We start from the raw sequence: 40,745 nt of genomic DNA on the forward strand, positions 1-40,745 counted from the left end.
AAGAAAAGCCAAGGCACAAAACACGGAATCGGTTGACCCATCGTGACCGCTCAGAGTACAAAACTGACTCCAGCGTGATGGCCGTGTGCAAACCGGTCACGATCCCCGGAATGACCGGTCACGTTCGCCGGAATACGCACAAATCGAACGACAAGTTCATGCTTCACTTCAAGAACCTTCTGGAGCGTCGAGTGGGCCCTAGTTTTTACCCCTGCATTGACCAACGCTTGCTTCGAATCGATGGTATTTCGATTCTGTCTGTAGAATGCCAACCCTCTAGAAAGCCATGCTATTTGGATGGAGAAAAGTTTTTTGTTCGCACGAATCCCGCCACTGACAAACTTGAAGGTCCTCAACTCGTTGAGTACATTCAGAATCACTTCAAGCAGAATTAGATGGGATGGTTACAATCGGCCCGTATGGATAATGTCTGAGCGACGGGGTTACGTTTCCGCTGATTTGATTTGATCAAGATAGTCCGCCCAACCCTGCATCATTTTTTTACGCTCAGGCAGGTGTGCGGTCCTGTTATAGGCTCGGCCATTTGGGTCTCGGACCGCATGAGCCAATTGGTGCTCAATGTAGTCCGGACGGAAGCCTAAAACTTCATCAAGAATTGTGCGAGCCATCGCTCGGAAACCGTGTCCGCTCATTTCCTCTTTAGCAATGTCCATTCTTCGCATCGCGGACAAAATGGCATTGTCGCTCATTGGACGGTCTCCTTTTGGAGAGCGTGCACTCGGAAAGACGTAGATTCCCGCGCCGGTAAGCGGTTGGAGCTCCTTCAAGATCTCAACAGCCTGAGTAGATAGTGGGACAATGTGCTGCGTGTCTGTCTTTGTCACGGTGTAGCGCCATTCTGCTTGCCCAAGATCCATATCGTCCCACTTGGCATGTCTAAGCTCGCCAGGTCTTACAAAAACCAGTGGGGCTAAACGGAGAGCGCACCGGACCGCGAGAGTGCCATGATAGCCATCCAGCATTCGTAATACCTCGGCCACCTTTTCTGGCTCTGTAACGGAGGCGAAATGTTTCTTTTTTACTGGTGTCAGCGCTCCGCGCAGATCCCCCGAGGGATCTCTTTCAGCCCTTCCAGTGGCGACCGCATATCTAAAGATCTGGCCGCACTCACTTAGTGCTCGGTGTGCAGTTTCATTGGCTCCGCGTTCTTCGATTCGCCGGATGACTGATAAAAGTTCTGGGGCTTTGATTTCTGCGACGGGCTTTCCGCCAAGCCATGGAAATACGTCGTTCTCAAGCCTCCGCATAATGCGATCGCTGTGAGATGGCACCCAGGATCGGGATTTTTTCGCAAACCACTCCCTGGCAATTGTTTCAAAGCTATTGGCTGAGCGTTCCTGCTGTGCCGCTTTCTGGGCCTTGCGGTTCTCGCTGGGGTCGATCTGGTTAGCTAGGAGTTTCCTAGCGTCATCCCGGCGTAAGCGAGCATCCTTAAGAGTAATCTCCGGATATACCCCAAGAGAAAGCCTCTTTTCCTTTCCGATGAATCGGTACTTGAGGCGCCAATACTTGCCACCTTTGGGCGTAACCTCGAGATAAAGCCCACCGCCATCGAAAAGCTTCTGTGTCTTGTCGGTAGGTCTCGCGTTCCGGATTGCAGTATCTGTAAGAGGCATGGGGGCAACTAGTCTTAGTTGTGGGGGATGTGCCCCTAATGCTGCCCCCAGGTGCCCCCGGATGTCAACGGATCAACTTGGAGCTTCTTGGACGAGGTAAGTGCCTAATTTGCTGATTTTAAGCATTAAAAAAGCCGCCCTTGGGCGGCTTTGGATCTTTGTTTGGTGGAGACGGCGGGAATTGAACCCGCGTCCGCCAGTACTCAGCCTTGAGGTCTACATGTTTAGCGTCTCTCTATTGATTTAAGTTCAAGCGACCCGAGAGCCAGGGTGCAAGAACCGAGTTCTTTGAATCTTAGCCGTTAGCCAGTGAACTCTGGATAACGGAGCATCCCGTAAGCGATGACGTCCTGAGATGTTGCTTCCGGGCTACGGGCGACCCGGTCAGGACGACTAGCAGCTTACGCTGCTAGTGCGTAGTTTTCGTCGTTTGCGACTATTGCGTTGCAGCTTTGGATTAACGAGATTGGCTGCCATCTCGACATGCACCCAAGGGTTCGCCACCGGCGTCGAAGCCATGTCGTCCCCTTACTCACAGTATATGTGGCCCGTTTGCCGGACTTCAAGGTTTGTTTGTTGCAGTTTTGTGCGTTGGAGCGGGTAGTTGTACCTATCCGGCCTTGCGCGCAAGGGCATCGGGCCGTCCCGCAAGGGCTGCGTGGCTCAGGGCCTCAAAGCTTTGTCGAAAATAGGCCATCACCGCATCTGGCTCGGCGTGGATGGCTTTGTCGACAGTAATGCCGAACTGCACCGTGCCATCGTAGCTAAGTATGCTCATGCCAATACCGATATTGCCGCTCTGGGGCACCCAGAACATGGGCTGTGTCAGCTTGCTTCCCGCCAGGTACAGGGCATCTTTTGGCCCTGGCACGTTGGTCAGTACCGCGGAGGCTTTATTGCTGAGCAGGTCCAGTGCCCGCCGCTCAATAACATCGGGGCCGCGGCCGAATAAATCCAGAAGGCTGTAGGTAACCTGTGCCTGGTAAGACCGCTTAAGCCGGTTCATATTCTCCTGGACCTGTCGGAAGCACATGATTGGGTCCTGCACTTCCACCGGCAGGGTAACCAGCACTAGTCCAAACTTGTTTCCGAGGGTTTCGATGGGTTGATCAAGAGGCCGAAGGTTAAAAGGGACGGCAACGCGAATTCCGCATTCCGGGATGGCTTCCTGGTGCGCTGCAAAGAGGCGTTGTAGAGCACCGGTGACGGTGCACAGCAGGGCATCATTTATAGTGCCACCCAGGGCCTTGGCACAGGCTTTTACGTCGGCCAGCTCCAGAGGGTCTGCCCAGGCCACCTGTTTGCGCCCGCAAAGTGGCTCCTTCAACCCGGTTTTGGGTTCAATGGGGGCCAGGCCGAGTTTGACAAGATCCAGGGCCACGGCGCTGGCTGTGGATGCCAGCTTAAAGGGGTAGTTGGGTTCCTCCCGGACGGACTGAATGAACAGCTTGCCTTGGCTAGTGGCGGTCTGGAGGTTGTCCACTGTGCGGTGGAGCAATTGCTGGATTGCGGATCGCTTGCGTGGTTTCGAATGTCGTTTCGACACCACTTTGCTGAGTTTTGGTTCTGGCGTTTTATCAGTAAGTGACAGCATAACCCGCACCAGCGAGATGCCATCGGCAATACAGTGGTGGACACGAATCAACAGTGCACTGCCACCCTCATAATTGTCGATATAATGCATTTGCCAGAGCGGCTGCCGGAAATCCAGAGACGTACTGTTCAAGTCGCTGGCCAGATTCTGGAGCTCGGCTTTGTCAGCCTTGCCCGGCAGGGCAATCTGATGGAGGTGATTATCCAGGTCAAACAGGGGGTCATCCTGCCAGTAGGCCCGTTCCCCAACCTCCACGACACGCTGCCGGAAGCGGTCGAAACAGAGGAAGCGCTCCTCAATCGTGTGTCTGAGGCGGCTAATGGAAACGGGGCGGTCTAGCATCCACACGCCGCAGATCACCATGTGATTCTGGGGCGTGTCCATTCTCAGCCAGGCGTGGTCAACAGCAGACATGGGCGTCATTTTGGGTGACATAAGCTCTCCTTTGCCATGCACCGGAACTCCCGAGTATAGGCCTGTTGGAATGCTGAACAAAGAGAGTGAGTATGCGACACACCGGCCGGTGCTGCCCATGACCGGTGTCAGTTATTTGGGGGGTTGTGCGGTCTCGTGATCAGAGGTTGGTATCGCGCAGGATACGCTGCTTCTGGCGGTTCCAGTCCCGTTCTTTCTCGGTGGCGCGTTTGTCGAACAGCTTTTTGCCTTTCACAAGGGCGATTTCGCACTTCACCTTGTTGTTTTTCCAGTAGAGTGCCAGCGGAATACAGGTGTAACCCGCCTGGTTTACCTTGCCAACGATTTTGCCGATTTCCTTGGCATGCAACAACAGTTTGCGGGTACGGGTCGGGTCCGCAATGACATGGGTAGACGCGGCAATCAGCGGGGTGAAGTGGGAGCCGAGCAGCCAGGCTTCGCCATCCTTCAGCAATACGTAGGCGTCGGTCAGCTGGGCTTTGCCGGCACGCAGGGACTTCACTTCCCAGCCCAGCAGCGCCAGTCCGGCTTCGAAGCGTTCCTCAATGTGGTACTCGTGCTTTGCCTTTTTGTTCAGGGCAATGGTGGCGCTCGGTGCGCCGGGTTTCTTCTTGCTCATGAATCAATGATCCGGAGTCGGACAAGGAATTTACCGGGCGTATTCATACCGGAAAAGCGCGCATTGTAGCTCAGTAGTGCCAGACCGGTCACGAAATCGGCGTGATTGGCTGCATTGATAGTCGTATGGGGCGTAATTCCTCCGCTACAATGTGCCCTCAGATGTCGTCAGGGAATGGAATGCCTACTCCATACGAAACGCCAATCGGGTCCTGGACCCGGCCAACTACCTTTTTCTGGGCTGCAACCGGGGCAACCTTTGGCCTGGCTAATGTATGGCAGTTTCCCTATCTCGCCGGCAATCATGGCGGTGGCCTGTTCATTCTGCTCTATCTGCTGTGCCTGGTGCTGATAACCCTGCCCCTTATGGCCACCGAGTCGGCCATGGGTCGTCATTCGCGCCACGGACTGGTCCTGGCCATGGACGGATATATGCGCATGGCCGGGCGTTCCCGTTGGTGGGTCTGGGCAGGCCGCTTCGGTATTCTGGCCTCGTTTCTGGTGCTTTCCTTTACCGCCGTTTTTGGCGCCATTGCCCTGGCCTATGTTTTTTACGGCGCGATGGGGCGTTTTATTGGTGCCGGTGAGGCTGAGGCGGCCGGGATGCTCTCCGCGCTGGTTTCTGATCCGAAGGACTACCGTATATTCATGGCGTGGCACGGGTTCTTTCTGCTGCTGGTCATCTGGGTTTCCATGCAGGGCGTGGTTGATGGTATTGAGCGTGCTGTGCGGGTGGTGGCTCCGTTAATGCTGCTGATGCTGGTGGTGCTTTGCGGTCTGGCAATGTGGACGGGTGAGTTCCGCAGCGCGTCTGACTTCATGCTCAGTTTCCACCACGAGGACGTAACCACGGATAGCCTGCATGCTGCCCTGTTTCATGCTTTTTTTACCCTGGGGCTGGGTATGGGGGTGTGGACGTTGTTCGGTGCCTACACTCCGGCTGGCACGCATCTGAAACGTTCAGTGGTTGCCGTGGTGCTGATGGATACCCTGATCGCCATTGTTGCCGGCCTTGCGATCTATTCCTTGGTGCCCGGCGGGCATGCCATGGAAGGAGAGCGCGGTTTTGGACTGCTTTTCCTCTCCTTGCCGGTGGCCCTATCGGACCTCCCCGGCAGTCAGTTCCTGATTGCCACCGTGTTTCTGGTGGTGGTGATGATCGTGTGGACAACCTCACTGGCGTTGTTGGAGCCGGTAGTGGGGTGGTTTCGTGAATGGACAGCAGCTCCGCGGGGCTGGTCGGTCTTTCTGATGGGCGTGCTGGTCTGGCTGGTCGGGCTCGGATCCTTGCTCTCCTTCAATGTCTGGTTAGAACAGCGTTTTGCCGGCGGAACCGTCTTCCGGTGGCTGGAGCTGGCTACCGGTGGTCTGTTGATTCCGTTGGTGAGTATCCTGGTGGCTGTTTTTGCCGGCTGGTGCCTGACCCGAAATCTGACCTTTACCATACTGGGCAGGACGCCCGGCTTGTTTCGGTGGATATGGTTCTGGGTTATGCGGCTGGTGTTGCCCCTGGTCGTTGCGTATATCGGTATTCAGTACACGAGTGTATCCCTGGCGGCAATGTGCAATAACGGTGGGGCGGTTCTCTGGTGTGGTCCTGCAGAAGCCATGGCAAGAGAACCCGAAGGCCGGCAAGGCCCCGAGGACGACCCTCAGGAAACAGAAAGTGCAGAGACCACAGACGGTCACGAGAATGACACTGGCGAGGACGACGGCGCCGAGCCACCGGAAAAGGAAAGCGACAATAAAGAGGATGGCGCAAATGGCAGTGAAGGTGGTCCCAACGACGGCGAGATCCTTTATCATAGTGTCTGATTAAGGCTGACTTCGCTGGTAAGACTCTCGCAGTGTCATCTATTCAAGCATGTAAAAGCAGGACCTTCGCCACCAATGCCCCATCAGATTGATAAAACCGCACTGGTTATGCACCCGGCAGACCGCATGTTTCATCTGGTTAACGACGTAGCCCGTTACCCGGAATTTCTCCCCTGGTGTGCCGACACCGAAATACATGAAGAGACGGGGGATCAGATTGTGGCCTCCATGGACATCGCCAAGGGCGGGATTCGCCACCGTCTGACTACTCGTAACCAGCTGTTGATGCCCGACACTATTGAAATGAGCCTGGTGGACGGGCCGTTTCGAAATCTGAGTGGGCGCTGGCACTTCAAATCTCTTGATGATAATGCCTGCAAGGTAATGCTGACCCTGGAGTTCGAGTTTTCCGGCTCGCTGTCGCGAATGACGTTCGGGCCGGTGTTCAATCAGGCTGCCACTACAATGGTGGATGCTTTTTGTCGACGTGCAGACGAGCTTTACAGGAGGGGCGGGGCGTGATCAATGTGGAAGTTGCATTCGCTCGGCCAGATCGGCAGGAAATTATAGGCTTACAGGTCGAGCAGGGCACCTCTGCGGTAGAGGCGGTAAAGCGTTCGGGGATTACCGCCGTGTTTCCGGAGATTGATCCGGAAAAGAACGATATGGGTATCTTTGGTAAGGTGATCAAGAATCCTTCTGATCATGAGCTACGGGATGGTGACCGGGTTGAGGTGTACCGGCCGCTGAAAATTGACCCCAAGCAGGCCCGGCTCAACCGGGCGAAGAAGAAAACCTGATACCGGCTCAGTACGCCGGCGTTTCTTCCAGCAGTTGTGCTTCGTAATGGGAGTACTGCTCGTTGTCGTAGTAGACAATGACCCGTTGCTCCTTGATGTCGCCACCGCGACGCTGGAAGGTGTACACGTAGTATTCCCGGGAAGGATCGGCCGGGTTGGTCATCAGGGGCGTTCCCAGCAGGGAGTGGACCTGGCTGCGGGACATTCCCTCGGCCAATGAGGTCAGCTCTTCGTCAGTGAGTATGTTTCCCTGCTGTACATTGATCTTGTACACACCTGGGAAGGCACAGCCAGTCATGATGAGAGTGAGAATCAGAGCTGTGATCTTTTGCATCGCCGGGGGAAATCCTCTATCTTGAAATCGCCTGCCAGGGGCAGGTGTGACACGGTCTGACCGTTAACATGCGGCTCCATCATACCGGAAGCCGTGAGGCACACCAAAGAGTGAATCGTAACATGTCATCCGAAAACACCGAATTGCGAAAAGTCGGTCTGAAAGTCACTCTTCCGAGAGTGAAAATATTCAATATCCTGGAAAACTCCGAGGAACATCACCTCAGTGCCGAGGATGTCTACAAAAAGCTGCTGGAACAGGGTGACGACGTGGGCCTGGCGACTGTGTACCGGGTGCTGACCCAGTTTGAAGCTGCGGGCCTGGTTCTGCGCCACAACTTCGAAGGTGGTCACGCGGTATTCGAAATGGCCGGTGACGACCACCACGACCATATGGTCTGCACTCAGACTGGTGAAGTTATCGAGTTCGTCGACGAAGTCATCGAAGAGCGCCAACAGAAGATCGCCAGGGAGCGTGGCTATGAGATTGTCGATCATAGCCTGATTCTGTACGTCAAACCCATCAAGTCCTGAGCGCCAGGGCTGAGCTAGGATTAAAAAAAGGGGCGGGTTTCTAGCCCGCCCCAACAACTCTCAGGATCGAGAGGGGAATGCTTTCGATTTCCGCGCGTCTTCAGTGATGCGTCGCCTGTCCCTTGGTGAACATTTCATGGGCGTGGGCAATGGTGTGTTCGGTCATATCAACCCCGCCCAGCATCCGCGCCACTTCACTTACCCTGCCATTGTCATCCAGCGATTCAATTTTGGAGTAGGTGGCATCGGCTTCCGTAAACTTACTGACGAACAGGTGCTGGTGGCATTGAGCGGCTACCTGCGCAAGGTGCGTTACGCAGAGAACCTGCCCGTTATCACCCAGGCTTCGCAGGAGGCGACCAACCACTTCAGCCGTTCCCCCGCCAATGCCCACATCGACCTCATCGAATACCAGGGTCGGCGTGGTTGAGGTTTGAGCAACCACAACCTGGATGGCCAGGCTGATGCGGGACAGTTCGCCACCAGAGGCTACCTTGGCCAATGGTCGCGCTGGCTGTCCGGGGTTGGCGCTGACCAGGAACTCGATATCTTCCAGGCCATGGGGTGCCGGCTCGTCGCCCTTGTTACGATTCAGGTGGGTGACAAACTGCACGGCTGGCATGCTTAACTGGGCCAGCTCTTCGGCAATCCGCTGGTCCAGGTTCGCCGCAGCCTGCTGGCGTGCCTCTGACAGTTGTCTGGCCACGTCGTTGAACTGGCCAAGCTGTGCTTCCAGTTCCGCTTCCAGCTTTTCTACGCTGCCTTCACCATCATCCAGGGAGGCCAGTTCGGCGCTGAGGGTCTGGTGGAATTCGGGCAGGGTTTCCGGGGCGATGCGGTGTTTGCGGGCCATCTGATAGATAGCACTCAGGCGTTCTTCCACTTCAGCCAGCCGGGCCGGATCTGCGTCGTAATCTTCTACGAAGTGGCGCAGGTTATCGCCGGCTTCGGTAATCTGGATCTGGGCTTCATTCAGCATCTGGATGGTTTCAGCCAATGCCGGTACTTCCACCGGCAGTTGTTCCAGTTGCTGCAGCGCCTGTCGCACCAGATTCGCGGCACTATTATCTTCTTCCGTGCATAGCAGGGTGGCCTGGTGGCTGCCATGCAGAACGGCGTCAGCGTGACTGAGCTGTTCCTGCTCCTTCTCCAGTTTCTCCTGCTCTCCTTCTTCCAGGCCCAGCCGGTCAAGTTCTTCCACCTGGTACCGTAGTAGTTGCAGGCGAGCTTCAGCTTCGTCCGCATTCTGCCGGCGTTCGGTCAGCCGCTGGTGAGTTCTGTGCCAGATTTTCCAGGCCTCTTTAGTCTCGTTCGCAAGGGTTTCCGCAGCGGCAAATTCGTCCAGCAGTTTGCGGTGGGTTTCCTTGCGCAGCAGCGACTGGTGTTGATGCTGGCTGTGGATGTCCATCAGCGCGCTGCCCAGATCTTTCAGGTGGGCCAGGGGGCAGGGCTGGCCGTTAATGTAGGCGCGGGAGCGGCCATCCCTGCTGATTACCCGGCGCAGGATGCACTCGTTGTCGTCATCCAGTTCGTGTTCTTCCAGCCATTGCCTGGCTTCTGCAATGGCGGATACATCGAAGGTTGCGGTGATATCTGCGCGCTTGGCTCCATGTCGCACGGCACCGGCATCCGCGCGGCCCCCCATGGCCAGGCCCAGGGCGTCCAGTACGATGGACTTGCCCGCGCCGGTTTCCCCTGTAAGGGCCGTCATGCCTTTTCCAAACTGAAGTTCAACCCGCTCGGCAATGGCGTAATTGGAGACGGTGAGCTGTGTGAGCATGCAGATATCCTCCGCTCGATTCCTGAATACTGTGATTACATACAGTGACTGTGAATATATACAGGGTTTTTGCTGTTTGCAAACATCGGCTGGAGAATTTGTGAAGGAATGACGTGCTCAACGGTTGAAACATTTGTTAAGGGCCCCATATCGGTTCGCAAACACGTTTTTCCCGGCTGTTTAGGGCCGGGGGGGCGATAGAGAACCGGCCGGTGGTATGGCCGTATACGACCAAGCAGGAGTTGCCATGAGCGCGGACGATAAGCGTAACGATCGGGCTGAAGAAGAGCTCAGGTATGCCGCTGAAGCGGCCGACCAGAACAAAGGGGCCGCTGAAGCAGCCCCCCAGGATAAAGGTGGCGTGGACGAAATCGAGGAGAGCGTTCCCGAGAGCGAGGTTGAAGCGCTGAAGGCCCAGGCGCAAGAATTCCAGGAGCAGATGCTGCGCTCTCAGGCTGAAATGCAGAACGTCCGCCGGCGCGCCGAGATAGACGTTGAGAAAGCCCACAAATTTGCGCTGGAGAAGTTCGTAAAAGAGCTTCTGCCAGTCGCTGACAGTCTCGAGAAAGCTGTCGAAAGCACCGAAGGGCATGAAGATGCCGGAGAGCTGGTGGCGTCTATTCGTGAGGGGGTCGAAATGACCCTGAATCTGTTCATGAACAGCCTCGGTAAGTTCAACGTTGAGCAGCTCAACCCGCTTGGTGAGCCGTTTGATCCCCAGCAGCACGAGGCGATGTCCATGGTGCCGGCGCCCAACGCCGAACCCAACAGCGTGGTGGCCGTGGTCCAGAAAGGCTACATGCTGAATGAGCGGCTGGTCCGCCCCGCGATGGTGGTGGTTGCCAAGGCCGAGGATGCACCAAAAATCGACGAACAGGCTTGAAAAGCAGATTAACGCGCCAATATAGCCAGTAAACAGGCAGCGTAACGGGTTTCCCGGAAAGCTTTGCCGGTACTGGTCTGAAGGCAGCCGGAACTGAATTGAACAATCGAATTGGAGTGTTTACATGAGCAAGATTATTGGTATCGACCTGGGAACCACAAACTCCTGTGTTGCCATCATGGATGGCGACAAGGTCAAGGTTATCGAGAACGCCGAGGGTGATCGCACCACCCCGTCCATCGTCGCTTATACCGAAGACGGGGAAACGCTGGTAGGTCAGTCCGCCAAGCGCCAGGCGGTTACCAACCCGAGTAACACCCTGTACGCCATCAAGCGCCTGATCGGTCGTCGTTTTGAAGACGATGTGGTTCAGAAGGATATCAAGATGGTGCCCTACAAGATCGCCAAGGCAGACAATGGCGATGCCTGGGTGGAAGTGAAGGGCGAGAAGATGGCGCCTCCGCAGGTGTCCGCGGAAATCATCAAGAAAATGAAGAAGACCGCCGAGGACTACCTGGGCGAGAAAGTAACCGAAGCGGTTATCACCGTACCGGCCTACTTTAACGACAGCCAGCGTCAGGCCACCAAAGACGCCGGCAAGATCGCCGGTCTTGACGTGAAGCGCATCATCAACGAGCCGACCGCTGCTGCGCTGGCTTATGGTCTCGACAAGAAGAGCGGCGACCGTACAGTAGCCGTTTATGACCTGGGCGGTGGTACGTTCGACATCTCCATCATCGAGATTGCCGATGTTGACGGTGAGCATCAGTTTGAAGTGCTGGCCACCAATGGCGACACCTTCCTGGGTGGTGAAGACTTCGACATGAAGCTGATCGAATACCTTGCCGATCAGTTCAAGAAGGATAGTGGTATTGATCTGCGTGGTGACTCACTGGCCATGCAGCGCCTTAAGGAAGCGGCCGAGAAGGCCAAGATCGAGCTGTCCAGCAGCCAGCAGACCGATGTGAACCTGCCGTACGTAACGGCGGATGCCAGCGGTCCCAAGCACATGAACGTGAAAGTGACCCGTGCCAAGCTGGAATCACTGGTGGAAGACCTGATCGAGCGCAGCCTTGCGCCATGTCGCACTGCACTGGAGGATTCCGGTGCCAAGATCGGCGAAATCGATGAGGTTATCCTTGTTGGTGGTCAAACCCGTATGCCACTGGTCCAGGAGAAAGTGAAGAACTTCTTCGGTAAGGAAGCGCGCAAGGATGTGAACCCGGACGAAGCCGTAGCCATGGGTGCTGCCATCCAGGCCGCCGTGCTCTCCGGTGATGTGAAAGACGTTCTGCTTCTGGACGTAACCCCGCTGACCCTGGGCATTGAAACCATGGGTGGTGTGGCCACGCCGCTGATCGACAAGAACACCACGATTCCGACCAAGAAGTCTCAGACCTTCTCCACGGCGGATGACAACCAGACGGCTGTAACCATTCACGTGGTTCAGGGTGAGCGTAAACAGGCAGCGCAGAACAAGTCTCTGGGTCGTTTCGACCTTGCAGACATTCCGCCGGCGCCTCGTGGTACGCCGCAGATTGAGGTTACCTTCGATATCGATGCCAACGGTATCCTGAACGTTTCGGCCAAAGACAAGGCGACCGGCAAGGAGCAGTCCATCGTGATCAAGGCGTCTTCCGGCCTGAATGATGACGAGATCGAGAAGATGGTCCGCGATGCCGAAGCCAACGCCGACGAAGACCGTAAGTTCGAAGAACTGGTCCAGGCCCGTAACCAGGGTGACGCGATGGTTCACACCGTTCGCAAGACCCTGGCCGACGCCGGTGACAAGGTGTCCGACAGCGAGAAGGAGTCGATCGAGGCGGCCATCAAGGAGCTGGAAGAAGCACTGGCTGGCTCCGACAAGGACGATATTGAAGCCAAGACCCAGAAACTGACAGAAGCATCTTCTGAAATGGCCCAGAAGATGTACGCGGAGCAGGCAGAGCAGGCGCAGCAGGCCGGGGGCGAAGAAGGTGCCCAGTCCGGCTCCAGCGACGACGCCGTGGATGCCGAGTTTGAAGAAGTCAAAGATGACGACAAGCGATAAAACTTAAGATCATCAGGCAGTTGGAAAACGCGGGAGCTCTCCCGCGTTTTCCTCGTTTTACCAACAGGGTTTTAGAGCATGGCCAAGCGCGATTATTACGAGATTCTCGGGTTGTCCCGGGAAGCGGATGAAAAAGAGATCAAGCGAGCCTACCGCAAGCTCGCGATGAAGTATCATCCTGACCGGAATCCGGATGATGAGGACGCCGATCACAAGTTCAAGGAAGCCAGCGAGGCTTACGAGATACTGTCGGATTCCTCCAAGCGTGCGGCTTACGACCAGTTTGGCCACGCAGGTGTTGATGGCTCGGCCGGTGGCGGCTTCGGAGGCGGCGGTGGTGCCAGCTTCTCTGACATCTTTGGCGATGTTTTTGGTGATATCTTTGGCGGCGGAGGCCGGGGGCGCACCACCCGAGGTGCAGACTTGCGCTACACCCTGGAGCTGGATCTTGAGGAAGCGGTAAAAGGCAAAACCGTTCAGATCCGTATTCCCGGCCACGCCGAGTGCACGACGTGTGATGGCAGCGGCGCGGAAAAAGGCTCGCGGCCGGAAGCCTGTGGCACCTGCAACGGCATGGGTCAGGTTCGTATGCAGCAGGGCTTCTTTACGGTCCAGCAGGCATGTCCCACCTGCCGCGGTTCCGGCAAGGTTATCAAGAATCCGTGTAAAACCTGCCATGGCGCAGGCCGCGTTCAGGAAGAGAAAACACTTTCGGTCAAGGTGCCACCGGGTGTGGATACCGGAGACCGCATTCGCCTCTCCGGCGAAGGAGAGATGGGCGTTGATGGCGGCCCGCCGGGGGACCTGTACGTACAGATCGCCGTTCGGGAGCATTCGATCTTCACCCGTGACGGACGCAACCTCTATTGTGAGGTGCCCATCAGCATTGTGGATGCCGCCCTCGGGGGCGAACTGGAAGTGCCCACGCTTGATGGTCGTGTGAAGCTGAAGATTCCCCCAGAAACCCAGACAGGAAAACTGTTCCGCCTGCGCAACAAGGGTGTCAGCCCCGTTCGCGGTGGGCCATCCGGGGACCTGCTATGCAGGGTTCAGGTGGAAACACCGGTTAACCTCACCAAGCGTCAGAAAGAGTTGCTGGAAGAGTTTCAGGAAACACTTAATGGCGGTGATGGCAACAAGCATGGCCCCAGGAAAACGTCCTGGTTCGAGGGCGTGAAAAGCTTCTTCGACGAAATGAAATTCTGAGGACGAGTGATATGGGCGACATAAGGGTAGCCATCATCGGCGCCGCCGGACGTATGGGCAAGGTGCTGATCGAAGCTGTTGACGGCACTGAAGGCCTCCGGCTCGGCGCAGCCATTGTCGAGCCGGGTAGCAGTCTGATCGGCGCCGACGCCGGAGAAATGACCGGCATCGGCAAAACCGGCATCAAAATGGCCGGCAGTCTGGCGGAGGTGAAAGATGATTTTGACGTACTCGTCGACTTCACCTTCCCGGACCTGACCCTGGAAAACGCCGAATTCTGCAAAGCCAACGGCAAGATGATCGTTATCGGCACCACCGGTCTCACCGACGCCGAAAAAGAACAGCTCGCCCTGGCCGCCGAACAGACCCCGGTGGTCTTCGCCCCGAACATGAGCGTCGGCGTCAACGTCACCCTCAACCTGCTGCGCACTGCGGCTGCAGCTCTGGGTGACGACTACGACGTGGAAATCATCGAAGCCCACCATCGCCACAAGAAAGACGCCCCTTCCGGCACCGCCCTGCGCATGGGCGAGGTCGTCGCCGATGCGCTTGGTCGTGACTTGAAAGAATGCGCCGTTTATGGCCGCGAAGGCTTCACAGGTGAGCGCACACGCAAGGAAATCGGGTTTGAAACCATCCGTGCAGGGGATGTAGTGGGTGATCACACCGTGATGTTCGCCACCGAGGGTGAGCGCATCGAGATTACCCATAAGGCCAGCAGTCGGATGACCTTTGCCAAGGGGGCGATGCGGGCGGCATTGTGGTTGGAAGGTAAGCCTGCCGGATTGTATGACATGCAGGATGTGTTGGGGTTGAAGTAAGATTGCAGGATAACTCTGAGGCTGGTGGCTGGGTGACCCCTCCGGGAATGTCTTCGGCCATGGACGGCCGAAGTCAAGCGCACATGGATGTGCTCGTAGCGTTTCCCGGAGGGGGCGCCCAGCCATCAGCCGGTGTAGCGTTAAACGAGATTTCGCATGGACACAAAGCCCCAGGTTTCTTACAATAGGGCGGTTTAACTGCACCAAGCGTAGCTTTGACAACGCTCTATAGAAAAAGCGGGACGGAGTTCAACTCCCTCTCGCTTTTTTGCGACCTGAATTTGCGCTTGCGTTCCTGTTCGTGACGAACCTGTACGCCACTCGATGAGGATACAAGCCTTGAGTACACCAGCCATCCTTGCACTCGCAGACGGAAGCCTGTTTTACGGCACCGCCATTGGCGCTGAAGGGGAAACCAGCGGCGAAGTGGTGTTCAACACCGCCATGACCGGTTACCAGGAAATCCTGACCGACCCGTCCTACTCCCGCCAGATTGTAACCCTCACATACCCCCACATCGGCAATACCGGTGTGAATGAAGAAGACATCGAATCCGATCGTGTCCAGGCAGCCGGCCTGATTATCCGCGACCTGCCGCTGCTGGTCAGCAACTGGCGCAGCACCGGTTCGCTACAGGATTACCTGAAGGCCAACAACATTGTCGGTATTGCCGATATCGACACCCGCCGGCTGACCCGCATCCTGCGCGACAAAGGTTCCCAGAACGGGGCCGTCGTTGCGGGTGCGAACGCCACAGCAGAGCGGGCACTGGAACTGGCCAACGCCTTCCCTGGGCTGAAGGGTATGGACCTGGCGAAAGAAGTGACCTCGGAAAAGACCTGGACCTGGAGCCAGAGCGAGTGGAGCATCGAAAGTGGCTACGGTGAGCGTACCGAATCGAAGTTCAAGGTCGTCGCCTGGGACTACGGAGTAAAGCTCAATATCTTGCGCATGCTGGCCGGTCGCGGCTGTGATATCACTGTGGTACCGGCCCAGACCCCGGCATCCGAAGTGCTGGCGATGAATCCGGACGGCGTATTCCTGTCCAACGGCCCCGGCGACCCGGAGCCTTGTGACTACGCCATTACTGCCATCCGCGAAGTGCTGGAAACCGAGATTCCGGTATTCGGCATCTGCCTTGGTCATCAGTTGCTGGCTCTGGCCAGTGGTGCGAAGTCCATCAAGATGGGCCATGGTCACCACGGTGCCAACCACCCGGTCCAGAATCTGAAGGATGGCACGGTAATGATCACCAGCCAGAACCACGGCTTCGCGGTAGATGAAGCCACTTTGCCGGATAACCTGGAGGCCACCCATAAATCCCTGTTTGACGACTCCCTGCAGGGTATTCGCCGCACCGACAAGCCGGCTTTCAGCTTCCAGGGTCACCCGGAGGCCAGCCCCGGCCCTCACGACGTGGCGCCGCTGTTTGATGAATTTATTCGCCTGATGGAGGCACGTTGATGCCCAAGCGTACCGACATTAAAAGCATTCTGATTCTCGGTGCCGGCCCCATTGTGATCGGGCAGGCCTGCGAGTTTGACTACTCCGGAGCCCAGGCCTGCAAGGCTCTGCGGGAAGAGGGTTACCGGGTTATCCTGGTTAACTCCAACCCGGCAACCATCATGACCGACCCGGTCATGGCCGATGCCACCTACATCGAACCGATTACCTGGAAAACCGTCGAAAAGATTATCGAGAAAGAGAAGCCGGATGCGCTGCTGCCCACCATGGGTGGCCAGACCGCTCTCAACTGCGCCCTGGACCTGGAAAAGCATGGCGTGCTGGATAAGCACGGCGTGGAGATGATCGGTGCCAATGCCGATACCATCGACAAGGCCGAGGACCGCGACCGTTTCGACAAGGCGATGAAAAAGATCGGCCTGGAATGCCCCCGGGCTACCATTGCCCACTCCATGGCGGAAGCCTGGGAAGTGGCCGACGATATCGGTTTTCCCTGCATCATCCGCCCCTCGTTTACCATGGGTGGCTCCGGCGGCGGTATCGCATACAACCGTGATGAGTTTGAGGAAATCTGTACCCGTGGTCTGGATCTGTCGCCGACCAATGAACTGCTGATCGACGAGTCCCTGATCGGCTGGAAAGAATACGAGATGGAAGTTGTCCGGGACAAAAACGACAACTGCATCATCGTCTGTGCCATCGAGAACTTTGACGCCATGGGCGTGCACACCGGTGACTCCATCACCGTGGCGCCGGCCCAGACCCTCACCGATAAGGAATATCAGATCATGCGCAACGCCTCGCTGGCGGTGCTGCGTGAAATCGGTGTGGAAACCGGTGGCTCCAATGTACAGTTTGGTGTCAACCCGGATAACGGCCGCGTGGTGGTCATCGAAATGAATCCCCGGGTATCGCGGTCCTCCGCGCTGGCCTCCAAAGCCACTGGCTTCCCCATCGCCAAAGTAGCGGCGAAGCTGGCAGTAGGCTACACGCTGGACGAGTTGCGAAACGAGATTACCGGTGGTGTGACCCCGGCCTCCTTCGAGCCCAGTATCGACTACGTCGTGACCAAGATTCCGCGGTTCACCTTCGAAAAATTCCCCCAGGCGGATGCCCGTCTGACCACCCAGATGAAGTCCGTGGGTGAGGTGATGGCTATTGGCCGTACCTTCCAGGAATCCCTGCAGAAAGCCATGCGTGGCCTGGAAGTGGGCTCTGACGGCTTCGAAGAGAAGGTGGACCTGAGTACCACCGACGGTCGCGAAACGCTTACTCAGGAGCTTAACGTTCCTGGTGCCGAGCGCCTGTGGTACATCGGTGATGCCTTCCGTGCTGGTATGTCCGTGGACGATGTGTTCCGTAACACCCACGTGGACCCGTGGTACCTGGCTCAGATCGAGGATCTGATCAAGGAAGAGAATGCTCTCAAGTCCGCAGGCAAGGCCGATATCGATCGCGATACCCTGTTCCGTCTCAAGCGCAAGGGCTTCTCCGATGCCCGGTTGGCCAGGTTGCTTGGGCTTTCCGAGGTCAGCCTGCGTAAGCTGCGCCATGACATGAACATTCGCCCGGTTTACAAGCGGGTGGACACCTGTGCAGCGGAGTTTGCCTCCTCTACCGCCTACATGTACTCATCCTATGAGGAGGAGTGCGAGGCGGCTGCATCCGACCGCGAGAAAATCGTGGTGATCGGTGGCGGCCCCAACCGAATCGGGCAGGGCATTGAATTTGACTACTGTTGTGTTCACGCCGCCCTTGCCATGCGCGACGATGGTTACGAAACCATCATGATTAACTGCAACCCGGAAACGGTATCTACCGATTACGATACCTCGGATCGTCTCTACTTCGAACCGATCACCCTGGAAGACGTGCTGGAAATCATCAACGTCGAAAAACCAAAGGGCGTAATCGTCCAGTACGGCGGCCAGACCCCGCTGAAACTGGCCCGTGGCCTGGAGGCGGCCGGTGTGCCCATTATCGGTACCAGCCCGGATGCCATCGACCGCGCAGAAGACCGGGAGCGGTTCCAGCAGATGATTGGCCGCCTTGGTCTCCTTCAGCCGGAAAACGCGACTGTGCGCAGCCACGAAGAAGGCATCGTGGCCGCCCGTGAGATTGGTTATCCGCTGGTGGTCCGCCCGTCCTACGTGTTGGGTGGTCGTGCCATGGAGATCGTTTACGACGAAGACGAACTGGTTCGTTACATGCGCAATGCCGTGCTGGTTTCCAACGACAGCCCGGTATTGCTGGATCACTTCCTGAATGCGGCCATTGAGGTGGATATTGATGCCATCAGTGACGGCAAGGATGTGGTCATCGGCGGTATCATGCAGCATATCGAGCAGGCAGGCGTGCACTCCGGTGATTCTGCGTGTTCTCTGCCGCCCTACACGTTGCCGAAGGACGTGCAGGATGAAATGCGCGAAGCCGTGCGCAAGATGGCGATCGAACTGGAGGTCATCGGCCTGATGAACGTCCAGCTGGCCTGGCAGGATGGCCGGATCTACGTCATCGAGGTCAACCCCAGGGCCTCCCGCACCGTGCCGTTCGTATCCAAGGCCATCGGTGTGTCCCTGGCCAAGGTGGCCGCGCGGGTCATGGCCGGCAAATCGCTGGCCGAGCAGGACTTCACGCAGGAAATCGTCCCGGCTTATTATTCCGTCAAGGAGTCGGTGTTCCCGTTCAACAAGTTCCCGGCTGTGGATCCCATTCTGGGGCCGGAGATGAAATCTACCGGTGAAGTAATGGGCATTGGCGACAGCTTTGACGAAGCATTTGCCAAGGCGGCCCTGGCCTCTGGTGAGCGCCTGCCGGTGAAAGGAACGGCCTTTATGTCGGTTCGTGACGTTGACAAGCCCGGTGCTGCCAAAGTGGCGCAGGATCTGGTCGACGCCGGCTTCAAAGTGATTGCCACCACCGGTACTGCCAAGGCTCTGAAAGAAGCCGGAATTACCGTTGACCGGGTGAACAAGGTGCGGGAAGGGCGTCCGCACATTGTGGATGCCATCAAGAATGGTCAGGTTCAGCTGATTATCAACACCACCGAAGGTCGCAAGGCCATTTCAGACTCGGCACAGATTCGCCAGTCTGCCTTGCAGTCGAAGGTAACCTATACAACGACCCTGGCGGGCGGTGAAGCGTTCTGCAGGGCAATTATGTTTGGCCCTGAGCGTACTGTACGCCGTCTTCAGGATCTACACGCAGGAAAGTAAGACTATGGCTGACAGAGTACCCATGACAAAGGCGGGTGAAATCCGCCTCCGCGACGAGCTCAAGAAACTGAAGTCCGAAGACCGTCCCCGGGTGATCGCTGCTATTTCCGATGCCCGTGAACACGGTGACCTGAAAGAGAATGCGGAATACCATGCCGCCCGCGAGCAGCAGAGTTTTATCGAAGGCCGCATCCAGGAAATCGAGGGCAAGCTGTCCGCGGCTCAGGTGATTGACGTTAACACCATCGAGAACACCGGTAAGGTGATTTTCGGCACCACGGTGCGGCTGCTCAACGTGGATACCGACGAGCAGGTGACCTATCAGATTGTCGGTGAAGATGAGGCAGACATCAAAGCTGGCAAACTGTCGATTTCCTCGCCCATTGCCCGGGCACTGGTGGGCAAGAGCGAGGGCGATGTGGTGGCGATTCGCGTGCCCTCGGGAACCGTTGAATATGAAATCGAGCAGGTAGAGCACATCTGAGGTCAGCTATGCCTTCGGGCACCAAAAAAGCCGGCGGGGCTGACCCTGCCGGCTTTTTGCTTTCTCTGCCCGTTTAGCCAGAGGCTCAGTGCTTCTGGCGCAGCAGGTTGGAGAGCTTCGGATTGGGCTTCTTCGCCCGGCGCATGATGACGGCAATCTTGCCGATGGTCTGTACCAGTTCAGCGCCCGAGGCTTCGCACAGGGCGGCTACCGCTTCCTGGCGCGCTTCCCTGTCCTGGCTGGCTACCTTGATCTTGATCAGCTCGTGATCGTTCAGGGCGCGCTCAAGCTCTTCCTGAAGCCCTTCTGTCAGGCCCTTGTCGCCAACAATAATGACTGGCTTCAGGTTGTGGGCGATGCCCCGGTACTCCCGGCGCTGTTCTGGCGAAAGACTCATTATGTAATCTCTTTATGGATGCAATTAACAAATCGTCAGCGGCGAAATAGCGGACGATTCCGTATAATTGCTGGATTGTAACAGATCGCCCGGCCGGTGAAATGGCAGTTACCACGTATCCAGGCGCAGAGGCAGAATGTTTATCGGAGGTAGATTTTGGCCCGTTCGAAAACCAGTGATCGCTGGCTGAAGGAACATTTCGACGACGTCTGGGTCAAAAAGTCCCGGGAAGACGGTTATCGCTCCCGAGCCAGCTATAAGCTGATTGAACTTGATGAAAAAGACCGGCTGTTCCGGCCCGGCCAGGTTATTGTGGATCTGGGTGCGGCCCCCGGGGGCTGGTCCCAGGTGGCGGTTGAGCGGGTCGGCGACAAGGGCGTGGTTATTGCCAGCGATATTCTGGAGATGAGCCCGCTGGCCGGTGTGGAGTTTGTCCAGGGGGATTTTACCGAGCAGTCAGTGCTGGATGAATTACTGGAATTGATGGGTGACCGGCGGGCTGACGTTGTAATTTCAGATATGGCACCCAATATGAGTGGTATGGCGGCAGTGGATATCCCTAACGCCATGGGCCTGGTGGAACTGGCGCTGGATATGGCGCAGAGAGTGTTGAAGCCGGGTGGTGTGTTTGTCGCCAAGGTCTTTCAGGGAGAAGGATTTGATACCCTGCTGGCGGACATGCGCAAAAGTTTTGGCACCGTTGTCAGCAGGAAGCCTGACTCCTCCCGGGCACGATCGAGGGAGATTTATCAGGTGTGCAAAGGATTTAAGGGCTGACCCGCCCGCACGACGGAAATGGCCGTGGGATTGATGCCCAGGCAGTGGTCGATACGGATAAGCCGTTTCTGGTGGACGGGCGTACAATTGGTGTAAGGTGTCAGAAAAGGCTTTCTCCTGACGGGGCGATCCTTCAATTCACAGGTGACGATCCTTGAACGATATGGCAAAAAATCTGGTTCTCTGGCTTATCATAGCCGCCGTACTGCTGATGGTGTTTCAGAATTTTACTCCCACCACCAGCGGCCAACAGGTCAATTATTCGCAGTTCGTGGAAATGGTGCAGGACGGGCAGGTCCGTCAGGTAACCATCGACGGCTTGCAGGTTCAGGGTGTCCGTGGTGACGGGTCCCAGTTCCAGACCATCAGGCCCCAACTGGCCGATGAAAAGCTGATGGACGATCTGCTGGCCAACCAAGTGGAAGTCATTGGCAAGGAGCCAGAGCGCCAAAGCCTCTGGACGCAGTTGCTGGTGGCTGCATTCCCGATCCTCATTATTATCGCGCTGTTCGTGTTCTTCATGCGACAGATGCAGGGGGGTGGCGGCGGCAAAGGGCCCATGTCCTTTGGCAAGAGCAAGGCTCGCCTGATGAGCGAGGATCAGATCAAGACCACCTTCGGTGATGTGGCCGGCGTGGATGAGGCCAAGGAAGACGTCAAGGAACTGGTGGATTTCCTGCGGGACCCCAGCAAGTTTCAGCGTCTTGGTGGCAGTATTCCCAAGGGTGTTCTGATGGTGGGGCAGCCAGGTACCGGTAAGACCCTGCTGGCCAAGGCGATTGCCGGCGAGGCCAAGGTTCCGTTCTTCTCGATTTCCGGTTCGGATTTTGTGGAAATGTTCGTGGGGGTGGGTGCGTCCCGTGTCCGTGACATGTTTGAACAGGCCAAGAAGCAGAGTCCCTGTATTATCTTCATCGACGAGATCGATGCGGTCGGTCGCCATCGTGGTGCCGGCATGGGTGGTGGTCACGATGAACGTGAACAGACTCTGAACCAGTTGCTGGTGGAAATGGACGGCTTTGAGGGCAATGAAGGCGTTATCGTGATTGCCGCCACCAACCGTCCGGACGTTCTGGACCCGGCGCTGCTGCGCCCGGGTCGTTTTGACCGCCAGGTGGTGGTTGGTCTGCCGGACATCATCGGCCGTGAGCAGATTCTGAAAGTTCATATGAAGAAAGTGCCGCTGGCCGATGGCGTCGAGCCAAAGCTGATCGCCCGTGGTACGCCCGGATTCTCGGGCGCCGATCTCGCCAACCTGGTCAACGAGGCAGCCCTGTTCGCGGCTCGCCGCAATCAGCGCCTGGTTTCCATGGAAGAGTTCGAGCTCGCCAAAGACAAGATCATGATGGGTGCTGAGCGCAAATCCATGGTCATGAGCGAGAAAGAGAAACGGAACACGGCCTATCATGAGTCCGGCCACGCCATTGTAGGGCGTCTGGTGCCTGAGCATGATCCGGTCTACAAGGTCAGTATCATTCCCCGCGGCAGGGCACTGGGTGTCACCATGTTTCTGCCGGAGGAAGACAAGTACAGCCATAGCAAGCGTTTCCTCATCAGCTCTATCTGCAGTCTGTTCGGTGGTCGTATCGCTGAAGAGCTTACCCTGGGCTTTGATGGTGTCACCACCGGTGCCTCCAACGACATCGAGCGGGCCACCAGCCTGGCTCGCAATATGGTTACCCGGTGGGGGCTGTCTGAAAAGCTCGGACCGCTGCAGTACGATACTGACAGCGAAGAACCGTTCCTGGGCCGTTCCGCTGGCCAGGCGCAGACCGTCTACTCTCCGGAAACGGCACAGCGGATTGACGAGGAAGTTCGCAACATCATCGACAGCTGTTACGAGAAAGCGCGTCAGCTGCTGATTGATAACCGCGAAAAGCTCGACATGATGGCCGAGGCCCTGATGAAGTACGAAACCATTGATCGTCACCAGATTGACGACATCATGGAAGGACGTGAGCCCCGTCCGCCGAAAGGCTGGGGTGATAGCGGGCCCTCGGGTGGCGTGCCGGCTGATGAGCCAGAGCAGGAACCTGCTCCCAAAGGTTCTGACGACGGCCGTCAACCCGGCGTCGGCCGTCCCGCCGGTGAGCACTGACCCGGTGTAGTGCCACGGCAACGATCACTAACCCATTTACGCCGCCCCGGCCGGGGCGGCGTTTGTTTTTGCAGGTGTACTAAGGGTTGCTTATGCAAATGAACTTCGCGGGCCGAATGCTGGATATGTCTGGCTGCCACGTTATGGGCATACTCAACGTAACGCCAGACTCTTTTTCGGACGGTGGTCGCTTTAACCAGGTGGATGCCGCCCTGGCCAGGGCCCGTGAGATGGCGGCAGATGGTGCGGTGTTCATAGATGTGGGTGGTGAATCCACGCGCCCCGGGGCTACGCCGGTGTCTTTGGACGAGGAGCTGGAGCGGGTTTGCCCGGTGGTAGAGGCCATCACCCGTGAGCTCGATGTGATTGTATCCGTGGATACCAGCTCACCCCGGGTGATGGCCGAGATTGCAAAGCTCGGCGCAGGCATGATCAATGATGTCAGAGCCTTGCAGCGGGAAGGGGCGCCCGATGTGGCGGCCCGGGCAGGGATCCCGGTATGTGTGATGCATATCCAGGGAGAGCCGGATACCATGCAGGACGATCCACGTTATCGCAATGTACGGCGCGATGTCAGTTCGTTCCTGACCGAGCGAATGCGGGTTATCGAGAAGGCAGGGGTGCGGCCAGATAATATTATCCTGGATCCCGGTTTCGGTTTCGGCAAATCGCCCGTACATAATCTGCAGCTTCTGGCATCACTGGAGCAGCTGCAACTGCTCGGGCACCCGGTGCTGGTGGGGTTGTCCCGCAAGAGCGTGCTGGGGCATATCACCGGTCGTGAAGTCAACGAACGCTTGCCGGCGAGTCTCGCGGCCGCGACAATATCTGCGATGAAGGGCGCGTCAATTATCCGTGTCCATGATGTCAGGGAAACAGTTGATGCCGTTAAAGTGGTAATGGCAATGGAGGAAGCTGGACGATGAGTGACAGGAAATATTTTGGCACGGACGGTATACGGGGTCGGGTTGGCGAGTACCCGATCACACCGGAATTCATGCTGCACCTGGGGTGGGCTGCCGGGCAGGCTTTCAAGCGTGACGGCCAGCGCAACAGCGTGCTGATCGGCAAGGACACGCGTCTGTCGGGTTATATGTTCGAGTCTGCCCTGGAATCAGGTCTGTCAGCGGCCGGCGTGGATGTAAAATTGCTGGGCCCTATGCCGACGCCCGCTATCGCCTACCTGACACGCACATTCCGCGCTTCTGCGGGTATTGTCATCAGCGCTTCCCACAACCCGCACCACGACAATGGCATCAAGTTCTTTTCTCCTGAAGGTACCAAGCTGGATGACGCCCTTGAGGCCGAGATCGAGCGTTGGCTCGACCGGCCCATCGAGGTATGCGACGCCAAAGAGTTGGGCAAGGCCTTCCGCGTGGATGATGCCCCGGGTCGCTATGTCGAATTCTGTAAGAGCACGGTGCCCAACGAATTTTCCCTTGAAGGTCTGCATATTGTTCTGGATTGTGCTCATGGGGCAACCTATCACGTGGCGCCCAAGGTGTTCCGTGAACTGGGTGCGAGGATTTCGGTGGTTGGCGGCGACCCCGATGGGCTGAACATCAACCTCGATGTCGGCTCGACGCACCTGGAGACCCTGAGTAAGACAGTGCTGGAAAAGCAGGCCGACTTGGGTATCGCCTTTGATGGCGACGGGGACCGGGTGTTGATGGTGGACTCTGACGGCTCGGAAGTTGATGGCGATGAGTTGCTGTACGTTATTGCCACCCAGCGTCATGCTGCCGGCACGCTGAAAGGGGGCGTTGTGGGCACGTTGATGACCAATCTGGGTGTTGAGCTGGCACTGCGGGAACAGGGTATCGATTTCGAGCGCGCCAAAGTGGGCGACCGCTATGTGATGGAAAGGCTGATCGAGCGGGGCTGGCTGCTGGGCGGCGAAGGTTCCGGACATATGGTGATCCGTGACTGCACCACCACAGGCGATGGCATTGTCTCGGCGTTGCAGGTGTTGCTGGCGATCAGCCGTGCCGGCACTTCGCTGGCGGATATTCGCCAGGGTATGAGCAAACTGCCCCAGAAAATGATCAATGTACGGGTGGACAAGCGTTTTGATCCATTGGGGCGCGAGGATATTGTGAGCGCTGTGGCGTCGGCCGAAGAGCGGCTGGGCGGCGGTGGCCGGGTACTGCTGCGCGCCTCCGGCACTGAGCCTCTGATCCGCGTAATGACGGAAGGGCAGGATGAGTCGGAAATTGTGAAGATTGCCGAGGAACTTGCTGTTGTTGTGGAGAATTCCCGGGGCTGACTTTGTACCCGGGTGCAGTTGTCTGCCACAAAAGACTGCTGTATAGTTCGCCCTCCCTCGAGTCAGGGCCGAATCAGGGGCTTTTTATGCGCCGTAAGATCGTCGCCGGAAACTGGAAGATGAACGGGTCGAAAGACCTTGTGAATAGCCTGGTTGGCCATGTCAGGTCAGAGTTGGCATCGCTTGATAATGGTGTGGAGGCTGTTATTATTCCTCCCGCCCTGTTTGTTGGCGATGTTATCAGGCAGTCCGGCGGAAAGGTTGCCGTTGGTGTCCAGAATATTGCCTGTTGGGATTCGGGTGCCTACACCGGGGAAATATCTGCGGTGATGGCCAGAGATGCCGGATGCGATTATGCCCTTGTGGGGCATTCGGAGCGCAGGCAGCTGTTCGGCGAAACCGACGAGCAGGTAGCAGTCAAGGTCGTCAGGGCATTGGCGTCAGGGTTGGATGCAGTGATATGCGTTGGCGAAACCCTGGAGGAGCGCGAAGCTGGCACGGCCGTAAGTGTGGTTTCGGGTCAGGTTCGTCGGGCTGTTGCGGATGTCGAGTCCGGGCAGTGGCGACAGGTTGTGATCGCCTATGAACCGGTATGGGCCATAGGAACCGGAAAAACGGCCACTGCTGAAGATGCCCAGGCCATGCATTCCGCTATCCGGGCCGAGCTGGCTTCCCTGGGGGCGCCGGCGGAAAAGATATCCCTGCTTTACGGCGGCAGTGTAAAAGCGGATAATGCGGCCGCACTTTTTGCTCAGCCGGACATTGACGGTGGCCTGATTGGCGGTGCATCGTTAAATGCCAACGATTTTGTGAGTATTTGCCGGGCGCTGCCGGGCAAATCCTGAAAGATAAAGATTCGCGAACGCCATTGGCGCGAATCATCTGGTTATTAGAGAGACATTATGGATTGGGTCGAAACACTGGTTGTCGTTATCCACGTGGTCATCGCGGTGGCGCTGGTGGGTCTTGTGCTGATTCAGCAGGGTAAGGGTGCCAACGCGGGCGCTGCGTTTGGTGGCGGTGCCTCCCAGACCGTATTTGGTAGTGAGGGCAGTAGCAGCTTTCTGGTTCGCGCCACGACCTTGCTCGCCATTGTATTTTTTGTAACAAGTTTTTCGCTGGCTGTATTCGCCAAGCAGCGTGCCGAAGTGGCAGGGGAAGCTGGAATTCCTGTGGTTCAGGAATCCCGTTCCGATGCCGGGCAGGCTGAGGGTGAATCGGCAGATGAAGGCGAAACCGGGCGCGGGGATGAAAATGAACTCCCCGAGCTCGAGTAAGAGTGTTGCCCGGGTGGTGAAACTGGTAGACACGCTATCTTGAGGGGGTAGTGGCGAAAGCCGTGCCGGTTCGAGTCCGGCCCCGGGCACCATATTAGAAGAAAAGCGGCTTGGAATGACCAGGCCGTTTTTTTTGGTCAGTCCTTGACCAGTAAGGCCGGCGTCTCTATACTCCGGCGGATATTGGAGCGGGCTCCGGGCACAGGGTGCCCAGTCGGTTTCAGGCAGGCCAGGTGTCTGTCAGCAGGGGAGTTTTGGTTTTGGTTATCCTCTGCGAGTTCTTGCAACAAAGGGCCCCACATTTTCAGGGGCTTTTTGATTAAGGGGCCTGGCGCATCAGGCCCTGGTGCATAAAAAGGGCTGATCAACAGCCCTTTTTTTGTTTTTGGGGTCGAAAAAACGAGTAATGGAGACCGAATAGCCTTGTCAGCCAAGTTGAAGCAGCTGGAAGAAATACTCAGGCCGATCGTCGAAGGTCTGGGCTACGAATTCTGGGGCATTGAATTCCGCTCCCAGGGACACCATTCCCTGTTGAGAATATTTATTGACGACGCCGAGAACGGCATCGGCATTGAAGACTGTGAAAAAGTCAGCCGCCAGGCGAGCGGCGTGATGGATGTGGAAGACCCCATTCAGACAGAATATACCCTGGAGGTTTCCTCTCCGGGCATGGATCGGCCGTTGTTCCGACTGGAGCAGTATGAGGCATTCGCCGGCCATCAGGTCCAGATCAAATTACGGATGGCATTCGAGGGGCGTCGCAAGTTCCAGGGCCTGATTAAAGGCGTTGAGGGCGAGGACGTTGTCGTGGTTGTTGATGATCACGAGTACCTGTTGCCATTCGATAGCATCGAGAAAGCCAACATCGTTCCGGCATTTGAATAAGTCAGTGGACGCAAAGTTTATTTTAAGGGCAGGGCAATCCAATGAGTAAAGAGATCTTGCTGGTGGTTGAATCCGTCTCGAACGAAAAAGGTGTCGAGAAGGACGTGATCTTTGAAGCAATTGAGCTGGCGCTCGCCACCGCTGCCAAAAAACGTTACGACGACGAGGAAGCCGATATCCGGGTTTCCATTGATCGCCGTACCGGCGAATACGAGACGTTCCGCCGCTGGCTGGTGGTTGATAACGACGCCGTTCCTGCTCTTGGCACCGAGCTGACCATGCAGGAAGCCGAGGAGATCGACGGGAACCTCCGGCCGGGCGACATCCATGAAGAAAAAGTGGAGTCTGTTGCTTTCGGACGTATTGGCGCCCAGGCAGCCAAGCAGATTATCTTCCAGAAAGTGCGGGAAGCTGAGCGCAGCAAGATTGTCGACAGCTATCGTGACCGGGTAGGTGAGCTTGTCTCCGGTACCGTAAAGAAGGTGACACGGGATAACGTCATCGTGGATCTGGGGGCCAACGCTGAAGCCCTGCTGCCCCGCGAGCACCTGATTGCGCGCGAGACTTTCCGCATGGGTGACCGGGTTCGTTCGCTGCTGCAGGAAATTCGCACCGATCACCGAGGCCCGCAGTTGATCCTGAGCCGCACGGATCCGCAGATGCTGATCGAGCTGTTCCGTATCGAGGTCCCGGAAATTGCCGAAGAGCTGATCGAAATCCGTGGTGCTGCACGGGACCCCGGTTCCCGGGCCAAGATTGCGGTGAAAACCAATGACCGCCGGATTGACCCGGTAGGTGCCTGCGTTGGTATGCGTGGTTCCCGCGTACAGGCCGTTTCCAACGAGTTGGGTGGTGAGCGTGTTGACATTGTGCTTTGGGACGACAACCCGGCACAGCTGGTTATCAACGCCATGGCGCCTGCAGAAGTAGCGTCCATTGTTATGGACGAGGACCGTCACACAATGGAAGTGGCTGTCGCTGAGGATAACCTGGCGCAGGCCATCGGCCGTAACGGACAGAACGTGCGTCTGGCCACAGAGCTGACGGGCTGGACACTGAACGTGATGACCGAAGAAGAAGCCGGGCAGCGTCAGGAACAGGAATACAACACCTTGCTGGAGCACTTTACCGGCAACCTGGATGTGGACGAGGAATTTGCCGGTGTTCTCATCGAGGAAGGCTTTACCTCTATTGAGGAAGTGGCGTACATCCCCATGGAGGAGATGCTCGCTATTGAAGGGTTCGACGAAGAAACCGTCACGGAATTGCGTCGCCGTGCCAAGGATGCCCTGCTGAACCAGGCTCTGGCCAGCGAAGAGGCACTTGAAGGCGCGGAACCCGCAGAGGATCTTCTGGCAATGGACGGCATGGACCGGGGCCTGGCGTTCAAGCTGGCAGGTATGGGTATCCGTACCATGGAAGATCTTGCAGAGCAGTCGGTTGATGACCTGATCGACATTGAAGGTATGGAAGAAGAGCGTGCCGGCCAGTTGATTATGGCTGCACGCGCCCCCTGGTTTGAAGACCAGGCTTAATCGGGAGGAGGACCAGTATGGCTGATGTAACGGTAAAACAACTGGCCGCAGATGTAGGCGCTCCCGTGGATCGTTTGCTGCGACAGATCGTGGAGGCTGGCCTGAAAGCCCGCTCCGAAGAGGACTCTGTCACCAGCGATGAGAAGCAACAGTTGCTGACCTATCTGAGAAAGAATCACGGTGAGAGTGAAGCGGAACCGAAGAAAATCACTCTCAAGCGCAAGACAACAACCACGCTGAAAGCGGGCCGTGCAAAAACGGTCAACGTTGAGGTTCGCAAGCGCCGTACGTATATCAAACGCGCCGAGCTGGAGCCGGAAGCGGCCAGGCAGGAAGAGGCCGCCGAGCAGGCTGCCGCGGCGCCGGAAGAAACGCCTGCGGTAGCGGCTCAGCAGGCACAGCCGGCAGAGGTGCCGAAGCCGGAAGCGCCGGTTTCAGAGACGCCTGCGGAAGAGCCGTCGGGCGAAGAGAAACCGGCAGCTGAAGAGAAGCCGGCCGGTAAAGAACCATCGAAAGAAGCTGCCGAGCCGGAGCCGTCACCGGTTCCCGCACCGGAAGATATGCCGATCCCGCCTCCTGAAGAGGGCGAAGGCAAGGATCGCAAGCCGAAGAAAAAGAAAGAAAAAGCGCGTGAGCGCGGCGACGAGCCGGACGAGGGCAAGCCGAAGAAGAAATCTGCTGGCCATCGCGGCCCGCGTAATCGTCCGGTTGAGGAACCTCTTGTTATTAATGAAGAAGAGGAAGATACCACGCTGCGCAAGCCACTTCGCGCGAAAAAGAAACCCAAAGAGAAGCGTCACGCTTTCGAGAGGCCTACCAAGCCAATGGTAAGAGAAGTCGATATTCCCGAGACGATCACCGTGGGTGACCTTGCCCAGCGAATGGCCGTCAAGTCAGCCGACGTCATCAAGAAACTGATGGGCATGGGGGTAATGGCGACCATCAACCAGGCCCTGGATCAGGAAACGGCAGTACTGGTAACCGAAGAGCTTGGCCACAAGGCGAATACGGTCAGCGAGGACGCATTCGAGGAAGAAGTGCTGAGCGAATTTGCCTTTGAGGGCAGGGAAAAGACCAAGCGTGCGCCGGTGGTCAGCGTGATGGGTCACGTCGACCACGGCAAGACCTCGCTTCTGGACTATATCCGTCGCACCAAGGTGGCTTCAGGCGAGTCCGGTGGTATTACGCAGCACATCGGTGCTTACCACGTGCAAACCGACCACGGCATGGTGTCTTTCCTGGATACCCCGGGCCACGCGGCTTTCACGGCCATGCGTGCACGGGGCGCCCAGTGTACCGATATCGTTATCCTGGTGGTGGCGGCCGATGACGGTGTGATGCCCCAGACCAAGGAAGCGGTGCAGCATGCCCGCTCCGCCGGCGTGCCCATTGTTGTTGCCATTAACAAGATGGACAAGGAAGAGGCCGACCCGGACCGCATCAAGACCGAACTGGCCGGTATGGAAGTGATTCCGGAAGACTGGGGCGGTGACGTCCAGTTTATCCCGGTATCCGCCCACACAGGCGACGGCATCGACGACCTGCTTGAAGCCCTGCTGCTTCAGGCCGAAATCCTCGAGCTTGAGGCGTCCCCGGACGCGTCGGCCAAGGGCGTGGTTGTCGAGTCCAGTCTCGAGCGTGGCCGTGGCTCCGTGGCCACTGTGCTGGTCCAGAATGGCACCCTGCGCCAGGGCGAAATGGTTGTGGCTGGTTCCTTCTTCGGTAAGGTTCGCGCCATGACTGACGAGGCCGGCAAACAGGTCAAGGAAGCGGGTCCCTCCATTCCCGTGGAAATCCTCGGCCTGAACGGCACGCCGAATGCCGGCGACGAGTTCTTCGCCGTGGCCGACGAGAAGAAGGCCAAGGAACTGGCGGAATTCCGCCAGGCCCGCGAGCGGGAGCAGCGTCTGCACAGGCAGCAGGCGGCCAAGCTGGAGAACCTGTTCGAGAACATGGGCAAGGACGAGGTCAAGACCCTCAACGTGGTCCTCAAGACCGACGTTCGTGGTTCCCTGGAAGCCATCACCAAATCGCTCCAGGATCTGGGCAACGACGAAGTGCAGGTCAAGATTGTGTCCTCCGGCGTTGGTGGTATAGCCGAAACAGACGTCAGTCTGGCCATGGCAACCAATGCGGTTATCTTCGGCTTCAATGTGCGTGCCGATACGGCTTCCAAGCGTCTGGTGGAGCAGGAAGGCCTGGATCTGCGGTATTACAGCATCATCTACAACCTGATCGATGATGTGAAAGCAGCCCTGACCGGCATGCTGGCACCAGAATTCCGCGAGGATATTGTCGGTATCGCCGATGTGCGTGACGTGTTCCGCTCACCGAAATTTGGCCAGGTGGCCGGCTGCATGGTCACTGAGGGCACGGTATACCGTAATAAGCCGATCCGCGTTCTGCGTGACAACGTGGTTATCTTTGAAGGCGAGCTGGAATCCCTGCGTCGCTTCAAGGATGACGTACCCGAAGTCCGGAACGGCATGGAGTGTGGTATCGGTGTTAAAGGATACGATGTGAAGGTCGGCGACCAGATTGAGGTGTTTGACCGCATCCGCGTCGAGCGTAAGCTTGAGTCTACGGGGGCCTGATGCCAAGAGAGTTCAGCCGGATTGATCGCATCGGCGATCAGATGCAGCGTGAGCTGGCCCAGCTCATCCAGCGGGAGGTCAAAGACCCGCGGGTGGGTATGGTCACGGTCAATGCCGTCAAGGTAAGCCGTGACCTGGGCTACGCCGATATCTACGTATCCCTGCTCACCACCGAAGAGCTGACCGAGGAGTCCCCCGAAGTGCGGGACTCCCTGGCGGTACTGAACAAGGCTTCCGGCTTTCTGCGCGGACAGATTGGTCGCGCCATGAAGCTGCGGGTCACGCCCCAGCTGCGGTTCCACTTCGACTCGCTGCTTGGGCACAGCCGCCACATGGATAACCTGATTCGCGAAGCGGTTGGCGACAAGCCGGCGGTTGATCGGGATGGTGAAGCGGATAATGACCGTTCATCCGACGATCAGGAGCGGGACGTTTGAGTCGTCGCCGTAAAGGCCGTGACGTAAACGGCATCCTGGTTATCGACAAGCCGATGGATATTACCTCCAATGGCATCCTTCAGCAGGTGAAGCGCCTGTTTGGTGCGGCCAAGGCCGGTCATACCGGCGCGCTGGACCCGCTGGCTACCGGCGTTCTGCCGCTGTGTTTTGGCGAAGCGACGAAGTTCTCCCAGATGATGCTGGACAGCGATAAGGCTTACATCGCGACGGCGCGTCTGGGTGTCCGCACCGAGACCGGTGACAGTGAAGGTGCGGTGGTGTCTGAAAAGCCGGTGCCGGCCGGGCTGGATGCGGAAACCCTGGAGCCGGTCCTCGACCAGTTCCGAGGTGAAATCCAGCAGGTCCCCTCCATGTATTCCGCGCTCAAGCACAAGGGCCGCCCCCTGTACGAATACGCACGGGAAGGCATCGAAGTGGAGCGCCCATCCCGCCCGGTTACCATCTACGAGCTGAAACTGCTGGAAGTGCGTGAGGCGGAGATCGACATCGCGGTCAGTTGCACCAAGGGCACCTATATCCGTTCCCTGGTGGAAGATATCGGCGAGGCTCTGGGCTGCGGCGCTCATGTAACGGCCTTGCGTCGCACGATGGCTTCAGGCTTTACTCTGGCGGACGCCGTTGAGGTCACCACCCTGGAGTCCATGCGTGAACAGGGCGAAAGCCTGGATGGTCTGTTGGTGGCCCCGGATGCCGCGCTATCCATGTTCCCGGAGCAGGAACTGGAGGGCAGTGCACTGGTATCGATATTGAACGGACAACCAGTTAGAATGACTGGTCAGCCAGCCGAAGGGTACGTTCGCCTCTATGGCAACGGGCGTTTTGTGGGGCTGGCGGAAGGATTCCCGGACGGGGAGGCCACCAAACTGGTGCCTCGCCGTCTGGTGAAGAGTGGCTGACAACCGTTTTATAATGGTTGTCGCTGATTAGCCGGGCTGTAGAGATGCGTGGTTCGGCCGAATTCGATAGCATCGCGACAATAGAGGTGAGTTATGGCACTTTCTGCCAACGAGAAAGCACAGATCGTTAAGGATTTTCAGCAGGGTGATGGCGATACCGGTTCTCCAGAAGTGCAGGTTGCACTGTTGAGCCACAACATCAACAAGCTGCAGGATCACTTCAAGACCAACAAGCAGGATCACCATTCCCGCCGCGGTCTTATCCGGATGGTTAACCAGCGTCGTAAGCTGCTGGACTACCTGAAGCGCAAGAACGCAGACCGCTACCTGGAACTGATCCAGCGTCTGAACCTGCGTCGCTAGTAGCCCGGTTGTATTTAACGGCCGGCGGGGCGATTGCCTCGCCGGTTGTGCTTTTCCCCTGCATTGTGTCTGTCAGTGAAACCTGAAGAAACTCCCTGTCGTATTGGAAAGTTGAAATTGATAGCAGGTTGTTGAAAACCCCGGCCTTACGAAGCGCCCTCGGGCCCGGTGTTTCCAACAGCCTGTTAGCTTTCAGACGGGTTACTCTTCAGTTCATCGGTTCAGGCCTTGCAGTTATAACGGATTGTCCGCAGGGGCGGATGGTCTGAGTCAAATTGAAAAGATGAATTCAGGAGTTACAGTGAATCTCACACCCGTAAAAAAATCGTTTGAACTTGGCGGCAAGACCGTCACGATTGAGACTGGCCGTATCGCGCGTCAGGCTACCGGCTCCGTGCTGGTGACCATTGATGACATTTCGGTATTGGGCACCGTAGTCGCGGCCAAAGAAGCCAAACCCGGTCAGCCGTTCTTTCCGCTGACTGTCAACTACTTCGAGAAGACTTACGCTGTGGGTAAAATCCCCGGTGGATTCTTCAAGCGTGAAGGCCGCCCGTCCGAAAAAGAAACACTGACCTCGCGACTGATCGACCGTCCGATTCGTCCACTGTTCCCCAAGGGGTTCATGAACGAAACCCAGGTGATCACCACGGTGATGTCATCCAGCAAGAACCAGGACCCGGATATTGCTGCCATGCTGGCTGCCTCCGCCGCACTGGCTATCTCCGGTATCCCGTTTGACGGTCCTATCGGTGCTTCACGCGTAGGCTACACCAATGAGCGTGGTTATTTCCTGAACCCGACCTTTGAAGAGCTGGAAACCTCCCTGCTGGACATGGTTGTGGCCGGTACCGAGGATGCGGTGCTGATGGTTGAGTCGGAAGCGAAGGGCCTGATTGAAGACCAGATGCTGGGTGCCGTGCTCTTCGGTCACCAGGAAATGCAGACAGCCATTACCGCCATCAAGGAACTGGCTGCTGAAGTGGGCAAGCCTCGCTGGGAATGGCAACCAGAGCCGGAAAACACCGAGCTCCTGAATGCTGTGAACGCCGAAGCGGCCGGTGCGATCGAAGAAGCCTACAGCATTCGCGACAAGATGGAGCGTTACGCGCGCCTGGGCGAGATCAAGACCGCACTGGTTGAGAAGCTGGCTGGTGAGGAAGAAGGTCAGCCTTCTGCAGATGACGTCAAGAAGTACTTTGGCAAGGTTGAGAAGACCATCGTTCGCAAGCAGGTTATCGATGGCAAGCCACGTATCGATGGCCGCGACAACAAGACCGTCCGTCCGATCGAAGTCGAAGTCGGCGTTCTGCCCAGCACCCACGGTTCCGCCCTGTTCACCCGTGGTGAAACCCAGGCTATCGTGACGACCACACTGGGTACTGCCCGTGACATGCAGATCATCGATGCTCTGGAAGGTGAGCGCAAGGATCCGTTCCTTTTCCACTACAACTTCCCTCCGTACTCCGTCGGCGAAGCCGGCCGTGTTGGTACACCGGGTCGTCGTGAAGTCGGCCACGGCCGTCTTGCCAAGCGTGGTGTGGCTGCGGTTATGCCTACCATGGAAGAGTTCCCGTACACCATTCGTGCGGTGTCCGAGATCACTGAGTCCAACGGTTCCAGCTCCATGGCATCTGTCTGTGGTTCCAGTCTGGCACTGATGGACGCGGGTGTGCCCATCAAGGCGCCGGTTGCCGGTATTGCCATGGGTCTGGTCAAGGAAGGCGACAAGTTCGCGGTTCTGACTGACATCCTGGGTGACGAGGATCACCTCGGCGACATGGACTTCAAGGTCGCGGGTACCGCCGAAGGCATCACTGCCCTGCAGATGGATATCAAGATCCAGGGCATTACCGACGAGATCATGGAAATTGCCCTGGACCAGGCCAACGCAGCACGCCTGCACATCCTGGGTGAAATGGCGAAGGTGATTTCCTCGCCGCGTAAAGAGCTTTCAAGCCGTGCGCCGAGCATTACCACCATCAAGATCAATCCGGAGAAGATCCGCGACGTTATTGGCAAGGGCGGTTCCGTGATCCGCTCTATCTGTGACGAAACCGGAGCCTCCATCGATCTGGACGACGACGGCAACGTGAAGATCTACGCCGACAACCAGGATGCAGCCAATGCTGCGATGAAGCGGGTGATGGAAATCACTGCTGAAATCGAGGTGGGTGCTATCTACAGCGGCCGCGTTGAGCGCATCGTGGACTTCGGTGCCTTCGTTAACATCCTGCCCGGCAAGGATGGTCTGGTACACATCTCCCAGATCTCCGAACGTCGCATCGAGAACGTCACCGACGAGCTCAGCGAAGGCCAGGAAGTGCTGGTGAAGGTTCTGGACGTAGACAACCGTGGACGCGTAAAGCTGTCCATGAAGGAAGTGAAGGAAGGCGAACAGCCGACGGATTTGTCTGCGCTGTAAGCTTGAATTCTACAAAGAACCCGCCATGCTTCTGAGCTTGGCGGGTTTTTTGTCCTCAGGCCTGCTAGTTCGGTGCAGCGTCTATCGCCATCAGGCTTTCAAAACACGCCACGTAAATACGTCCCTGTAGGGCTCGGTCGCGCCATCCCTGGCGCTCCACGGTTTTGCAAGCCTGATGGCGATAGACGCCCGGATTTAGCGACCATCCTCATCCCCATTTGCATCCATGAACCCCAAAACTGCCGCCTGATACCCCGGAATCACAAACGTGGCCCCATGCCCCGTATCCGTCCTTAAGAACCGCTTGGGTTCTTCCGCCGCTTCAAATAACTGCTCACCATGATGGAAGGGGATAATCCCATCCCGCTCACTGTGAATCACCATCACCGCCACTGGGCTGATGTCGCCGATGCGTTCATAAGCCTCGTACTCATCGGTGATGGTCCAGCTCAGGGGAATCTGGAACGGCCAGGTCAGCCAGAAGTCGCCCAGTTTCTCGCGGGCAATAGCGCGGAAACCGGAGAAGGTTCCGTCAAGGATCACGCCATCCAGTGGCGGCTGTTCGTCCCGTTTGACCCATTCGCTGGCCAGAGCGGTGCCAAGTGCGCCACCGAGGCTCTGGCCCAGCAGGAACAGTGGCCGGTCCTGTACGTCGGACTGGTCAATTAGCCATCGAAGGCCGGCTTCTGCGTCGTGCAGGGTGCCCTCTATGTCCGGTGCACCGGTTGAGCGGCCGTATCCCCGGTAGTCGATTATGAAAACGTTATAGCGCCTCTCAGGCAGCCAGGCGATGTTCATGATGTGGCTGCTCATGTTCTGGGCGTTGCCGTGCAGGTAATAGACCGTGCCTTTAGGGTCAGATTTGGCAGGCAGCCACCAGCCGTGGAGGGTTTCTCCATCCGGGGTGTCCAGGTACACATCGTCGTATTCCAGGTTCAGGCGGTCGGGTGTGACGTAGGTGACCTGGTCGGGATAGAAGAACACACTGCTGCAGCCTGTCTGCAACAGCAGTGCGAGCGCGGCGACTGTGCCCGCCAGTGTTCTTAGAAGTAGGCGTGGAGTCCGAGTTGCCATGTGCTGCGGTACCTGTCGTAGTGGTCTTCACGGCTGAATTTTCCGAACAGGCTGAGCTCCCGCCCGAAGTGCCAGTTGCCCTCAAGGTAGGCCTGGTCCTGGCGGTGCTGGCTGCTGACGATCCAGGCCCTGGTTTTAACGCCAGCGAGAAGGCTGAACTGGTTATTCTGGTGGAGTAGCCCAAGGTCGGCGCCTGGAGCGGCGTCGTAGCCGCGGCGCAGGTCGTCGTCGATTTCCAGATCGGCAGTGGCCATGGCGAAGGCCTGGGTGCCGGGCGCCAGTTGCCAGCTTCCGCCTGCGCCGCCTTCCAGGTAAGGGGTGAATACACGGTCGGTTTCCGTGTCAGTGCGACGGCCGCCAAAGCCCACCTGCCAGGACAGGGGCGAAAAGAACTGGTTTCGGGGCGACAGGGAGCGGATCTCCACGCCGGTCAGTTGCTCAATCTGCAATTCGTTGTTGTCGGTATACAGGCGGGCGTCCAGGCGCAGGAACTGGAGTTGGGCGCCGCCACGGTAGCCGGCTGGAGGGTCCAGGACGTCGTGGTACGCGGGGCGCAGGGTCAGTTCACTGAAGTTGCGGTCGTTTAAGCGTCCGCCGCTGAGGCTGGCGCGGAAGGTACCGTGGCCTTGATCGTCACGAATGGCAGGCTCGGGCGGGCCTTCCTGGGCGGCAACGCCGCGAATCTGGCTGCGCTCCCGCAGCAGATCGTGGGAGAGAGGGGCTGCGTGCTCCCGGGGCCAGCCTTCGGCTTCACTCTGGTAACGGACATAATCGTAGGTCGCGTCCAGCACCCGGGCTTGTTGTTCATCATTCAGTGCCTTGACCTCCGGTGCATCCGCCTTGACGTAGCCGTTGGCGATGGCAGCAGCCAGTGTCTGATGGTCGTCAGGCAGCGAATCGATGCGATGGCTGACACTGGTTGCCGCTGAGGGGCGGTAATAGACCTCTTCGACCAGCCCCCGGTCCACCACCCAGCGCACGGTGTCTGAAGGAATCGCATGGGTGCTGACCTCATCCAGCAGGTCGGTGCCGGGGCGGGCCACGTCGATCAGGGCCAGCAACCGATAGGCGCAGTTCTCGTCGAAGAAGTAATAGTCGAAATTCTGCTCCCGGATCTCCCACGTATGGGCCAGCATCATGTCCACTTCCGGCTGGGACAGGTTGAGTTGGTACTCCCACAGGTCCCGATGCTCAATATCCGAATAAAGCCGGATTTTTTCGTAGTAGGGCTGGATGGAGGTGATGCCGGGGTACCCGCCGAATATGCCTTTGTAGGCAAACAGGATTTCGTTGTCGCCTGGCGCCGCATTGGCTGCATAGGAAATGGTGTTGGCAAGTAGAAGATTGGCATTTTTTTGATCCTGAGGCGAGTCGAGGCGAAGGAAGGTGTGTCCGAACATCGATGACGGGCTGTTCAGGTACGAGGCGGCAAACACCAGTGTTACGGTTTCGGTATTAAGCTCTTCGGCCCATTCGTCGTAGGCAGGGCAGTCTGCCGGTTCTTGTGACAGGTCCAGTTGCTGTCTCAGCCAGCGGTCCCTGGCGGGAAAACGGCAGCGGGCGTGGTCGTCGCCGTTTCCGGGCTGGGTGATGGCTTCCAGTGTGGCGTCGAGCTCTGCTCCCGGCGAAGTTTTACCCTGATCGCTGAGAAAAAAACTGTCATCGTCCGCCTGGCTGGTATAGCCATCACCGAAGCGGTCGGGCTGGTAATGTACAAGAGTCAGCCATGCAGGGTGTTGGTGAAGGTCTCCAGTGTCCGGAAGCGAGTTGGCGTTTGCGTGAAAACCTGTTGCCAGCCAAAGCAGGGCCAGCACGAACCGAAGCCAAGTGCGCATGGATGGTCAGCCAGTTCCGGGTTAGAGAAAGCGTAGATAATTCGTTAATGGTTGCGCCGTCCTTGGCGCACTGTTTCCTTTTCCTGGCCGGAGAATCAGGCTGCTACGTACTTACTCAGCGATTCGTTCTGTTCCAGCAGGGCTACGATGGCATCCACTGCTTCACCGGATGTGGTGTCTTGATCTGGATAAATAGTAGAAAAATTCTGGTTAAGAAGTGAGTAGAAGTCGTCTCTGTGTTCTTCCTGAACACCTAGTGCAATTGCCATTGCTTCCAAATTTTCGCCGTATCCGCGCGATATATCGGCAGCAATCTGCGGTCCCCGAGAATCCATGAGCATAGCCATCGATTGAACGCTTTCGTTTGTATTACATCCCGTGAGACCAAGTGTCATGCTAACTGTTTGTGATGCCATTCCATTCGTTGTTGCTCCAAGCACATGGGGAACAAGACCCGATTGTCCTTTCCATATCATTGCGCCTACACCGCAACCAGGCTGTGCGAAAGTTAGGGTAGAGGCACTCAGGAGCAGTGCACCTGCGATCAGTTTTTTCATTATCCACTCCTTGTTTAATTTAGCTGTCGTCGCACACGCGCCACAGCGCCTCAGAGTGTCCCGGGGTCGGCGCGCTAACGGCCCTGACTGATTTCCCATAGAGTCAAGTCGACCGTTGACTTTGAGTATAGTTCATATACGTGGAAGGCAAATTACAAAGGCGAAGGAGTGATTGACTTGGCCTGATAATCAAAACGAGAGTTTGTTTTATATTCCTTAACTGGCTAAAAAGTGATCAATTGTGACTGTATTGTTATATAGTATTGATTTGGGTATAGTGCGGGCGGCCAAGAAGGCCCTCAACTAACACATGGAGACACGATTTTGAAAAAAGTTCTAATTGCATCCTCACTGGTTCTCGCTGGCGCGCTGTCTGGCTGTAGCTCAATGAATGTCAGCTCAAATGCTATGCCCATCACTGCTCCTTTGGAAACAAACCTGAAGGCTGATGTCGAAGTTGGCGAGAAGATCACTGGTAAGGCGTCTGTTACCAAGATATTGTTCTTCACCATTGCAAACGATAAAGAGTTTGCTGATGGTGTAGCATACGGAGCTGGTGGTTCAGGAGGCGGCGCGCTTCCATTCGAGAATCCGGTTTCCAAGGCAAAGTCTGCCGCAGCTTATAAAGCTATTACCGAGTCTGGTGCGGATATCATCGTAGCTCCTCGTTACACGGTTAAGACCGACGACTTCCTCGTTTTCGGTACTATCAACGTAACTGTTGAAGGTTACAAGGGCACCATTAAGAGCATCAAGTAAGATCTTATTTGTGTATAAAAAAGCCGGTGACTTTAAAGTCACCGGCTTTTTTATACACAAAATGAGCAAGATAACATTGATATTAGGGTATTTATTTCTACGGATGAGGCTAAGCCTGAAACTTCGGAGCTAGCTTATCATCGGACTCAAACTTATTTGTGCCGTAAAGTCATAGTGCGCGAATATTTACAAAATGGCCTAATCGAGGCGTTGCTTGCACGATTGCCATCCATTACTTCGCTTTGCAGTTGTTACCTTCCCAGCGCCAAGTAACGATTCGATCGGACTCGTTGACTTCAAAGTACGTTCTGCACCAAAAGTTTAGTGTTTGACCGCCAGTGGTCGTTGAATTTCCATAAACGGTATTGCCAACGACATTGTAAGTGCTGTTGGTCTGAGCTGGCATCGTATAGCTGCCTGAGGTGCTATAAGCGTAAACAGTGTTACCGTTGGGGGCTTTAAACGAGTTTTCTGGGTACCCCCAAGAATCAACAAGTCGATTAACATCTGTGCCAACCCAACTCCTGAGTATATCTTCATAGTTTGCAGTTGTAGCACATCCGGATGAAAGGCAAGCCAACAGAATCAAGATTAAAACCCTTACCTTCACAATGGTTTTCTCCCTTGGCTTAATTAGAGCAAAGCTGCTGATCTAAGATACATTTAATTACCTAAGAAAATCGTCTGTTTTATAGTGTCGCAGCTCCGACTTTGGTGCTGCCCATGATCAGAAAAATTAGCTAGTGTTCCGTCCGGGTATTTCCTAAGTGTATATATGCTATAATTCGAGCTGTTATTCACGAGCTTGGAGACTCTGTTTTGGCCCGCAAACCAGCACCCTTTAATCTTACGGTAAACGATCAACTGGAGCTGGAAAGCT

At 56.8% G+C, this 40,745-nt stretch carries 35 protein-coding genes, 1 tRNA gene and 1 other RNA gene; 27 read left to right on the plus strand and 10 right to left on the minus strand.

Going from position 1 to position 40,745, the window contains the following annotated elements:
- Positions 1–395: hypothetical protein (locus tag ABJM11_RS19385; protein WP_348296662.1), on the plus strand; the 395-nt coding region annotated here is incomplete at its 5' end.
- A 48-nt stretch (positions 396–443) separates the two neighbouring features.
- On the opposite strand, the gene ABJM11_RS19390 is transcribed toward ABJM11_RS19385, so the two are convergent.
- From ABJM11_RS19390 to smpB, 4 genes are all read right to left on the minus strand, one after another.
- Positions 444–1,637 (minus strand): phage integrase central domain-containing protein, encoded by a 1,194-nt coding sequence (locus ABJM11_RS19390; protein ID WP_348296663.1) that lies wholly within the window; start codon positions 1,635–1,637, stop codon positions 444–446.
- Positions 1,638–1,800: 163 nt separating this feature from the next.
- Positions 1,801–2,165, minus strand: a transfer-messenger RNA (tmRNA) gene (gene ssrA / locus ABJM11_RS19395).
- 82 nt (positions 2,166–2,247) lie between these two features.
- Positions 2,248–3,666 carry a wax ester/triacylglycerol synthase family O-acyltransferase gene (locus ABJM11_RS19400; RefSeq protein WP_348296664.1) on the minus strand — a complete coding sequence of 473 codons (1,419 nt, stop codon included), beginning with the start codon at positions 3,664–3,666 and terminating at the stop codon, positions 2,248–2,250.
- Between the two features lie 139 nt (positions 3,667–3,805).
- Positions 3,806–4,285, minus strand: coding sequence for an SsrA-binding protein SmpB (gene smpB / locus ABJM11_RS19405; protein ID WP_348296665.1), 480 nt, complete (start codon positions 4,283–4,285; stop codon positions 3,806–3,808).
- Positions 4,286–4,464: 179 nt separating this feature from the next.
- On the opposite strand from smpB, the gene ABJM11_RS19410 reads away from it, so the two are divergent.
- From ABJM11_RS19410 to ABJM11_RS19420, 3 genes are all read left to right on the plus strand, one after another.
- Positions 4,465–6,099 carry a sodium-dependent transporter gene (locus ABJM11_RS19410; RefSeq protein WP_348296666.1) on the plus strand — a complete coding sequence of 545 codons (1,635 nt, stop codon included), beginning with the start codon at positions 4,465–4,467 and terminating at the stop codon, positions 6,097–6,099.
- 75 nt (positions 6,100–6,174) lie between these two features.
- Positions 6,175–6,621, plus strand: a complete 447-nt coding sequence (locus tag ABJM11_RS19415) for a type II toxin-antitoxin system RatA family toxin (protein ID WP_348296667.1) — start codon at positions 6,175–6,177, stop codon at positions 6,619–6,621.
- Positions 6,618–6,899 carry an RnfH family protein gene (locus ABJM11_RS19420; RefSeq protein ID WP_348296668.1) on the plus strand — a complete coding sequence of 94 codons (282 nt, stop codon included), beginning with the start codon at positions 6,618–6,620 and terminating at the stop codon, positions 6,897–6,899. Before ABJM11_RS19415 ends, ABJM11_RS19420 begins: the two co-directional genes overlap by 4 nt.
- A 7-nt stretch (positions 6,900–6,906) precedes the next feature.
- Here the strand turns inward: ABJM11_RS19420 and ABJM11_RS19425 are convergent, their stop codons facing one another.
- The gene (locus tag ABJM11_RS19425; protein ID WP_348296669.1) at positions 6,907–7,233 is read right to left on the minus strand and encodes an outer membrane protein assembly factor BamE; all 327 of its coding nucleotides are present in this window, start codon (positions 7,231–7,233) and stop codon (positions 6,907–6,909) included.
- A 122-nt stretch (positions 7,234–7,355) separates the two neighbouring features.
- On the opposite strand from ABJM11_RS19425, the gene fur reads away from it, so the two are divergent.
- Entirely contained in the window at positions 7,356–7,766 is a 411-nt protein-coding gene (gene fur, locus ABJM11_RS19430) for a ferric iron uptake transcriptional regulator (protein ID WP_150990169.1), read from the plus strand.
- A gap of 100 nt (positions 7,767–7,866) precedes the next feature.
- Here fur and recN read toward each other — a convergent pair whose 3' ends face one another.
- Positions 7,867–9,546: a DNA repair protein RecN gene (gene recN, locus ABJM11_RS19435; protein WP_348296670.1), complete on the minus strand. Its 1,680-nt coding sequence runs from the start codon at positions 9,544–9,546 to the stop codon at positions 7,867–7,869.
- A 247-nt stretch (positions 9,547–9,793) separates the two neighbouring features.
- On the opposite strand from recN, the gene grpE reads away from it, so the two are divergent.
- From grpE to greA, 7 genes are all read left to right on the plus strand, one after another.
- A complete protein-coding gene (gene grpE / locus ABJM11_RS19440; protein WP_348296671.1) occupies positions 9,794–10,429 on the plus strand; it encodes a nucleotide exchange factor GrpE in 636 nt (211 codons plus the stop codon).
- Between the two features lie 124 nt (positions 10,430–10,553).
- Positions 10,554–12,479 carry a molecular chaperone DnaK gene (gene dnaK, locus ABJM11_RS19445; protein WP_348296672.1) on the plus strand — a complete coding sequence of 642 codons (1,926 nt, stop codon included), beginning with the start codon at positions 10,554–10,556 and terminating at the stop codon, positions 12,477–12,479.
- A gap of 78 nt (positions 12,480–12,557) precedes the next feature.
- Positions 12,558–13,685 carry a molecular chaperone DnaJ gene (dnaJ, locus tag ABJM11_RS19450; RefSeq protein WP_348296673.1) on the plus strand — a complete coding sequence of 376 codons (1,128 nt, stop codon included), beginning with the start codon at positions 12,558–12,560 and terminating at the stop codon, positions 13,683–13,685.
- 11 nt (positions 13,686–13,696) lie between these two features.
- On the plus strand, positions 13,697–14,506 hold the full coding sequence (gene dapB, locus ABJM11_RS19455; RefSeq protein ID WP_348296674.1) for a 4-hydroxy-tetrahydrodipicolinate reductase: 810 nt from the start codon (positions 13,697–13,699) through the stop codon (positions 14,504–14,506).
- 339 nt (positions 14,507–14,845) lie between these two features.
- The gene (gene carA, locus ABJM11_RS19460; RefSeq protein WP_348296675.1) at positions 14,846–15,970 is read left to right on the plus strand and encodes a glutamine-hydrolyzing carbamoyl-phosphate synthase small subunit; all 1,125 of its coding nucleotides are present in this window, start codon (positions 14,846–14,848) and stop codon (positions 15,968–15,970) included.
- Positions 15,970–19,185: a carbamoyl-phosphate synthase large subunit gene (carB, locus tag ABJM11_RS19465; RefSeq protein ID WP_348296676.1), complete on the plus strand. Its 3,216-nt coding sequence runs from the start codon at positions 15,970–15,972 to the stop codon at positions 19,183–19,185. The genes carA and carB overlap by 1 nt, the downstream gene beginning before the upstream one ends.
- Before the next feature lie 4 nt (positions 19,186–19,189).
- Positions 19,190–19,669, plus strand: a complete 480-nt coding sequence (gene greA, locus ABJM11_RS19470; protein ID WP_150990146.1) for a transcription elongation factor GreA — start codon at positions 19,190–19,192, stop codon at positions 19,667–19,669.
- An 85-nt stretch (positions 19,670–19,754) separates the two neighbouring features.
- Here the strand turns inward: greA and yhbY are convergent, their stop codons facing one another.
- Positions 19,755–20,066 carry a ribosome assembly RNA-binding protein YhbY gene (gene yhbY, locus ABJM11_RS19475; RefSeq protein WP_137437277.1) on the minus strand — a complete coding sequence of 104 codons (312 nt, stop codon included), beginning with the start codon at positions 20,064–20,066 and terminating at the stop codon, positions 19,755–19,757.
- A gap of 156 nt (positions 20,067–20,222) precedes the next feature.
- Between yhbY and rlmE the strand changes: the two genes are divergently transcribed.
- From rlmE to pnp, 14 genes are all read left to right on the plus strand, one after another.
- A complete protein-coding gene (rlmE, locus tag ABJM11_RS19480; protein WP_348296677.1) occupies positions 20,223–20,843 on the plus strand; it encodes a 23S rRNA (uridine(2552)-2'-O)-methyltransferase RlmE in 621 nt (206 codons plus the stop codon).
- 154 nt (positions 20,844–20,997) lie between these two features.
- Positions 20,998–22,941 (plus strand): ATP-dependent zinc metalloprotease FtsH, encoded by a 1,944-nt coding sequence (ftsH, locus tag ABJM11_RS19485; protein WP_348296678.1) that lies wholly within the window; start codon positions 20,998–21,000, stop codon positions 22,939–22,941.
- A 92-nt stretch (positions 22,942–23,033) separates the two neighbouring features.
- Complete coding sequence (gene folP, locus ABJM11_RS19490) at positions 23,034–23,867, plus strand: dihydropteroate synthase (protein WP_348296679.1); 834 nt, start codon at positions 23,034–23,036, stop codon at positions 23,865–23,867.
- Positions 23,864–25,207 carry a phosphoglucosamine mutase gene (gene glmM / locus ABJM11_RS19495; protein WP_348296680.1) on the plus strand — a complete coding sequence of 448 codons (1,344 nt, stop codon included), beginning with the start codon at positions 23,864–23,866 and terminating at the stop codon, positions 25,205–25,207. The genes folP and glmM overlap by 4 nt, the downstream gene beginning before the upstream one ends.
- A gap of 86 nt (positions 25,208–25,293) precedes the next feature.
- Entirely contained in the window at positions 25,294–26,052 is a 759-nt protein-coding gene (tpiA, locus tag ABJM11_RS19500; protein WP_348296681.1) for a triose-phosphate isomerase, read from the plus strand.
- A gap of 57 nt (positions 26,053–26,109) precedes the next feature.
- Positions 26,110–26,484, plus strand: a complete 375-nt coding sequence (secG, locus tag ABJM11_RS19505; protein ID WP_348296682.1) for a preprotein translocase subunit SecG — start codon at positions 26,110–26,112, stop codon at positions 26,482–26,484.
- Between the two features lie 7 nt (positions 26,485–26,491).
- A tRNA-Leu gene (locus ABJM11_RS19510) sits at positions 26,492–26,576 on the plus strand.
- Positions 26,577–26,907: 331 nt separating this feature from the next.
- Positions 26,908–27,369 carry a ribosome maturation factor RimP gene (gene rimP, locus ABJM11_RS19515; protein ID WP_150990125.1) on the plus strand — a complete coding sequence of 154 codons (462 nt, stop codon included), beginning with the start codon at positions 26,908–26,910 and terminating at the stop codon, positions 27,367–27,369.
- Positions 27,370–27,410: 41 nt separating this feature from the next.
- Positions 27,411–28,904, plus strand: a complete 1,494-nt coding sequence (gene nusA, locus ABJM11_RS19520; RefSeq protein ID WP_348296683.1) for a transcription termination factor NusA — start codon at positions 27,411–27,413, stop codon at positions 28,902–28,904.
- Between the two features lie 17 nt (positions 28,905–28,921).
- Positions 28,922–31,498 carry a translation initiation factor IF-2 gene (gene infB, locus ABJM11_RS19525; protein ID WP_348296684.1) on the plus strand — a complete coding sequence of 859 codons (2,577 nt, stop codon included), beginning with the start codon at positions 28,922–28,924 and terminating at the stop codon, positions 31,496–31,498.
- Positions 31,498–31,935 (plus strand): 30S ribosome-binding factor RbfA, encoded by a 438-nt coding sequence (gene rbfA, locus ABJM11_RS19530; protein ID WP_348296685.1) that lies wholly within the window; start codon positions 31,498–31,500, stop codon positions 31,933–31,935. Before infB ends, rbfA begins: the two co-directional genes overlap by 1 nt.
- The gene (gene truB / locus ABJM11_RS19535) at positions 31,932–32,852 is read left to right on the plus strand and encodes a tRNA pseudouridine(55) synthase TruB (protein ID WP_348296686.1); all 921 of its coding nucleotides are present in this window, start codon (positions 31,932–31,934) and stop codon (positions 32,850–32,852) included. The genes rbfA and truB overlap by 4 nt, the downstream gene beginning before the upstream one ends.
- A gap of 93 nt (positions 32,853–32,945) precedes the next feature.
- Positions 32,946–33,215 carry a 30S ribosomal protein S15 gene (gene rpsO, locus ABJM11_RS19540; protein ID WP_137435803.1) on the plus strand — a complete coding sequence of 90 codons (270 nt, stop codon included), beginning with the start codon at positions 32,946–32,948 and terminating at the stop codon, positions 33,213–33,215.
- Positions 33,216–33,516: 301 nt separating this feature from the next.
- The gene (gene pnp, locus ABJM11_RS19545) at positions 33,517–35,640 is read left to right on the plus strand and encodes a polyribonucleotide nucleotidyltransferase (RefSeq protein WP_348296687.1); all 2,124 of its coding nucleotides are present in this window, start codon (positions 33,517–33,519) and stop codon (positions 35,638–35,640) included.
- Between the two features lie 195 nt (positions 35,641–35,835).
- On the opposite strand, the gene ABJM11_RS19550 is transcribed toward pnp, so the two are convergent.
- From ABJM11_RS19550 to ABJM11_RS19560, 3 genes are all read right to left on the minus strand, one after another.
- The gene (locus ABJM11_RS19550) at positions 35,836–36,714 is read right to left on the minus strand and encodes an alpha/beta hydrolase (protein WP_348296688.1); all 879 of its coding nucleotides are present in this window, start codon (positions 36,712–36,714) and stop codon (positions 35,836–35,838) included.
- The gene (locus tag ABJM11_RS19555; RefSeq protein WP_348296689.1) at positions 36,684–38,549 is read right to left on the minus strand and encodes a DUF4105 domain-containing protein; all 1,866 of its coding nucleotides are present in this window, start codon (positions 38,547–38,549) and stop codon (positions 36,684–36,686) included. The genes ABJM11_RS19550 and ABJM11_RS19555 overlap by 31 nt, the downstream gene beginning before the upstream one ends.
- A 95-nt stretch (positions 38,550–38,644) precedes the next feature.
- Positions 38,645–39,106: a DUF3015 family protein gene (locus ABJM11_RS19560; RefSeq protein WP_348296690.1), complete on the minus strand. Its 462-nt coding sequence runs from the start codon at positions 39,104–39,106 to the stop codon at positions 38,645–38,647.
- A 324-nt stretch (positions 39,107–39,430) separates the two neighbouring features.
- Here ABJM11_RS19560 and ABJM11_RS19565 point away from each other — a divergent pair, with 324 nt between their 5' ends.
- Positions 39,431–39,865: a hypothetical protein gene (locus tag ABJM11_RS19565; RefSeq protein WP_348296691.1), complete on the plus strand. Its 435-nt coding sequence runs from the start codon at positions 39,431–39,433 to the stop codon at positions 39,863–39,865.
- Positions 39,866–40,745 lie beyond the last annotated feature (880 nt).

Origin of the sequence: Marinobacter sp. (assembly GCF_039977835.1) — a bacterium.
Taxonomy (GTDB): Bacteria; Pseudomonadota; Gammaproteobacteria; order Pseudomonadales; family Oleiphilaceae; genus Marinobacter.

What these genes read in the sequence shown, in the direction of transcription:
- dnaK (WP_348296672.1), top strand. Translation starts at nt 10,554, where the DNA reads ATGAGCAAGATTATTGGTATCGACCTGGGAACCACAAACTCCTGTGTT.
- ABJM11_RS19425 (WP_348296669.1), bottom strand. Translation starts at nt 7,233, where the DNA reads ATGCAAAAGATCACAGCTCTGATTCTCACTCTCATCATGACTGGCTGT.
- grpE (WP_348296671.1), top strand. Translation starts at nt 9,794, where the DNA reads ATGAGCGCGGACGATAAGCGTAACGATCGGGCTGAAGAAGAGCTCAGG.
- ABJM11_RS19410 (WP_348296666.1), top strand. Translation starts at nt 4,465, where the DNA reads ATGCCTACTCCATACGAAACGCCAATCGGGTCCTGGACCCGGCCAACT.
- smpB (WP_348296665.1), bottom strand. Translation starts at nt 4,285, where the DNA reads ATGAGCAAGAAGAAACCCGGCGCACCGAGCGCCACCATTGCCCTGAAC.
- yhbY (WP_137437277.1), bottom strand. Translation starts at nt 20,066, where the DNA reads ATGAGTCTTTCGCCAGAACAGCGCCGGGAGTACCGGGGCATCGCCCAC.
- ABJM11_RS19415 (WP_348296667.1), top strand. Translation starts at nt 6,175, where the DNA reads ATGCCCCATCAGATTGATAAAACCGCACTGGTTATGCACCCGGCAGAC.
- carB (WP_348296676.1), top strand. Translation starts at nt 15,970, where the DNA reads ATGCCCAAGCGTACCGACATTAAAAGCATTCTGATTCTCGGTGCCGGC.
- tpiA (WP_348296681.1), top strand. Translation starts at nt 25,294, where the DNA reads ATGCGCCGTAAGATCGTCGCCGGAAACTGGAAGATGAACGGGTCGAAA.
- infB (WP_348296684.1), top strand. Translation starts at nt 28,922, where the DNA reads ATGGCTGATGTAACGGTAAAACAACTGGCCGCAGATGTAGGCGCTCCC.
- ABJM11_RS19390 (WP_348296663.1), bottom strand. Translation starts at nt 1,637, where the DNA reads ATGCCTCTTACAGATACTGCAATCCGGAACGCGAGACCTACCGACAAG.
- fur (WP_150990169.1), top strand. Translation starts at nt 7,356, where the DNA reads ATGTCATCCGAAAACACCGAATTGCGAAAAGTCGGTCTGAAAGTCACT.
- dnaJ (WP_348296673.1), top strand. Translation starts at nt 12,558, where the DNA reads ATGGCCAAGCGCGATTATTACGAGATTCTCGGGTTGTCCCGGGAAGCG.
- greA (WP_150990146.1), top strand. Translation starts at nt 19,190, where the DNA reads ATGGCTGACAGAGTACCCATGACAAAGGCGGGTGAAATCCGCCTCCGC.
- glmM (WP_348296680.1), top strand. Translation starts at nt 23,864, where the DNA reads ATGAGTGACAGGAAATATTTTGGCACGGACGGTATACGGGGTCGGGTT.
- ABJM11_RS19400 (WP_348296664.1), bottom strand. Translation starts at nt 3,666, where the DNA reads ATGTCACCCAAAATGACGCCCATGTCTGCTGTTGACCACGCCTGGCTG.
- secG (WP_348296682.1), top strand. Translation starts at nt 26,110, where the DNA reads ATGGATTGGGTCGAAACACTGGTTGTCGTTATCCACGTGGTCATCGCG.
- rpsO (WP_137435803.1), top strand. Translation starts at nt 32,946, where the DNA reads ATGGCACTTTCTGCCAACGAGAAAGCACAGATCGTTAAGGATTTTCAG.
- recN (WP_348296670.1), bottom strand. Translation starts at nt 9,546, where the DNA reads ATGCTCACACAGCTCACCGTCTCCAATTACGCCATTGCCGAGCGGGTT.
- ABJM11_RS19555 (WP_348296689.1), bottom strand. Translation starts at nt 38,549, where the DNA reads ATGCGCACTTGGCTTCGGTTCGTGCTGGCCCTGCTTTGGCTGGCAACA.
- folP (WP_348296679.1), top strand. Translation starts at nt 23,034, where the DNA reads ATGCAAATGAACTTCGCGGGCCGAATGCTGGATATGTCTGGCTGCCAC.
- nusA (WP_348296683.1), top strand. Translation starts at nt 27,411, where the DNA reads ATGAGTAAAGAGATCTTGCTGGTGGTTGAATCCGTCTCGAACGAAAAA.
- rbfA (WP_348296685.1), top strand. Translation starts at nt 31,498, where the DNA reads ATGCCAAGAGAGTTCAGCCGGATTGATCGCATCGGCGATCAGATGCAG.
- dapB (WP_348296674.1), top strand. Translation starts at nt 13,697, where the DNA reads ATGGGCGACATAAGGGTAGCCATCATCGGCGCCGCCGGACGTATGGGC.
- ABJM11_RS19560 (WP_348296690.1), bottom strand. Translation starts at nt 39,106, where the DNA reads ATGAAAAAACTGATCGCAGGTGCACTGCTCCTGAGTGCCTCTACCCTA.
- ABJM11_RS19550 (WP_348296688.1), bottom strand. Translation starts at nt 36,714, where the DNA reads ATGGCAACTCGGACTCCACGCCTACTTCTAAGAACACTGGCGGGCACA.